Raw genomic sequence first — 57,671 nt, forward strand, 5'->3', positions numbered from 1 at the left:
GTCGAGGACGAACTTGTTGTCGTGAATGTCGACGTGCTGGGTCTTCCACCGGCAGTCGCTCAGCAGGGGCCCGCTCGCGATCGCCGGCGCCGCGCACTGCTTCACGTCCGGCACCAGCCGGGTGCAGTCGCCGGAGCTGGTGTTGGCCGGGCTGTTGCAGTAGCGGTCGGCGTTCTCCCACAGCGTGATCCCGGACCAGTTGTTCTCCAGGTAGTTGCGGGAGATCTCGAGCTTCGCCGTCCGAGCCTTGATCCGGGGCTCGCCGCCGGACTCGGAGATGTAGATCGCCGGCGTCGGGAAGTTGTCGCTCTTGTCGGCGTACTTGCGGCCGTCGATCCAGTTGTTCTTGCGGATCGTGTTGTCGCGGATGACGGCGTTGTAGCTGATCTCGTAGATCAGCGCGGCGCTGTCGTTGTTCTCGATGAGGTTGCCCTCGATGAGGAAGTCGTTGTTGTTCGTGTCGGCCCACAGTCCGGTGCCGTGGTTGTCGTGCACCCAGTTGCCGCGGACGTCGGCGCCGTTGACGTCCCAGAACTTGACGCCGCCGGTGCAGCCGCAGCCGTCGATCTTGGCTTCCCAGTCGGCGGTGTTGTTGCCGGCGATCTCGTTGCCCTCGACGACCAGCGCGGTGATCGGCGTGGCGCCGGAGAAGGCGTTGATCCCGTACTGGCCGTTGCGGCGCAGGCAGTTGCCGCGTACCTGCTGGCGCGCGCCCGCCATCAGGCCGGCGCCGTCGTTGTCCTGGATGGTCGAGTGCTCGATCACCCAGCCGTCGCCGGAGTCGTGGTTGACGACGCCTTCGTCGCGGGGTGCGGCGAAACCCTGCACCGTCAAATAGGTGAGCTTGACGTTCGTCGCGTGGCCGGTGAAGGCGTACTGGTTGATCTTGCGGCCGTCGACGACCGCGCCCGGGGCGCCGATGTAGACGTCGCCGTCCTTGGGTGAAACCTGGTCGTACTTGTCGTCACCGAGGATGTGCTTGCCGGGCTTGAGCCAGAACGTCGTGCCCGGACCGGCCGAGCGCGTCTTGACCGCGAGGTCGCCCGGCACGGCCGGATCGATGACGACGGCGCCGGCGGGTGCCGTCGCGGGACCGGCCGGTTCCTTGTCGCACACCGCCGCGACCGACCCGCCGGGCACCGCGGTCGCCGGAGCCGCACCCCCGGTTTGCGGGGTGCTGGAGCACGCCGCGACCGTGAGGAGGACACCGAGCAGCGGAGCGGCACGGCGGAAGCGGAAGCGACGGGGTGTCACGGGCGGGTCCTAACTGAAGCGAAGCAGGGTGGTGAGGTGGCCGGCGGCGCCGGTGCCGACGAGCGTGGTGGAGGGCTCCTTCCGGCCGAAGCCCGCGGAGTACCAGCCGAGGGGCGGATCGGTCTCCCCACGGTGGGCGGTCCACGACAATTCGGGTGGCAGCTCGAGGACCGCGGTGCGCACGGCACGGCCGGAATCGGCGAGGGAGCCGGAGACGTGGCCGACGAGCGGATCGGCTTCGGAAGCCGAGGAGGAATCTGCCGCGCGACCGCCGAGCGGATCGGCTCCGGGAGCGGATGAGAAATCCGTCCCACGACCGGCGAGCGATTCCGTCCTTGTGCCGGCCAGTGACTTGCCCTGGCCAGCGGCGGGCGGGGCGGGCCAGCGCAGGTGGGCGACATTTCCGTCGAGCAGCACCGTGACCGCCGGGCCCAGGTGGAACGCCAGACGCGCGGCCTGGCCCGTTTCGCCGAGGACCTCGTCGATGATCTTCAGCACCTCGCCGTCCAGCTCGACTGTGCGGCGGTGGACCGCCGGTGCGTAGCCGTCGTGGGCTGCCCTCCACTGGGATGGGCCCTTCTCCGGGGTGCGCACGTCGAGCACCTTCGTGACCGCGTGGCGCGTCCACAGGAACGGGCCGCCGGAGACCGACTGGTCTCTTCCCGCCAGTTCCAGCGTGTTGTGGCCGAGCGTCGAGCGGAAGTACGACCGCCACTGCGGCTCGCCGTGATAGCAAAACGTGCCCGGGTCCGCCAGGACGTCGACGCCGTCGTGGCGGACCTCCACCGACAACGCGTCCGCGTGGGCGTGTGCGGCGATCGACAGGAAGCCGTGCGGGCCGCCGTCGCAGCGGGCCCAGACTCGGCCCGATCGCAGGATCGTCATGCCCGCGTCGCGCAGGTGTGCCGGACGGCGAGCCGGGCGGACGCCCGACGCGCGCGGGGTGCGTGATGCCAAAGATGCCAGCAGCGGCGTGCGGACGTCGTCGCCGGGTACCGCCGGCCACCAGTCCAGGCGGCCGAACAGCACTTCGCCCGTCGCCAGCAGTGATGCCCAGCGGTCGGTCGCGGCGCCGTCGACGATCAGGCCGAAGCCGTCGTCCGCGTCGCCCTGGCGCGGGGGACGTAGCCGGTTGTCCACAATGGACGCTAGAGCGTCGGTCATCCGGAGCAGGACGTCCCACGTCGAGGGCTGCACCGGCGTGCCCGCCGCGTCGGCCTCGACTGCCGCCGCCAGGCCGAGTTCCAGCACCAGGCCGTGGTACTCCGACGCCAGCTCGGCGTTCAACCCCGACGCGAACGTGTTGCGCGCGAGCTGGACGTCCAGGGAGCGCGTCGCCTCGGCCCGCCAGCGCGCCGACTCCCGGAACCAGCCGAACGCGCACGCCGCGGCCAGCAGGCCCGCGTCCTCGGCGATGACGTGGTTGTTCGCCGACGAGCCGTGGCTGCGCAGCGTCGACAGCCAGTTCTGGTGGTGCCACAGCTGCAGCTGGAACTCCGGGTTGTCCTCGAACAGCTCGGAAACGCCCGGCCAGCCGTCGAGCAGCCGGCGCGTCCAGACCCACGACAGCAGCCGGATGCCCAGCTCGATGCCGCTGACCCAGTGCGGCCCCCGCAACGGCGGGTTCGCGGCCCACCACGACCGCAGGTGCGCGGCCACTCGCGCGGCGTAGTCCGGCGAGCCGGTCAGGGCGAACGCCGCGGCCAGGACGGTCAGGTGCTGGTGCCGCGACGGCTCCCAGATCTGCTTGATGTCACCGACCGTGTCCTCGGACCGGTAAGGCACGTCGAAGGCGTACACGTCCGATGGCGCGCGACGGCCGGTCTTCGGGTCGAGGAACCAGTCCGGCGCCTCGAAATCCGTGCGGACGACGCCGAAGTACTCGGCGCGGCCCGCCATCAGCTCGTCCGCGGTGGCCAGGAGCCGGGAAACCGCCTCGCCGGACGCCTTGCCCAGCACGCCGGCGGGCAGTGCCGCGGTGAACCGGGGGTGCGAGGGCCAGTCGGGCGGCGTGGGCAGAGCGGTCCGCCACTGCCGCTGGACAACGGCATGCCGCGCACGGCCGACGACCTCCGCCGGTCCCATCCGGGACAGCCGCCGCAGGTACCAGCCCGGACCCATCATGCCGGGACTCCCCGCCGCAACCCGGCCTCCGCCGCGCTCACCGCTCGGCACGCGCCTGCCTGGCGAGACACCCCCGGCCGGACCACGAGACTGGTCGCGCCCCAAGCACCCGCCTTCCGCGACCACTCCAGCCGCACCACCGCCGCGCTCACCGCGCCCCAAGCACCCGCCTTCCGCGACCACTCCAGCCGGACCACTGCTGCGCTCATCGCGGCGCCCCAAGCACCGGCCACCCGCGACCACTCCGGCCGCACCGCCGCCGCGCTTGTCACGCCTGGACTCCGGCCTTGCGCGGCAGCTCGATCCGGACCGGTGCCGCGTTCGCGACGCTCGTCTGTGCCGCCAACGTCGCCAGCGTCGTCGCCGCCAGGGACTCCACCGTGATGGGCATCGGGCCGCCCGTTCGCACTGCCGTCAGGAACGCGTCGACCTCCGCCGCCTGGCCCTTGTCACGGCCCTTCGGGATCCTCGAACTCGCCCACTTCTTGCGCGAGTACACCGATGCGCGGACGAAGTCGTCGAACTTCAAGACCTTGCCGTCCGCCACCAGGTCCAGTGTCTCCTTCGGGAAGCCCGATGAGCCCGTCTCGGCGTACGTGATCACCGCCGTCGAGCCGTCCGGGTATCCCAGCGTCACCTGGAGGTCGCCCGTTGCGTACACCGAGACCGGGTCCGCGTCCAGGAGCCAGCTCACCGTGTCGATGAAGTGACCGCCTTCGCCCACGAAACGGGAACCCTCCGAATCCGCCTGGTTGTACCAGCTGCCGTGGTCGAGGCGGCCCGCGTTGACCAGGTAGCGGACCGTCGCCGGGCCGACGCGTGGGCCGAACTGGGCGCGGGCCTCGTGCAGCAGTGGCGCGAAGCGGCGGTTGAACCCGACCTGCAGGCGGTCGTTGCCGGACTCCTCGATCGCGTCGAGGACCTTCTGCAGTTCCGACGAAGACAACGCCAGCGGCTTCTCGACGAACACCGTCTTGCCCGCCAGCAGCGCGCGCCGGGTCAGCTCGGCGTGCGAGCTGTGCCGGGTCACGACGAACACCGCGTCGATGGAGTCGTCGCCGAGGACGTCGTCGATGTCCGTCGACGCCGCCGCGAAGCCGAACTTGCGCCGCGCGTTCGCGCCGGACAACGCCGACGTCGTCGCGACGTGCTTCAGCTGCACGTCGTCGCGCTCCACCAGGTGCGGCAGCAGCATCGAGGACGCGTAGTTGCCCGCGCCGATGAAGCCCAGGCGCACCGGCTGCCCGGCCGGCAGCGGCGCGGCCCGGTGCTCGACCAGCCCGACGCGCGCGGACGTGACCACGGGCTCCGTGCGGGCGACCGCCTCCGGGTAGCGGAACAGCACCGCGACGGCCTTCAGCTCACCCTCGTTCAGCGAGCGATAAGTCGACACGGCGTCCGAGAAGTCCGAGACGTGCGTGATCAACGGCTCGACGTCGAGACGGTCACGCGCGATCAGGTCGAGGACGCACTCCAGGTTCCGGCGCTCGGTCCAGCGGACCTGGCCGATCGGGTAGTCGCGGCCTTCCAGCTCGTACGACGGGTCGTAGCGGCCCGGGCCGTACGACCGTGAGAACCGGACGTCCAGTTCCTTCTCGTAGTAGGCGTTCCACGGCAGGTCGAGCTTGCACTTGCCGATGTCGATCACGCGGCCGCGGTCGCGGGACAGCTTGGCGGCCAGCTCCACCGGGTCGTTCGTGTTGCCGCCGGCGGCGAGGTACGTCTGGTCGACGCCCGCGCCGTGCGTCAGCTCGTCCACCGCCGTGTCGACGATGCCGGACGCCGGATGTGCGCAGGTCAGTGCGCCGAGGCTCTCGGCGAGCTTGCAGCGTTCCGGGTCGGGGTCGACGCCCACGACGCGCACGCCGGACGAAGTCAGCAGCTGCACGACCAGCTGGCCGATCAGCCCGAGCCCGATGACCAGGGCGACGTCGCCGATCTGGGGCTCGCCGCGGCGGACGCCCTGCATGGCGATCGACCCGACCGTGCCGAACGCCGCGTGCCGCGGGTCGACGCCGGCGGGCACGCGCGAGTAGAGGTTCTTCGGCACCCAGTTCAGCTCGGCGTGCAAGGCGTGCTCGTTGCCCGCGCAGGCCACGAGGTCGCCCACCGCCACGTCGGTGATGCCCTCGCCGACCTGCTCGACGATGCCGCACAGCGAGTAGCCGAGCGGGGTGTAGGAGTCCAGTTTGGACGTCACCTTGCGGTAGGTCGCCGAAAGGCCGTTCGTGGCGACGCTCTGCATCACCTTCGCCACCTGGTCCGGGCGGGCCTTCGCCTTGCCCACCAACGACATGCTGGCCTCGGACACCTTCATCATCTCGGTGCCGGTGGAGATCAGCGAGTACACCGTCCGCACCAGCACGCCGCCGGGCTTGCAGGCGGGCTCGGGGACATCGAGGAGCGCCAGCTCACCGCTCTTGTAGTTCTGGACTACCTGCTTCACTTCGCTCCCGCTCCAGACATCGCGTTCCGGTACCAGTACTCAAGGGTCAAGACGTGCCAGAGGTGCTTGCCGCGGTCTTCCTGACCGGCGGCGTCCTCGGCGACCATGCGCTGCAGCGCCTCGCGCTGCAGGAAACCCGACGAAACGAGCACGCCTTCGTTGACGACTTCCCGCACCAGCGGCGCGAGATCGCGGCTCATCCAGGCCCGCAGCGGCGCGCTGAACAGGCCCTTCGGCCGGTGCACGATCTCGCTCGGCAGGATGTTCAGCGCCGCGTTCTTCAGCGCCACCTTGCCCGCGCGGCCGACGATCTTCTTGTTCCCCGGGATCTTGAACGCCGCCCGCACGACCTCGACGTCGACGAACGGCGTCCGCACCTCGGTGGACGCCGCCATCGTGGACCGGTCGGTGTAGGTCAGGTTCAGGCCCGGCAGGAACAGCCGCGAGTCGGCCAGGCACATGCGGTTGACGAAGTCGTCGAGCGCCTGGTCGTGGTAGGTGTCCGCGTGCTCGGTCAGGACGTCGTCGACGGACGGCGCGAGGTCCGGGTTGACCAGGCCGAGCAGCTCCGACCGGTCGTACATCGTGTAGCTGCGCCGGAACGCCGTCTCCTCGGGCAGGCCCGCGAAGGACAGGAACCGCTTGGCGAACCGCACCGACCGGTACCCGCGCTTGGCCGACGCCACCGGCAACCGGTCCACCAGGGACTCGACGGGCTTGCGCACCGCGCCGGGAACCTTGTGGTAGCGCAACGCGATCAGGTTCGCGAGGTGCTTGCGATATCCGGCGAACAGCTCGTCCGCGCCCATCCCGGACAGCATCACCTTGACGCCGGCGTCGCGCGCGGCCGTGCAGATGAGGAACGAGTTGATCGCCGCCGGGTCGCCGATCGGCTCGTCGAGGTGGTAGGTCATCTTCGGCAGCAGGTCGAGCACCTGCGGCGCGATCTCGATCTCGTGCAGGTCGACGCCGAACTGCCGTGCCACGATCCGGGCGTACTCGAGGTCGTCCGGCATGGCCTCGAACTTGGCGTCCTCGGCGCGGAACCCGATGGTGTAGGCCGAGATCCCCGGCTGTGAACGCGCGGCCAGCGCCGTCAGGTAGCTGGAGTCGAGGCCGCCGGAGAGGAACGTCGCCACCGGGACGTCGGAGATCAGGTGCTTGGCCGTCGACTCGGCGATCACGGCGTGCAGGTCGACCTCGCCGTCGAAGGCCGCGCCCTCTTCGGCGACCTCCCGCAGCGACCAGAACCGGCCGCGGTCGACCTGCCCGTCCGGGCGGCAACGCAGCCACGTACCCGGCTGCAGCTTCTCCGCGCCCTGGTAGGCGCACCGGCTGTCCGGCACCCAGTAGTAGAGCAGCGACGCGATCAACGCCGCGTTGTCGACCTGAAGCGACCCGCCCAGCTCGCCGGCGAGCGCCTTCAGCTCGGAGGCGAACGCGACGCCGCCGTTGCGCTGGACGAAGAACAGCGGCTTGATGCCCAGCTGGTCACGGACCAGGAACAGCTCGCCGGTGCCCTCCTCGAACATCGCGAAGGCGAACATCCCCCGCAGTTTCGGCAGGCAGTCCGTGCCCCAGCGCCGCCACGCCTGCAGCAGCACCTCGGTGTCGGACGTGCCGCGGAAGCGCACGCCCGCCGCGGAAAGCTCGGCCCGCAGCTCCGGCGCGTTGTACAGCTCGCCGTTGTAGCTCAGCGCGAGGCCGTCCAGGACCATCGGCTGGGCGCCGGTCTCGGTCAGGTCGACGATCGAGAGCCGCCGGTGTCCCAAGTGGACGTCACCGGCGCCGGCGCGGTGCTCGTAGCGGCCGGAGCCGTCGGGGCCGCGGTGGGCGAGGGTCTTGGTCAGCCGGTCGGTGAGCGGCCCGCCGTCCGGCCAGAGGTAGGTGCCTGCGATGCCGCACATCTCGAGCGGGTTCCCCTTCGTCTCGACGCGGTGGTCAGGAGACCTCCGCGCTCTTTTCGGACTCGAGCTCGGCGTTCAGTTCGCCTTTGTGCGTGGGCTCGCCCTGGTCCCGCTTGAACGGCGTCGGCCGCTTCGGCGGCTTGACCGGGGCGAACTTCTTCGTCGGCGCGTCCAGGTGGTCCGGGACGCTCACGGTGCCGGGTGGCGGCAGCGGCGAGGACGGCAGCTTGGGTCCGGCCAGCGGCGGCGGGACCACCGGCCGGACCGGCGCGATCCGCCGTGTCGGCGGTTCGGCCACCGCGACGCGCTCGGCGATGCGGGCGGCGAGTTCGTCGAGGCGGTCTTCCTGCTCGACCGGGTCGCGCCGGGCCGTGAGCTTGGCGCGGCCGCGCAACGCCGTGTGCAGGCCGTCCCACAGCGTGCCGTCGGACTTGTCGCGCGGGTCCGGGTCGACCAGCACGACGCCGACGACCGGGATCTGCTGCTCGGCGAGCTGCCGCGCGACCGTGTGCAGCCACAGCGTGTTCGCGTGCCCGGCCTTGACGACCAGCACGGCCTCCTGGCCGAGGTGTTCCAGATCGGTCCACGCCGCGCCGGGCGACACCGTGCCGACGCCGATCCGGCGCTCGTCCGGCGTGGGACCGGGGTCGCCGGCGCCGACGACGGTGACCTCGCTGTGCGTCTCGGCGGCCAGCCGGCGGACGTCTTCGGCGGGCAGGTCGTCGACGAGGCTCGCCTCGCCGGTGGCGGCGAGTTCCTCGGCGATGTCGAGCGCGAGCGCGGCGGCGACCTTCGGCGCCCCCAGCTCCAGCAGCGACACGGCGGGCTTGTCCTGCCGGATCACGCGGACCAGCGTCGTGGCGACCCGCTTGCGTTCGGCCACCGCGTGCGAGCGCCGCCACAGCCGGGCCGGGCCACGGGGCTTCGACGGCAGCTGGGCGATCACGGACGCGCCGAGGTGCGTCGAGATCTCGCGGCGCAGCACCGGCCGGTCGCGCGACACCGCGCCGACGGCGGCCAGCGCGAGCCCGACGGCCAGGCCGAGCGCGAAGCCGATGCCCGAGTTGGTCGCGGTGGACTTGAGGAACGTCTTGGGCAGCGGACGGGCCGCGTCGACGACCTGGGTGCCCGCGGCGACCTGCGGGCTGCCGATGCCGGCCTGCTGGGCGCGGGAGGTGAAGTCAGAGATCTGCGCGGTGAGCGCGGCGCGGCGGCTGTACAGGTTCTCGAGGTCGGGCTGGCTGGCCTGGCGGCCCTTGCCCTCCTCCTCGACGATCTGCTGCTCGACCTTGCCCAGTTCGTCCTGCGCGTTCTTGCGCTGGTCCAGGATGGCCTGCGACTGGGCAGCCGCGGCGGCCTGGCTGCGCTTGACGTGGTCGGCGATGAACGTCTCGGCCAGCGCCTTCGCCTGCGCCACGGCCTCGCCGTCGCTCTTGGCCTTGACGGTGATCTGCATGACGTTGTTGGTCAGGCCCAGCCCGGCGTAGTTCTTCATGAACTCTTCGGGCGGCTCGGTGCTGCCGAGCTTCTTCAGCGCGCCTTCGGCGATCTGGGTGGTCTGGAGGACCGCGACGTCGGTGCGCATCAGGGTGCCGCTGTCGGTCGGCGAGTCGTCCTGGTGCACCACGATCACCTTGGTGACGGCGGTCGGCGGGGCCGGCAGCACGATGCCCACCAGCGCACCGGCGATCAGCCCGAACAGCGCGGTGGCCAGCCAGAAGCGTTTGCGCCGCCGGATGGCGACGAAGAGGCGCTGCAGGTCGACGAGCGGAGCGGTTTCCGTGGGTGTCGTCACGCCGAACCTGCCAGTGCCTTCTCGGGGGCTTCCGCCGCGGGTCCGGGCGCCGGCCCGGCGGGCCGGACGGCGTGGGTCAGGACCGCGCCGACGATCTCCTGCCCGGCGTCGGCGCAGGCCTCGGCGAGGTGCACGAGCTGCCACGCGGTGCGGGAGCCGGCGCTGAGCACGACCAGGACGCCGGAGCCGGCGGTGGCGTCGGGCACCGTGGGCCGCTCGGGCGAGAACTCGAACACGCGCAGCGGCACGGACAGCCGGTCGGCCAGCCCGGCGAGCTGCCCGGCGGCCAGCTTGCCCGGCTCGTCGTCGCCGGCCACCAGCACGAGGACGTCGGCGGGACCGGTGGCGAGCCGGGCCAGCACCCGGCGGTAGCGGATGCCGCGGTTGACCTCGTCGGCCGAGGTCTCGATCGGCGGGAGCAGCCAGGGCCGGTCGCCGCCGAGCAGCCGCCGCACCTTGCCGGCGAACCCGGTCGCCGGCAGACGGTCACCCTGCGGGGTCGTGACGTCGACGCCGGCGAGGATCGGCGAGCCGAGCGCGGCGGCGATCTGCGACTCGCCGCGCAGCCGCCGGTCGGCGCGGGCGGCGAAGAGGTGGCCGAACACGCCGAAGAGGAAGAACAGCACCGCCCCGCCGGCGACGAACTGGGTCATCGTCGGTGCGGCGGGCGAAACGGGACGCTCGGCCGGCCCGAGCACGACGGTGTTGCCGACCCCGGTGGCCAGGTCGGCCTGGTTCAGGTCGTTGATCGCCTGCTCCAGCGACGTCCGCAGGCCTTCGAGCTGGGTGCGGACCTGAACGCTCTCCACCGTCAGGTTCCCGCCGACGCTCTTGGCGAGGTCGCTGATCTTCTCGGTGGTCAGCTTGACCTGGTTGCGCAGCGACTCACGCTGTTCCTGGGCCAGCTGGACCGACGCGTCGGCGGAGTTGCTGGCCAGCTGCGTGGAGTACTTGACGTACTGCTGGGCGACCTGGTCGGCGAGCTGCTGGGCGTGCTCGGCGCTGTCCGCGGAGACGGTGAGCGTCACGACGTTGCCGTTCGTGACCGACGCGGTGACCTTCTTCTTCAGGTCGGCGCCGCTCGGGTGCCACGGCAGCACGGCGGCGGCGCGGTCGAGGACGACCGAGCTGGTCGCGACCTCGACCTGGGTGAGCAGCTCGTCGGCCTGCCGCGGCCCCTGGAGCAGCACGCTGGAGGTGGTCTTGTAGCCGGGCGAGAACAGCACCGACACGCCGGCGCCGACCGCCGCGCCCAGCACGGCGATGGCGACGAGCAGCCGCCAGCGCCGTCGGAGAACCTGCCCGATCAGGGCCAGGCGCACCGTGTCGTCGGTCAACGGTGGGTCTCCATTCCTGAGCGGGGTAGGCCGAACGGGGTGAGCTGATCGGCCGGTTACCTCAACCGTCGTCGCGCCACGAGCTTTGGTTACAAGTCCGGTGACTTCTTGACCTAACGGCGATCAGGACTTCACAGCGTGCTCATAAGCGGCGAGCAACGCCTTCGCCGAGTTCTCCCACGACAGCGGGCCCGCCACCCGCGCCTGGCCGAGCTTGCCCATCCGGACCCGCTCCTCGGGGTCGTCGAGCAGCTGCGAGACGAGCTTCGCGAACGCCGACTCGTCGTTGGCCGGCGCGTAGACCGCCGCGTCCCCGGCCGAGACGCGGGCTTCGCGCAGCTCGAACGAGACGATCGGCTTGCTCATCGCCATGTACTCCATGACCTTGTTCATCGTGGAGACGTCGTTGAGCGGGTTCAGCGGGTCCGGCGACAGGCAGACGTCGGCCGTGGACAGGTACCGGACCAGGTCCTCGTCGGAGATCCGGCCGGTGAACTCGACCTGGTTGGCCAGCCCGAGCTTGGCCGAGAGCGCCACCATGTCTTCGAAGGCGTCGCCGGAGCCGACGAACACCGCGTGCCAGTCGGTCCGCCCGACCTCGTCACGCAGCTTCGCGAGCGCGCGCAGGGCGTAGTCGACGCCGTCCTGCGGGCCCATCACGCCGAGGTAGGCGAGCAGGTACGGCTTGCCCTTCTTCAGCTCCGGCTCGGCGGGCACCTCGTGGAACCGCTCGACGACCGGGGCGCTGCGCACCACGAAGACGTCTTCGGGCCGCTTGCCGCCGCGGATCCGGGCGACCTCCTTGTAGCTCTCGTTCGTCGAGATGACGACGTCGGCGGCGCGGTAGGTGGCGCGTTCCAGCGCACAGACCCCGCGGTAGAGCAGGTCCTGGCCGCGGTCGAACCGCGACAGGTACAGCTCGGGGCAGAGGTCGTGCTGATCGAAGATGAACCGCGCGCCTCGGCGCTTGAGGAACTTCGCGACCAGGTACAGCAGGTCCGGCGGGTTGCAGGCGTGCACGACGTCGACCGGCCCGACCTTGCGCGCGAGCCGCAGCGTGTGCCACAGCGCGCTGCCGTACTCCTGCAAGTAGCCGGCAGGCCCGCCGGTCGCCGCCTTCAGCGGGTACCGGTGGATGTGGACGCCGGCGACGACGGCTTCGGCCTCCGTGTCGCGTTTCGTGCCCTGCGGGCAGATCACATGGACTTCCCACCCCGCGTCACGCAGGGTCGTGGACTCCTGCCAGACCCGGCGGTCGAAGGGCACCGAGAGGTTTTCGACGAGGATGAGCGCTTTTCCGGGGTGCGGTTTACCAGGCAAGGCCGGCGTATCCCTCTTCAAGGCGACGCGTGGCGGCGTCGGGCAGGCGGACGAGGTCGACGATTTCCCGGCCGCCGTGCGGCAGGGCCGCCAGCACGTCCGGGTCCTTGGTGCCGACGAGCAGGACGTCGGCGTGGTCCACCACTTCTTCGACGGACCCGGCGAGCAGCTGGCCGAGGTGCGGCAGCCTGCTCTCGATGAATTCGCGGTTGGCGCCCATCAGCCGCGAGAGGCTGACGTTCGCGTCGTAGATCTTGAGGTCGTAGCCCTTGCCGAGCAGCTTCTCGGCCAGCTCGACCAGCGGTGACTCGCGCAGGTCGTCGGTGCCGGGCTTGAACGACAGCCCGAACAGCCCGACCTTGCGCTTGCCGGTGCGCGCCACCAGGTCGAACGCGCGCTGCAGGTGCTCGTCGTTGGACGCGAGCACGTGCGAGAGGATCGGCACGCTGACGTCGGCGCGGTGCGCGGCGTAGACCAGCCCGCGCAGGTCCTTCGGCAGGCACGAGCCGCCGAACGCGAACCCGGGCTTCAGGTAGGCCGGGCTGATGTTGAGCTTGGTGTCGGCGAGGAAGACGTCGATCACCTGGTGCGAGTCGAGGCCGAGCGCCCGGCAGATCGCGCCCAGCTCGTTCGCGAACCCGATCTTGAGGCCGTGGAAGGAGTTGTCGGCGTACTTCGTCATCTCCGCGACCGGGATCGGCACGCGGAAGACCGGGCCGGGCAGCCCCTCGTACAGCCCGGCGACGGCGTCTCCGCTGGCGGTGTCGATCTCGCCGATCACCGTCTTCGGCGGGTCGAAGAAGTCGCGGACGCTGGTGCCCTCGCGCAGGAACTCGGGGTTCACCGCGACGCCGAAGTCGACGCCCGCCGTGCGGCCCGAGGACTTCTCCAGGATCGGGACCAGCAGGTCCAGGCAGGTGCCCGGCAGCATCGTGCTGCGGAAGACGACCGTGTGGCGCTCGCTCTTGTGCGCGAGCGCTTCGCCGATTTCCTCGGCCACGCGCTCGAGGTAGACCGTGGAAAGGCTCCCGTTCGGCGCCGACGGCGTGCCGACGCACACGAGCGAGATTTCGCTGTCCGCGACGGCTTCCGCGACGTCGGTCGTGGCTCTCAGCGCGCCGCTCGCGACGACTTCGGCGGTCAGCTCACCGATCCGCTCCTCGACCACCGGGGCCTTGCCCCGGGTGATGAGGTCGATCTTGACCGGGTTGACGTCCACGCCGACCACCCGGTGTCCCTGCCCCGCCAGGCACGCGGCGGAGACACAGCCCACGTAACCGAGCCCGAAGACACTGATCTTCACGCCAACCTCCGCTATTCCGCGCGACCCTCTCGTTGGTCGCCGCGCTCGCCTGGATCGTTACCGGGGCGCGGCGAACGGGGCAGCGCGTGAGACGCCCGTGAGGCGCAACTGTTTCCGGAGCGGAAATCGCCACCCGAATCAGCGCAAATGCATCTTGCGGAGTGGCCGGGCAACGCGTTCGGCGCGGTTCTGGTCAACGGCTGCCGAGAAGGCATTTCCGTTCGGCGGTGTAGGTCCACCACGGCCGCGGCGGCGCGCCGCCGGCCTGGTCGACCGCCGACATGAACGTGTCGAGGACGCAGGGGTCGGGCCGCTGCCCGTCGAGTTCACCGAGCCGGTCGTACAGCTCGACGGGGTCGCGCCCGGCGAGCTGGGCCGGTTCGGTGATGCCGAGCCGGACGAGGTCGCGGACCATCGCCGGGCCGATGTTGGCCAGCTTCAGCAGTTCCTTGCTCATGGCGTCAGCACAGCAGCCCGGGGCCGACCCGTCTTGCACGGATCGGCCCCGGGACGCGTCAGTTGTTGTTCACGAAGGCGGTGGCGAGGCTTTGCCCCTTGCTCACCGCGTTGCTGTGGTTTTCGATCGGCGAAACCGTCGAGTTCTTGAAGCAGATGTAGGTGACCCCGGAGTCGGTGCCACCGTTGGACGGGTCGGGGTTGATGCCGAGGTCCTTCGCCGTCGCGTAGGACGCTTCGCCGATGATCTGCGACGGCCCGGTGTCGCCGATGACCGCGTACTCGACCTTGCCGTTGTAGATCACCGCGCAGGAGCCGCCGCCCTTGAGGCCGGACGACGTGTACTTCCAGATGCTGCTCGAACTCGGCACGACGATGTAGGGCAGCTTCGCGGCGTTGAGCGGTTTGCCGTCGGACTGGGGGAACGCCGTGTCGTCCTGGAAGCAGCAGTCGGTCTTCTCGTTGCACTCCGACGTGCGCTGGCCGTCGCAGTCGATGTCCATGTCGGCCTTCCAGAAGACCGCGCCGTTCGCGTCGCAGATGGCGACCGTCCTGCTGGAGGCGTCTTCGTCGGTCTTGTACTTGCCGTTGGAGATCTGCTTGCAGCTGTTCGTCTTCGACAGCAGCTGGGCCGCGGTCGGGGCGGCCGCGGTGGTGGCCGGAGCGGCGGCCGGTGACGCGGACGCGATGGCCGACGGCATGACGGCCGCGGCCAGCGCCAGTGTCGCGAGCAGGATCAGTTTCCGCATTCCTGGTTGCTCCCTTTGGTTAGGAAACTTTCCTTACGGCGGCGAGGCGACCAGGATGCACCGCGGGCGAACCGGGTTCAAGACCCTGACGGTCCGGGATTTTCCCATCAGGCGGCCCGACTTGACGAAAACGCTGATCAGCGGTCACCGCGGCGGAACAGCCGGCTCGCCCAGCGTCCCGCTCGCCGGTACACCCCCGGCGACGCCGTGAGCACACCGGCCAGCCACTCGTCGTCGACGTCGTGCCGCAGCTCGGTGCGCGCCTGCAGCCAGCCGTCGCGTTTCGCCGAGCCGCCGTCACTGGTGTACACGCGCGTCGCGCCCGCTTGCCGCAGCCGCGCGAGCACGCGCCGGTCGTAGGCGCCGAACGGCAGCGAATACCGCCGCACCGGACGGCCGCAGAGGTCACCGAGCAGCTTCGGGGCGTCGGTCAGCTCGCGCTGGGCGTGGCGGTCGTCGAGACGGCGCCAGTCACGTGGCTCCCAGCCGTGCGAGCCGATCTCCATGCCCGCGCGGGTCAGCTCGCGAAGGCCGTCGCGGTCGAGGTAGCCGCGTTGCCCGAGGCGGCCGGCGAGCGGGAAGAACTCGGCGGTCAGGCCACGCTCGACCAGCCGCGGCAGGGCGATCTCGACGTCCGACTCGTTGCCGTCGTCGAAGGTGAGGTGGACGTCCTCGCGCCCGGCGACGGCGTCGAGCACGCGCTCGAACTGCTCGACCGTCACCCAGCGCTCGTCCTCGCCCGGGTCGAGCGGACGCGCCGGCCGGCCGATCCCGTGCAACGCGAGGTTGACCGCCACCGCTTCCCACCGCCTGCCACCGCGAGTAGTCGATTTGTTACTTCGATTAATCGCGGTGACAAACGGGCGAGTTACAGGATTTTGCCGTTATTTAGCCTTTGCGGATCTCCAGCGTGCAGCACTTCGGGCCGCCGCCGGCTTTCCGCAGCTCAGAGATGTCGACGTAGACCGGCTCGTAACCCCGCGCCGTGAGCAGTCCACCCAATCGGGTGGCCTCCACCGGGAGGACGACGTTGCGGCCGTCGGAAACGCCGTTCAGGCCGAAGCACTCGGCGTCTTCCTTCGTGGCGAGCACGGCGTCCGGGAACAGGCGCTCGAGCACGCGGCGCGAGCCGGCCGAGAACGCGTCGGGGTAGTACGCGATCTGCGCGCGGGTCGTGTCCGTCGCCTCGGCGAGCACGAACAGCGCCGTGTCGAGGTGGTAGTAGCGCGGGTCGACCAGCTGCAGCGAGACGACCGGGACACCGAGGACCTCCTGGGCTTCGGCGTGCGCGGCCGGGTCGGTGCGGAAGCCGGTGCCGGCGAGCAGCAGGGTGCCGGTCCAGGCGAAGTCGCCCTCGGCTTCGTTGATCTTCTCCGGCATGGTGATGTCGCGGTAGCCGTGCTCGACGAACCAGCGGCGGAAGTGCTCGGCCTCGGCGGCCCGCTGCGGGGCGCGGAACCGCGAGCCGAGCACGCGGCCGTCGACGACGGTGCCGGAGTTGGCGGCGAAGACCATGTCGGGCAGGCCGGGCTGGGCTTCGATCTCCTCGACGGTGTGGCCGAGGCGGCGGTAGGTGTCGCGCAGCTCGGTCCACTGCGCCATGGCGACGTCGGCGCTGACCGGCTGGGTCGGGTCCATCCAGGGGTTGATCACGTAGTCCACCGCGAAGTAGCGCGGGGGGCACATCAGGTATCGACGGGTGGTCGGTACGCGCATTGCCTGCATGAGTGCAGGGTAAGGTGCGCCTAATATCGCAATCAATCGCTGTTCGCTGCGTATATCTGTGCTAAGTGTTGCGTGTGAACACCATCGACCAGCGAATCGTTTCGTGTCTCGTGGCGAACGCGCGCAGCAGTTACGCGGAGATCGGCAAGGTCGTGGGCCTGTCCGCCCCGGCGGTGAAGAGACGCGTCGACCGCCTGCTGGAGACGGGAATCCTCCGGGGTTTCACGGCGGTGGTCGACCCGGAGGCATTGGGCTGGGGCACGGAGGCGTTCGTGGAGGTGACGTGCCAGGGCAACATCACGCCGGCCCGCATCCGGGCGAGGCTGGAGCCGTTGCCGGAGGTGGTGGCGGCGTACACGGTGTCGGGCGCGGCGGACGCGATCGTCCACCTGCGGGCGGCGGACATCCACCACCTGGAGACGGCGTTGGAGCGGCTGCGGGGGCTGGAGATCGTGGACCGCACGGTGTCGACCGTGGTGCTGTCCCGGCTGCTGGAACGACCACCGACACCGGAGGAGTGAGACGGGCGGGCCTCCGGCCCCCGGTTTCCGGCGTATCGGCGGGCACCGACAGTTCCGGTGTCCTCAGTCCGCCAGCGCTCGCAGCACCAGCGGCGCCTCGTCCGGGTGCAGCCGCAGCTCCGTCCGGCCACCGCGCGCGTGGAACGTGATCGCCCGCTGGTCGACCGCCTGCATCGTCAGCTCGCCCGGGGCGAACGCCGCCGGCGGCTCACCGCGCCTGAGCCACCGGGCCGGGCCGTTGCCGATGGCGATTCTGCCCAGGCGTTCCTCGCCGGCCGTCAGTTCCTCGTCGCGCAGTACGCACGGGATCTCCACCCGTTCGCCCCGCTGCAGCGCCGCCTTGCGTGCGCGGCGACGGCGGCCGCCCGCCAGCTCCGTCAGGTCGAGCATGGTCAGCAGGTTGCCCAGCAGCACAGCGATCAGCTCCCCCATGCCTCCACTAATACCCTGAGCCGATGACCGACAGCATCGTCAGCGAGCACGCCGGCGGCGTCGCCCTGCTGACCGTCGACGCGCCCGCCAGCCGCAACGCGCTCACGCTCGACCTGTCCGCGCAGCTCGCCGCCGCCGTCGAGGCGGCCGAGCGGGACGAGACCGTGCACGCCGTCGTGGTCACCGGGACTCCGCCGGCCTTCTGCGCCGGCGCCGACCTCACCGCACTCGGCCAGGCCGACGAAGCCGGGCTGCGCGCCATCTACGAAGGCTTCCTCGCCGTCGCGCGGTGCACGCTGCCCACCATCGCCGCCGTCGGGGGCGCCGCGGTCGGGGCCGGTCTGAACCTCGCCCTCGCCGCCGACGTCCGGCTGGCCGGGCCGCGCGCGAAGTTCGTCGCCCGGTTCCTCGAACTCGGGCTGCACCCCGGCGGCGGCATGACGTGGATGACGCAGCGGCTCGCGGGCCCGCAGCGGGCCGCCGCGATGACGTTGTTCGGGCAGCCGCTCGACGCCGAAGCCGCCGTCCGGGCCGGGCTCGCGCTCGCGGTCGTCGACGACGTCGTCGCCGCCGCCGTCGAACTCGCCGCGCCGGCCGTCGCGGCGCCGCGCGAGGCGCTGCTGGCCACGAAGCGCAGCCTCCGAAAGACCGCGTCGCTGGCCTCGCACGCCGAGGCCGTCGACGTCGAAATCGAGCCGCAGCTGGCCTCGCTGGCGTCGCCGGAATTCGCCGAACGGCTCGAGGCGATGCGGGCGCGGATCCGTTCCCACCCTGATCCCAGCAAGTGGACCCCTGCGTCCGAGACCCGCATCACAGCGAAGACAGGGGTCTACCCGTTACCATCGGTCACAGGTATTTGCCGGACCAGCACAGAAGAACCGTCAGCGCAGTAATGAGGTCGCTGCCGGACCCGGGACTCTAGGAACATCGTTGTCCAGCGCGAGCTAACCTCGTGGTAGGGCCTGGTGATCCGCGTGTCCCGACACCGGGCAGGTGACCGATGGCCGCAACGTCGGGAGAGAGGGAATCCCTGACCCATGAGCACGAGTGCGAACGGCAACGGCGCTGGTCACGGCTCGCTCGCCGCAACCAGGCCGACCGAGGTCAGCAAGCTGGACCGGGTGGTCATCCGGTTCGCGGGCGACTCGGGTGACGGCATGCAGCTGACCGGTGACCGGTTCACCTCGGAGGCCGCCGCGTTCGGTAACGACCTGTCGACGATGCCGAATTTCCCGGCGGAGATCCGCGCGCCGCAGGGCACCATTCCCGGCGTCTCGAGCTTCCAGGTGCACTTCGCCGATTACGACATCCTCACCCCGGGCGACCGCCCCGATGTGCTGGTGGCGATGAACCCGGCCGCGTTGAAGGCGAACCTGGGCGATGTCCCGCAGGGTGGGACGATCATTCTCAACACCGATGAGTTCGTCAAGCGGAACCTGACCAAGGTCGGCTACGCGACCGACCCGTTGGAGGACGACACGCTCTCGGCGTATCAGGTGCATCGGGTGGCGATGTCGACGTTGACGCAGGGTGCGTTGGCCGAGACCGGTTTGGGCAAGAAGGACGCCGAGCGGTGCAAGAACATGTTCGCGCTCGGGTTGTTGTCGTGGATGTATCACCGGCCGACCGAGGGCACGGAGCGGTTTTTGCGGGAGAAGTTCGCGAAGAAGCCGGAGATCGCCGAGGCGAACATCCTGGCTTTCCGGGCGGGCTGGAATTACGGGGAGACGACGGAGTCGTTCGCGACGACGTTCGAGGTCGCGCCGGCGAAGCTGGCCCCGGGCACGTATCGGCAGATCACCGGCAACACCGCGCTCGCGTACGGGATCGTCGCGGCGGGGCAGCGCTCGGGCCTGCAGATCCTGCTCGGCACGTATCCGATCACTCCGGCCTCGGACATCCTGCACGAGCTGTCCAGGCACAAGAACTTCGGGATCATCACCTTCCAGGCCGAGGACGAGATCGCCGGTATCGGTGCCGCGCTGGGCGCCTCCTACGGTGGCGCGCTGGGGGTGACCTCGACCTCCGGTCCGGGGGTCGCGTTGAAGTCCGAGACCATCGGGCTGGGGGTGATGGTCGAGCTGCCGCTGGTGGTGATCGACGTGCAGCGGGGTGGCCCGTCGACGGGGTTGCCGACCAAGACCGAGCAGGCCGACCTGCTGCAGGCGATGTTCGGCCGCAACGGCGAGTCCCCGGTCCCGATCGTCGCCCCGCTCTCGCCGGCGGATTGTTTCGACGCGGCGATCGAGGCGACCCGGATCGCGTTGACCTACCGCACCCCGGTGCTGCTGCTCTCGGACGGGGCGATCGCCAACGGGTCGGAGCCGTGGCTGATCCCGGACGTGGACACGCTGCCGGACCTGCGGGTGCAGTTCGCGTCCGAACCCAACGCCGACAACGACTCCGGCGAGTTCTGGCCCTACGTGCGTGACCCCGAGACCCTCGCCCGGGCCTGGGCGGTGCCGGGGACGCCGGGGTTGCAGCATCGCATCGGCGGGCTGGAGAAGGCCGACAAGACCGGCCACATCTCCTACGACCCGGCCAACCACGACACGATGGTCCGGTTGCGGCAGGCCAAGATCGACGGCATCGACGTGCCCGACCTGCTCGTCGACGACCCCTCCGGCGGCAAAGCCCGCGTCCTGGCGCTGGGCTGGGGCAGCTCGTTCGGGCCGATCGGGGCGGCGTGCCGGCGGGTGCGCAAGCTCGGCATGCCGATCGCGCAGGCGCACCTGCGGCACCTCAACCCGCTGCCGGGCAACCTCGGGGACATCCTGCGCTCCTACGACAAGGTCGTGGTGCCGGAGATGAACCTCGGCCAGCTCGCGCTGCTGCTGCGGGCGAAATACCTGGTGGACGTCCACTCCCACACCAAGGTCGCCGGGATGGCGTTCAAGGCCGAAGAACTGCAGAACGTCTTTTCCGAGATCATCACCAGCGTTACGGAGGCGGCGAAGTGACCGCGATCGACCTGGGGACACCCACGCTCGGTGGCCTGGACCTCGTGCCCACCACCGACCAGCCGCAGAAGGCCAAGGACTACAAATCCGACCAGGAAGTCCGCTGGTGCCCCGGCTGCGGCGACTACGTCGTGCTCAACGCGGTCCAGTCGTTCCTGCCCACCCTCGGGCTCAAACGCGAGAACATCGTGTTCATCTCCGGGATCGGCTGCTCCTCACGCTTCCCGTACTACCTCAACACCTACGGCATGCACTCCATCCACGGCCGCGCCCCCTCCATCGCCACCGGCCTGGCGACCACGCGCCCCGACCTGTCGGTGTGGGTGGTCACCGGCGACGGCGACGCACTGTCCATCGGCGGCAACCACCTCATCCACGCGCTGCGCCGCAACGTCAACATCAAGATCCTGCTGTTCAACAACCGCATCTACGGCCTGACCAAGGGCCAGTACTCCCCGACCTCCGGGCAGGGCATGGTCACCAAGTCCACCCCGATGGGCTCAGTGGACACCCCGTTCAACCCCCTGTCGCTGGCCATCGGCGCCGAAGCCTCCTTCGTCGGCCGCGCCCTGGACTCCGACCGCAAAGGCCTCACCGAAGTCCTGCAAGCCGCCGCCCAGCACCGCGGCTCGGCACTGGTCGAGATCTACCAGAACTGCCCCATCTTCAACGACGGCGCCTTCGACGTCCTCAAAGACGCCGACGAAGCCGCCACCCGCCTCATCCCCCTACACCCCGGCCAACCGATCCGCTTCGGCCCCAACCAGGAATTCGGCATCACACGCAGCGACTGGGGCGGCCTGGACATCGCCAAAATCGCCGACATCGGCGAAGACAACGTGATCGTGCACGACCCCTCCATCACCGACACCACCTACGCCTTCGCCCTCTCACGCCTCGGCGACCAAAACCTCAACCACGTCCCCACCGGCATCCTCCGCCAAGTCGAGCGCCCCACCTACGACGACGGAGCACGCGCCCAGGTCGAACAAGCCCGCACCACCCACACCCCCGACCTACAAGCCCTCCTCCACGGCAAAGACACCTGGACAGTCGCGTAAGCCGCAGTCTCGCCGAAGGCCGCCATGCGTCGAGCATGGCGGCCTTCGGCGTATCGGGTGTGGGTTGGAGCTGGGCGGAACCCTGTCTCAGCTGAGCGGCCGGAACCCCACGCGCTCGGCGTCCTCGGCGGTCCGGAACCAGACCTCGGCCACCATCTTCGGGAACTGCGGCGACTCCTCGGTGCAGTACCGCAACGCCGTCACGCTGGCCTTCACGGCGAACCCGTCGCTGGGCGCGCCACCGCCGGGGCGGGGCATGGCCGAGCCGGGGCCGAACGGGCCCGGCGGCACCGAGTCGCCGGCCACCTGGCGGGCCGGTGGCGGTTCCGGCGCGGACACCGCCGCCTGGTTCGGCTGCACCGACGGCTCGAACAGCGAGCCGCTGTGGGCGCCCGACAGGTCGGTCTCGCGCCGCTCGACCGTCCGCATCGAGGGCTGGATCGGCTGGGGCGTGACGAACCCGCCGCGCAGCGCCTCCCGCGGCTGCCGCTTCGGCAGCACCTGCGTCGCCTCGATCGGGGTCTCCTCCGGCACGCCCAGCTCGCTGTCGGCGGTCGTGTCGTCGCCGCCGAACGCGTACTGCGGCGGCTCCTTGGCCTCGGTCTCCTCGGCGCCGACCGAACCCAGGTAGCGCGTGCGCTCCACGGGCTCCTCGAACGGCGACCGCTCGGCCGGCGTGTCCTGCCCGAACCAGTCCGGCACCGGCACGTCCTCCGCCGGCGGCTGGAACAGCGAACCCGCGGCGGCCTCCGGGTCGAGCTTCTGCTCGAGCCGCGACACCGCCGGCGCGGGCTCTTCCTCCGGCGCCAGGTACTCCGACGCCGCGGCGCGGTACGGGTCCTCGGGCTGCGGCTCGGCGACCGGGGTCAGGATCTGGGTCTCCGTGGCCCGGTGCGCGGCGTCGGGCTCCGGCTCCGGCTCCGGCCGGAAAGCAGCGTCCGGCTCCGGCCGGAAGGCGTCGTCCGGGTCCGGGTGCGTTCCCGGCGGCACCTGCGAGTCCAGCTCGGCGAAGTCCTCGTCGATGTCGTCGTGGACGTCGTCGCGGCGCATCGGCGGCGCGGCGACCAGCGTCCCCGGGTACGAGGTCTCCTGCCGCGTCGGCTCCGGCTCGGGCCGCGGCTCCGGCCGGGCGAACACCTCGGTGCCCGGTGCCGCGGCGGCGTTCGCGGGGGTGCGCGCGGCGTCGGCGTGGGCCTGGGCCAGCGCGCTCTCCAGCTTGCGGACGCTCTTGCGGAGCGGCAGCACGAGGACCAGCCAGGTGAGGACTGCCCCGACGAAGAACGCCGCCAGGCTCCACAGCCAAACCTGTCCGAATATGGACATCTTTTCCTGCCCCTGTTTAGTGCGTGCGCGCGACCAGGTAGTCGGCAACCGACTCGCACGCGTCCCGGGCGGGTGACGCGGGCAACGCCGTGAGCTCGGCTCGCGCGCGCTGAGCGTAGTCGGAAAGGGTGACGCGCGCGCGTTCGAGTCCGCTACTGGCCCGCAGCAGCTCGAGCGCCTCCCGCACGAGCGCGTCGTCGGCGATCGGGCCGGACAGCAGCTCGACCAGCCGGGGGTCGGTCTCCGGGTCGGCCAGTGCGTACAGCATCGGCAGCGTCCGGACGCCTTCCCGCAGGTCGGTGCCCTGCGCCTTGCCGAGCTCGTCGGAGGGCGAGGCGATGTCGATGATGTCGTCGGAGATCTGGAACGCGGTCCCGATGATGTCGCCGAACCGGCGCAGCGCCTCGATGTGCTCCTCGGCGGCGCCGGACATCATCCCGCCGAACCGGCCGGACGTGGCGATCAGCGAGCCGGTCTTCTGCGCGATCACGGTGAGGTAGTGCGCGACGGCGTCGTCACCCGGCCCGGGGCCGACGGTTTCCCGCATCTGGCCGGTGACGAGCTCACCGAACGTCTCGGCGATGATCCGCGCGGCGTCCGTGCCGAGGTCGGCGACCAGGCGGGAGGCGTGGGCGAAGAGGAAGTCGCCGGTGAGGATGGCGATGGTGTTGTCCCAGCGCGCGTTGACGCTCTCGGCGCCGCGCCGCATGTCGGCCTCGTCCATGACGTCGTCGTGGTAGAGCGTCGCGAGGTGCACGAGCTCGACCGCGGCGGCGGCGACGATCACGTGGTCGTCCTGCTTCGGCCCGAACTGGGCGGCGAGCAGGGTGAACAGCGGACGGAAACGTTTGCCCCCCGCCTCGACCAGGTGCAACGCGGCGTCGTTGACGGCCTGGACGTCGCTGCGGACGACGTCCCGCAGCAGCTTCTCGACCTCGGCCAGCCCGCCGGCGATCGCGCGCAGCAGGTTTTCGTCGGCGATCTGCAGGCCGACCGACGCCCGCAGGTCGTCGAGGGCGCCACCCGGCGCAGCGGGGAGGGATCCCGCCCCGGGGGCTGGGGAAGGCACAGACACGTCGGCTCCGCTTCTACTCGTGCACCGGTCGGGTTATGCCTTGAGCGTAGTGGCTACCCGGCGGCGTCGTTTACCCGCTGTCCAGCGGAAACGGTGACGAACATGACACCCCGGCAGCCGTCCCCCACCGGGTGGTTCGCGAGCCACGAACGAGTGGTCGCCGGTTCGCCGCGCAACGGACGTCTCCGGCGGGCGGATATTTCCGTTCGGGGAACTCTCCCCAGGCGGCAAGGAGGACGCGGAAATGCGCAAGACGATCGCGAGGCGGGCCGGTCTCGCCGGAACACTGCTGGTGGCGGCGCTCGCCGTGGCAGCGGCACCGGCACAGGCGGACCCGCAACCGGGCGCGGCGAACATCGGCTCGGCCGAGTTCACGAAGTCCGGCACGACGATCACGGTGCCCACGCAGGGACAGTGTTCGCTGGAGGGCCCGACGAGCGCAACGGCCCAGACGGTCTCGAAGCAGGGCATCACGTTCGGCGGCGGCACGTCGTCCTGCACGACAACGGTGACGGACCCGAACACGCAGGCCACGACGACGACATCGACGGCAACGGGCAAGAACTTCGAGCTGTCGGCACTGGTGAGCGCGGGCGGCCCGCGGGTGAAGCTGTCGACGTTCACGGTGACGTGCACGGCGACCCAGACGCAGACGAACGCGAACTGGAGCTACGGAGGCATGTCGGGCATCCCGAACCCGCCGAGCCCGGTACCGGTGGGCTACGTGGCACCGATCAAGAGGTCGAACGGGACGGTGCTGGCGAACGCGGTGTTCAACACGCAGAACCTCCCGGGCGACGGCAGCATCGCCCTGACGATGCTGCGGATCACGTTCCTCCCGGCATCGGGCATCACCGGAGAGGTGACGTTGGGCAACACGTCCTGCGCCCCGACACCGTAGGGATAAGGAGGGCCGCGGCCCGGGAGGACGGCCGCGGCCCCTTTTCGCAGGGTGGAACCCTGGTAGTGTCTTCGCCGTCGGATACGCAGGGTGCTCGGGGTGGAGCACACTGCAAGCTAGGGGAGAGCTGATGACGACGGGGGCACGTAATGCCTGACGGGCCGGTGTACGACCCGGGCACCAGGCGAGCACCCTTGCAGCCGGTGGTGCCGGCGGCGGGGACGTATGGGAGCGAAGCTGGGGCTTCCGGTGGGGCCGGGTTCCAGTACGACGAGGCCACACTTCGTGAGCTGATGCACGAATGGAACGACCTGGCGAACGAGTTCAAACTCGACCAGCAGCATGCCATTGTGCTGGCGCGGACCAAGGGTCCAGGTATCGAGTACGCGAGCAGTGGCAACGCGGAGAAGATCAACCAGTCCGGCAACGCCCTACTGGAGACGCTCATTGAGCGTGAAGAGTACTGCCGGAAGATGGCAGCCAAGTTCAAAGCCGCCCTGGGCCGGTACGCCCAGGCCGAGGACGACCACACCACCGAAATAAGGCATACCGGAGGCAGTCTCTGATGCGCCGCACTCTCTTCATGCTGAGCGCACTGCTGCTCACCGCAACCGCGTGCACCACTACGAATCCCGGTACGCCGTCGCCGGAAGGCAATGGAACGAGCACTCAGCCCTCTTCGGGCGTCCACAGTGGTGTTCCAGGTCCAGGGGTCCCGAAGGTGTCCAGTCCGATCGACGTGACACAGTTCAAGAAAGCACCCTGCGACGCGCTTGACGCCTCGCAAGTGGAGAAGCTCTTAGGCGCGGGAGTATCAGGGAAAACGGACCTGCAGGCGCCCGCTGGGCCAAGCTGCGCCTGGGACTCCCCCGATGTATCGCAAGCCGGCGTCACAGTCATCTTCACGGACGCGGACCAGCTCGGCTTGACCAGTGTCTACAACGCGCGCGGAAAACAGTACCAATTCTTCCAGCCCATGCCTGCGATCGACAATTTCCCGGTTGTTGCGTACGGAGTCAGTGATGAGCGAACGACTCGTGGCCGCTGCGCTGTCGCGCTGGGAGTGAGCGACACCCAAACGGTGGACATCCACGTTGCACAATCTGAAAGCAACATCGGCAAAAACGATCCCTGCGAGGCAGCACATGGTGTTGCCACACAGGTACTCGATAACCTTCGCGGGGTGAAGTGATGGCAACCGAAGGGCCTTTGACAGCGGCTCAGATCTACGAGCAGATCACTGGAGGCGAGGGCACCGGTTCCCTGGCCGATGCGCAGGACAGCGCCAGGAACTTGACCACTCGCATGATCGAACGCGCTCAGCGGATCAGTGCTCTTCGGGCCAAGACCATGTCCGGCTGGCAGGGCGGTGCTGGGGACTCGGCCTCTGATGCCACCCTTCCCCTGGTCAAAGCCGCTGCTGACGACGCCGTTCACCTCCAGAATGCGCAGACCGCCGTTGGCGATCAAATGGATGCTTTCGGTACCGCCAAGAACTCTGTCAAGCCGGTTGCTCCGCAGCCTCCCGAATTGACCAACGACGATATCATCAACGCCCTCAACGGTGACCACTTCCGCTCCTACAACACCAAAGTCACCAACTGGCAGGCCGATAGCCAAGCCAATATCGACGCCTTCCGGGCTTATCACTCCGCGAGCAGCACCAATGGTGGGCAGATGCCCGCTCAATACGCCCAGCTCGCCGACTCCGGGGCTCCCATCACCATGAACACTCCCGGAAACGGCACGCACACTCAGCCCACCGATACCGGCGAATGGGCGCGGAAACCGCGGCAGCCTCAGGTCCCCGCTCAGCAGAACCGGCAGACCACCCAGACGCAGCAGCCCAACCAGACGCAGACACAAACGCAGAACCAGTTCCAAAACCAAAACCAGAACCAAGTCCAGAACCCGAATCAGTATCAAAACCAGTTCCAGAACCAGGTCAACCGGCCCGTCAACCAGGACGGTACCCACGCCGACAGCTACGTCCCCCGGCCCGTCTTGCCGCCCGCTGCTCAGAACGGCTATGAGTTCGGACCCACCGGGCAGCCCGTCAGCAACCTCGGGGGTTCCACCAGCTACTCACCCTACCCCGGCTTCGGGCCCGGCACCGGCGGATACGCGCCCGGAAGCACCGGAACAGGCACAGGAGCAGGCACAGGGCCCGGCTACCGGCCAGGAACGGGAACAGGGACAGGCACCGGAACCACACCAGGACAACCCGGCATGCGAAACCCCGGCCCAGGCAGCGGATCCCGGCTCCCCGAGGAACGCTTCCCCGGCGGCGCAACCCGAGCCGGCGCGGCCGGACCCCGCGGGGCCAACGGCATGCCCATGGGCGGCCCGATGGCGGGACGCGGCGGCAAGGAAGAAGACCGTGAAAAGAAAACGGCTTCCTACCTCCAGAACCCCGACCCCGACGAAACTTTCGGCGGCCTGATCGAAAAGCCCATGCCGCCGGTCATCGGGGAGAACCGGGCCAAGCCGTGAATGCCGAATTCTCGCTCAGCACCCTGCTCACCGCCATGCGCAACACCGGCTGCGGTGATCCGCACCCCGTTCTCGCCCCCGGCCTGCGCTACATCCCGCCCAGCGCGAAACAGCAGGTCGACCGGGAAGCCTTCGAGGAACTCAGCCCCTACGGTTTCATCCAGGGCGACGGCTTCACGCCCGAATTCGAAGACGTCCTCCACCTGCTCGACCGGCCCGCGCGGCAGTTCTTCGGCTACGCCCGCGACACCTCCGGGCAAATCGGCGTGCTCGTCGCGGCGCAGGGTCGTAGCGCCGTCGCCGTCGTGTGCCGGGGAGAGCGGGTCGAACTCGCTTCCGTCTCCCCCGACACCCATCCCGCCGATGCCCTGATCGCCCGGCTTCCGCACTGCCCGCCCGCGCCGATCAGGCCGTTTTCGCTGCCGCAGGAGGACTTCCAGCAGGACCAGGACGTGAGCGACGTCTTCGACGACGCCCCCGCCCGTAGCCGCGAGGCCCAGGAACTGGACGCCCTCTTCGAGCAGCCCTACTACGGCGTCGGGCAGCTTTACGCCGAGGACAAGACCGTCAGCTACCTCGACCTCGACGCCGGGCGCGTCGGGATCGCTCTCGCCGACGGCTACATCAGCGTCCTGCCCGGCGAACCGCAGCAGATCAGCCGGAAGCTGAAATGACACGGCCGCCACCCCCCGGCCGAGCCGGGTGGTGGCGGCCGGAAAATCAGAAAGCGAACCCGCCCGAACCGGCCCAGCCCAGCGCGAACGCCGGGACCAGGCCCAGCACCAGCGTCACCGCCGTGCCGAGGAAGATCGCCGTTCCCGTGCCGAAGCCCGGGACCGACACCGACGGGCCGTCCGCCGCCGGCTCCGAGAAGTACATCAGGACGATCACGCGCAGGTAGAAGAACGCCGCCACCGCGCTGAACACCAGCGCGATCACCACCAGCGGGGCCATCCCGTCCGACAGCGCCGCCGAGAACACCACGAACTTGCCGACGAAGCCCGACGTCAACGGAATGCCGGCCAGCGCCAGCAGCAGGAACGTGAACACCCCGGCCACCAGCGGCGACCGCTTCGCCAGCCCGGCCCACGCCGACAGGTGCGTCGCCTCGCCGGAGGAGTCCCGGACCAGGCTGATCACGCCGAACGCCGCCATCGTCGTGAAGCCGTACGCCAGCAGGTAGAACAGCGTGCTGGACAACCCGTCGCGAGTCATCGCGATCGCGCCGACCAGCAGGAACCCGGCGTGCGCGATCGACGAGTACGCCACCATGCGCTTGACGTCCGTCTGCGTCAGGCCCAGCACCGCGCCGATCACCATCGAGATGATCGCCACGCCCCAGAGGACTCCGCGCCACTCCCACGAAGTCGACGAGAACGCCACCGACAGCACGCGCAGGATCCCGCCGAACGCCGCGACCTTCGTGCACGCCGCCATGAACGCCGTCACCGGTGTCGGTGCGCCCTGGTAGACGTCCGGGGTCCACGTGTGGAACGGGCCGACCGAACCCTTGAACAGCAGGCCGACCACCAGCAGACCCAGCCCGGCGAACAGCAGCGTGTCCGACCGGTCCGAGCCCGCCGCCGCGGCCGCGATGTCCGCCAGCTTCACCGAGTTCGCGTAGCCGTACAGCAGCGCCAGCCCGTACAGGAAGAACGCCGACGAGAACGCGCCCAGCAGGAAGTACTTGACCGCCGCCTCCTGCGACAGCAACCGCCGCCGCCGGGCCAGGCCACACATCAGGTACAGCGGCAGCGACAGCACTTCCAGCGCGATGAACATCGTCAGCAGGTCGTTCGCCGCGCAGAACGCCATCATGCCGCCGAGCGCGAACAGCGTCAGCGGGAACACCTCGGTCTGCATGACCGTCGCCGTCTGCGCCCGGTCCTGCAGCGTGCCCGGGCGGATGCCGGCCTGCGCGACCAGCGCGCCGCCCGGCTCGACCACGCGGTCGGAGATCAGCAGCACCGCGCCGAGCGCCAGCGCCAGCAGCGTGCCCCAGAGGAACAGCGCCGGCCGGTCCACCGAGATCGCCCGGCTGAACGTCGTGATGCCGCCCGCCGGTGCGTTGCCGGTCGCGTACACGATCAGGGCGACGCCCGCGCCGACGATCGCCAGCAGGCTCAGCCCGACCTGCGAGCGGAACCGCGAGCCCTTCGGGAAGAAGGCCTCGACCAGCACGCTCACGCACGCCGCGCCGAAGATGATCAGCACCGGCAGCACCGCGGCGTAGGCGACCGACGGCACCTGCACCGGCGGCTCCGGCGCCTGCGTCAGGAGGATGTCGAGCACGGTTACTTGCCTCCCTGGACCGCGGACAGCGTCTGCTGCACCGTCGGGGTGACTGTGTCGAGCACCGGCTTCGGGTAGAAGCCGAGGAAGATGATCAGGACGACCAGTGGCGCCAGCAGCGCGATCTCACGACCGCCGAGGTCGCGGATGGCCTTCTTCGCGCCCAGTTCCGGCGCGATCGCCGTGCCCGGGCCTCCGCCGACGCCCACGAGCGCGTCCCCGCGGACCGGGCCCTGCATGACCCGCTGGTAGAGCCACAGGACGTACGCCGCGGCCAGCACCATGCCCACCGTGGCGAGGATCGTGTACACCGGCTGGTCCACGAAGGACCCCAGCAGCACCAGGAACTCCGAGACGAACGAGTTGGTGCCCGGCAGGGACAACGTGGACAGGCCGGCGAGCAGGAACATGCCCGCCAGCAACGGCGTCACCTTCGCCATGCCGCCGTAGTCCGAAATGCGCGTCGACCCGCCGCGCGCGATCACCAGGCCGATCACCACGATCAGCATGCCGGTTGCCAGGCTGTGGTTGAGCATGTACGTCGCCGAGCCGACCATCGCCTGCTCGTTGAACGCGAAGATGCCCAGCGAGATGAAGCCGAAGTGCGCGATGGACACGTAGGCGATGAACCGCTTCATGTCCCGCTGCCCGGCTGCCAGGATCGAGCCGTAGAGGACGCCGATCACCGAGAGCACCAGCACCAGCGGCGCCAGGGTCTTGCTCGCCTGCGGGAACATCGGCAGGCAGTAGCGCAGGAACCCGAACGTGCCGACCTTGTCCAGCACGCCGACCAGCAGGACGGCGACGCCGATCGGCGCCTCCCCCGCCGCGTCCGGCAGCCAGGTGTGGAACGGCACCAGCGGCGCCTTGATCGCGAACGCCAGGAAGAACCCGAGGAACAACCAGACCTGAGTGGACAGTGGCGCGTCGCGCACCACCGTCACCAGCGTGGCCCAGTCGAACGTGCCCTTACCCAGCTTGTCGGACGCCAGCGAGTACGCCCCGATCGCCGACGCCAGCATGATCAGGCCGCCGAGGAACGAGTACAGGAAGAACTTCACCGCCGCGTACTGCCGGTTCGCGCCGCCGTAGCCGCCGATGAGGAAGTACATCGGGATCAGCATGATCTCGAACAGCACGTAGAACAGGAAGACGTCGGTCGCGGCGAACACGCCGATCGTGAGCGCCTCCTGCAGCAGGATCAGCGAGAGGAACCCGCCCGCGCTGCGGCCCGCCGGCAGCTTGTCGAGCGTGCCGAGCCCGCCGACGACGATCGGCACCAGCAGCGCGATCACCGCGATCATGATCAGCGAGATGCCGTCGGTGCCGAACGCGATGTGCACCCCGAAGCTCGGGATCCAGTCGAAGCTCGACGTCATCTGCAGCCGCGCGCCCGACGGCGAGTAGCTGAGCCAGAACGGGATGATCAGGAGGAACTCGAGGATCGAGAACCCGAGCGCGGCGAGCACCGCGGCGCGGTCGTTCCCCTTGAGGAACGCCAGCACCAGGGAGCCGGCCAGCGGCACCAGGATGAGGATGAGCAACCAGGTCATCAGGAGAACCTCACCAGCAGGAGAGCCGCCAGAAGCAGGAACGTGCCGCCCAGCATCGACAGCGCGTAGGACCGGACGAACCCGGTCTGCAGCCGCCGCAGCCTGCCGGACCCGCCGCCGAGCCCGGCGGCCAGTCCGTTGACCGCGCCGTCGACGCCGCGGTTGTCGACGAACACCAGCGCCCGCGAGAGCCAGGTGCCCGGGCGGCCCACCAGCGTCTCGTTGAGGGCGTTGCCGTACAGGTCACGCCGGGCCGCGCGGGTGACGAACGAGACCCGCTGCGGCTGCTCGACCGGGATGTCACGGCGGAAGTACAGGTACGCGATCACCACGCCCAGCAGCGAGACCACCACGGTGATCACCGAGACCACCCAGGCGTCGATCGCCAGGTGGTGCGACTCCTCGATCGCCCCGACCGACGGGGCCAGCCAGGTGCTGAACCGGTCGCCGAGGGCGAAGAAGGCGCCGGCCCCGACCGAGCCGACCGCGAGGATCGCCATCGGGATCCACATGACGGGCTTGGCCTCGTGCGGGTGGAAGTCGTGGCCGTCCGCGCTCTTGAGGTCCTTCCAGCGTTCCTTGCCGAAGAAGGTCATCATCATCAGGCGGGTCATGTAGAACGCGGTGAGCCCGGCGCCCAGCATGGCCGCGCCGCCCATCACCCAGCCGCGCCAGCCACCCTGGCCCAGCGCCGCTTCGATGATCGCGTCCTTCGTGAAGAAGCCCGACAGCGGCGGGATGCCGATCAGGGCCAGGTAGCCGAGGCCGAAGGTGATGAAGGTGATCGGCAGGTGCTTGCGCAGGCCGCCGAACTTCCGCATGTCGACTTCGTCGTTCATGGCGTGCATGACCGACCCGGCCCCGAGGAACAGCCCGGCCTTGAAGAAGCCGTGCGCGACCAGGTGCATGATGCCCAGCGCGTACGCGACCGGCCCGAGGCCGACGGCCAGCATCATGTAGCCGATCTGGCTGACCGTGGAGTACGCGAGGACCTTCTTGATGTCGTCGTACGCGCAGCCGATGATGCACCCGAGCAGCAGGGTCACCGTCCCGACCAGCGTGACGATCAGGCGGCCGTCTTCGGTGGCGTTGAAGATGTCCTTGGAGCGGGCCACCAGGTAGACACCGGCGGTGACCATCGTTGCCGCGTGGATCAGGGCCGAGACCGGGGTCGGGCCCTCCATCGCGTCCGGCAGCCACGCCTGCAGCGGGAACTGGCCCGACTTACCGCAGGCGCCCAGCAGGAGCAGGATCGCCATCGCGGTGATCGCCGCCGGCGGGAACTTGCCGGCGCCGATGCCCGCGAAGACCTGCGCGTAGCCGGTCGAGCCGACGTACTTGAACATGATGAAGATCGCCAGCGCCAGCCCGACGTCCCCGACGCGGTTCATCAGGAACGCCTTCTTCGCCGCGGTCGCGGCGGACGGGCGGCCCTGGTACCAGCCGATGAGCAGGTAGGACGCGAGACCCACGCCCTCCCAGCCGAGGTAGAGCGTCACGAAGCTGTTGCCCAGCACCAGGACCAGCATCGACGCGACGAAGAGGTTGAGGTACGCGAAGAAGCGGTACCGGCCCTCGTCGTCGGCCATGTAGCCGATCGAGTAGTAGTGGATCAGCATGCCGACGCCGGTGATGAGCAGCACGAACGTCAGCGACAGCGCGTCGATCCGCAGCCCGAAGTCGATCTGCAGCGCGCCGACCGGAATCCACGAGTAGACCTTCGTGTCCACAGTGGCCTTGCCGTCGGCCGTGAAGAACAGGATCAGCCCGTAGACGAAGGCGAGGGTGACGGTGGCACAGCCGAGCAGATGCCCCCAGGCCTTGGCCCGCTTACCCGCCAGCAGCAGGATGAGCGCGCCGAGGCCAGGGAGGGCCACCAGCAGCCACGATGATGCGGTCACTCGGTGTCTCCTAGTACTTCAGCAGGTTGGTGTCGTCGACCGAGGCCGAGCGCCGGGTGCGGAAGATGGCCATGATGATCGCCAGGCCGACCACGACCTCGGCGGCCGCGACGACCATGACGAAGAACGCCATGATCTGGCCGTCGAGCCCGCCGTTGATCCGGGCGAAGGTGACCAGCGACAGGTTCACGGCGTTGAGCATCAGCTCGATGCACATGAACACGACGATCGCGTTGCGCCGCACCAGCACGCCGACCGCGCCGAGCGCGAACAGCAGCGCCGACAGCAGCAGGTAGTACGTCGGGGTCATGCCTTCTCCCCTTCCGAGCCTTCCGAAGCGGCTTCGGAGCCGACCAGTGCGTGCGCGTCCGGGTGCGGGACCTGGTCGGCGACGAGCTTGCGTTCCTTCGCCAGCTCGATCGCCGAGGTGGACTCGATGATCGCCGACAGCGACTCGGGCGCGATCGAGCCGTCCGGCAGCAGCGCCGGGGTGGCCACCGAGTTGGCCGTGGCGAAGACACCCGGGCCGGGCAGCGGCGACGGCCGGTCGTGCTCGCCGCGGAAGCGCTCCACGACCAGTTCCCGCTGCGTCTTCTTGCCGCCCTTGCCGTGCCGGTCGGTGAAGGCCAGCACCATCGCGCCGACCGCGGCGGTGATGAGCAGCGCCGACGTCAGCTCGAACGGGAACAGGTAGTCGGTGAAGATCAGCCGCCCCAGGCCCTTCGGCCCGCCACCCGCCGGGGTGGCCGAGTCGAGCGGGATGGCCGGGGTGACGTTCGCCAGCGCCCGGTAGATGCCGGTGGCCAGCAGCGCGGCCAGCCCGATGCCGAGGACGGTGGCGGCGAGCCGCTGGCCGCGGAGGACTTCGACGACCGAGTCGGAGCTTTCCCGGCCGACCAGCATCAGCACGAACAGGAACAGCATCATGATCGCGCCGGTGTAGACGATGATCTGCGTGAAGCCGAGGAACGGCGCCGACTGGATCATGTACAGCGCGCCCAGGCTCAGCATGGTCAGCACCAGCCACAGCGCCGAGTGGACGGCGTTGCGGGAGAAGATCATGCCGAGCGCGCCGAGCAGCGCGAGCGGGCCGAGGATCCAGAACGCGATGGCCTCGCCGGTCGAGACCCCCGCGGCCGCGCCGGTGGGCGCCGAGGCGAGGAGTGCGCTGATCACTTGACGCCCTCCCCGCGTGCCAGTTCGGGGCCGTTGACGTAGTAGTCCTGCTCGTTTTCGCCGAGCCGCATCGGGTGCGGCGGCTGCTCCATGCCGGGCAGCAGCGGGGCGAGCAGGTCCTCCTTCGTGTAGATCAGCCGCTGGCGGTCGTCGTCGGCCAGCTCGTAGAAGTTGATCATCGTCAGCGACCGGGTCGGGCACGCCTCGATGCACAGGCCGCAGCCGATGCAGCGCAGGTAGTTGATCTGGTAGTCCTTGCCGTACCGCTCGCCGGGCGAGTACCGCGCCTCCTCGGTGTTGTCACCGCCCTCGACGAAGATCGCGTCCGCCGGGCACGCCCACGCGCACAGCTCGCAGCCGACGCACTTCTCGAGGCCGTCCGGGTGGCGGTTCAGCTGGTGCCGCCCGTGGTACCGCGGCGCGGCCGGCGCGCCGGCCTCCGGGTACTCCTCGGTGGCGACCTTCTTGAACATCATCCCGAACGTGACGCCGAAGCCCTTGACGGGATCAAGAAACCCCATCTTGCGCTCCTTCCTTTGCGGTACCGACGGCTGCCGGCTTGCGGCGGGCCGCCTTCGCCTCGGCCTTGGCCAAAGCCTTCTGACGCGGGGTGGTCTGCGGAACCTTGAGGTCCAGCGGCGGGACCGGGAAACCGCCGCCGGTCACGGGCACGGTTTCGCTGGGCTCTTCACGGCCCGACGCGCGGACCCAGAAGAACAGCATGATCAGGAACACGATCGCGATCATGGCGATGGCGATCGTCAACCGTGTCCAGTGGATCGTCTTCGCGAAGGTCACCATGACGATCCACACCAGGTTCAGCGGGACCAGGACCTTCCAGCCCAGGCGCATGAACTGGTCGTAGCGCAGGCGGGGCAGCGTGCCGCGCAGCCAGATGAACCCGAACAGCAGGATGAACATCTTCGCGAAGAACCACAGCACCGGCCACCAGCCGGTGTTGAGGACGTTGTTGTCGATCAGCGACAGCGGCCACGGCGCCATCCAGCCGCCGAGGAACAGGGTGGTCGCGAACGCCGAGACGATCACCATGTTGACGTACTCGGCGAGGAAGAACATCGCGAACTTCATCGAGCTGTACTCGGTGTGGAAGCCGCCGACCAGCTCCGACTCGGCCTCGGGGAGGTCGAAGGGAGCGCGGTTGGTCTCGCCGACCATCGAGATCAGGTAGATCACGAAGCTCGGGACCAGGACGAGGAACCACACCTTGTGCTGCGCGCCGACGATGTCGGCCAGGTTCAGCGACCCGGCCTGCAGGATCACCGCGACGATCGACAGGCCCATCGCGATCTCGTAGGAGATCACCTGCGCCGCGCTGCGCAGGCCGCCGAGCAGCGGGTACGGCGAGCCGGACGACCAGCCGGCGAGCACGATGCCGTAGACGCCGATCGAGGAGCAGGCCAGGATCACCAGCGCGCTGACCGGCAGGTCCAGCAGCTGGAGCACGGTCCGCTCGCCGAAGATCGACACGACCGGGCCGAACGGGATGGCCGACAGCGCGATCAGGGCCGGGATCGCCGAGAGCACCGGCGCGAGGAAGTACACCTTGCGGTCGGCGGTGTCGGGGATGATCTGTTCCTTGAACGGCAGCTTGATCGCGTCCGCCAGCGACTGCAGGTAGCCGCCGGGGCCGACGCGGTTGGGGCCCGGCCGGTTCTGCATCCGGCCGACCGCCTTGCGCTCCCAGACGATCAGGAAGATCGTCATGATCGGCCCGATCAGCAGGATGACCACGCACTTGAGCAGGATCAGCCAGAACGGGTCGTCCGCCAGCAGCGCCGCCCGCGTCGCCGCGTCCGGGACGCTACCGACGGCCGCATCGGTCAGCAGCGGGGTCATCGCCCACCTCCAGCGAGGTTCACCACGGCGCCGTGTCCGGCGCCGAGCGTCTTGAACACGGCCGAGCCGTCGGAGTTGCCCGGCAGCCACACGACGCCGTCGGGCAGGTCGGCGATCTCGACCGGCAGCGTGATCGCGCCGCGTTCGGTGCTCACCCGCACGGTGGTGCCCAGCCCTTCGGCGGTCTTCGCCGACAGCCGCGCGACCGGTGTGCGCTGGGTGCCCTTGAGGTGCGGCTCGTCGTCCTGCAGCGACCCGTTGTCGATCAGCTGGCGCCAGGTCGACAGCACGGCCTGGCCGGCACCGGGCGCCGCGGGCGCCGCGACTTCGCCGGCGACGTGCGTCCAGCGCAGCGCCGAGGCCGGGCCGAGCTTCTCGAAGTCCCCGCGTGACGCGGCGGGCGTCTGCGTGAACAGGTCGGCGTCCATCTCGACGGCGAGCGTGTCGAGCACCCGGCAGTCCGGCAAGGCGCCGGTGCCTTCGATGGTCGTGTCGAACGGGCGGGTGCGGCCCTCCCAGTTGAGGTAGCTGCCCGCCTTCTCGTCCGACGCCGCCACCGGCAGCACGACGTCCGCCCGCTCGGTCACCGCGCTGTGCCGCAGCTCCAGGCTGACGACGAAACCGGCGTTGTCGAGCGCGCGCAGGGCGAGGTCCGGGTCCGGCAGGTCGAACGGGTCGACCCCGCCGACGACCAGGCCGCCCAGCTCGCGGGCCGACGCGGCCAGCAGGATGTCCGTGGTGTCGCGGCCCGGTGTGGCCGGAACCGGGACGTCCCAGGCGTTTTCGACGGCGACTCGGGCCGCGTCGTCGCTCACCCGGCGCCCGCCCGGCAGGAGCGTCGGCACGCAGCCGGTCTCCAGCGCGCCACGGTCGCCGGCGCGGCGCGGGATCCACGCGAGCCGGACGCCGGTGCGCTCGACCAGGTCGTGCAGGGCGGCGAACAGGCCGGGGATCCCGGCGGCGCGCTCGCCGACCAGGACGACGGCGCCTTCGCCGCGCAGGGCTTCGTCGAGGTCCGGCGCGTGCTTGGCGATACCCTCGACGGCCGCGGCCTCCTGGCCGGGGACGCAGGCGAGCAGCTCGCCGTACGTCTTGCGCACCGACGACGTCGTCCACTGTCCCAAGTGGACGACCCGGGTGCGGTTCTTGCGGGCCGCCTTCCGCAGCCGCAGGAACACGATCGGGGCTTCGTCCTCGGGTTCGAACGCGACGCACAGGACCGTGCGGGCCCGCTCGATCTCGCGGAAGGTGACGCCGGAGTCCGGGGTCGTGCCGACCACGTGCGAGGTGAGGAACGCCAGCTCCTCGGCCGAGTGGACGCGGGCGCGGAAGTCGACGTCGTTGGTCTGCAGGGCGACCCGGGCGAACTTCGAGTACGCGTAGGCGTCCTCGACGGTCAGCCGGCCACCGGGCAGGACGCCGACACCGCCGTTGGACCGGGCTTCGGTGAGTCCGGCAGCGGCGACACGCAGTGCGTCGGTCCAGGAGGCCTCCTCCAGCTCACCGGTCTCGCGGTTGCGGACCAGCGGACGCCGGATGCGGTCCGCGGCCGTCGTGTAGCGGAAGGCGAAGCGGCCCTTGTCGCAGATCCACTCTTCGTTGACCTCGGGGTCGTCGCCGGCCAGCTTGCGCTGGACCTTGCCGCGCCGGAAGTCGGTCCGCTCGGCGCAGCCGGACGAGCAGTGCTCGCAGACGCTCGGCGAGGACACCAGGTCGAACGGCCGCGACCGGAACCGGTAGGCGGCGCTGGTCAGCGCGCCGACCGGGCAGATCTGGATGACGTTGCCGGAGAAATAGGACTGGAACGGCTGGCCGGACGTCGTCCGCGACGCCATGTCCAGGACGTCCGCCGTCTCCGCGGTGCCGATCTGCTGGTGGGCGCCGCGTTCGAGCAGCTCGATGAACGGGTCGCCGGCGATCTGCGCCGAGAACCGGGTGCAGCGCTGGCAGAGCACGCAGCGCTCGCGGTCGAGCAGCACCTGCGTGGAGATCGGCAGGGGCTTCGGGAACGTCCGCTTGGTGTCGACGAACCGGGAGTCGGTCCGGCCGTGGGCCAGCGCCTGGTTCTGCAGCGGGCACTCGCCGCCCTTGTCGCAGATCGGGCAGTCCAGCGGGTGGTTGATGAGCAGCAGCTCCATCACGCCCTGCTGGGCCTTGTCCGCGACCGGCGACGTCAGCTGCGTCTTGACGACCATGCCGTCGGCGACGGTCATCGTGCAGGACGCCTGCGGCTTCGGCATGGGCCTGCCGCCCATCTCGACCTCGACCAGGCACTGGCGGCAGGCGCCCGCCGGGTCGAGGAGGGGGTGGTCGCAGAACCGCGGGATGACCGTGCCGAGGCGCTCGGCGGTGCGGATGAGCAGCTCGCCCTTGGGGGCGATGACCTCTTCGCCGTCGATGACCAGCTTGACGTGGCCTTCGGGGACCGGCGTCTCGGTGGTCTCGGGCTTGTCGGGCGCGATCGTCATGATGCCTGCGCTCCCACCAGTTCGCGCTTGTTGCTCTCACACAGAGCGAGGAATTCGTCGCGGAAGTACTTGATGCCGCTCTGGATCGGCGACACCGCGCCGTCGCCGAGGGCGCAGAACGACCGGCCGAGGATGTTGTCGCAGACGTCGAGGAGAGTCTCGATGTCCTCCTCGGTGCCGTGGCCCTCGACCATCCGCTCGAGGATCTGCGCCAGCCAGTACGTGCCTTCGCGGCACGGCGTGCACTTGCCGCAGGACTCGTGCTCGTAGAACTGCGTCCACTTCATCACGGCCCACGGCACCGACACGGTCTCGTTGAAGACCTGGACGGCGGTGGTGCCCAGCATCGACCCGGCTTCCGCCGCGCCCTCGAAGTCCAGCGGAACGTCGAGGTGCTCGGCGGTGAACATCGGGGTGGACGAGCCGCCCGGGGTCCAGAACTTGAGCGGGATGCCGTCCTTCATGCCCCCCGCCATGTCGAGCAGCTCCCGCAGCGTGGTGCCGAGCGGGCACTCGTACTGGCCGGGCTTCTCGACGTGGCCGGAGATCGAGTAGATCTTCGGGCCGGGCGACTTCTCGCGGCCCATCTCGCGGAACCAGCTGGAACCGGCGTTGACGATGTAGGGCGCGCTGGCGATGGTCTCGACGTTGTTCACCGTGGTCGGCGCCGCGTACAGACCGGCGGCCGCGGGGAACGGCGGCTTGAGCCGCGGCTGGCCGCGACGGCCTTCGAGCGAGTCGAGCAGCGCGGTTTCTTCGCCGCAGATGTACGCGCCCGCGCCCGCGTGGACGGTGATCTTGAGGTCGAAGCCGGAGCCGAGGATGTTTTCGCCCAGGTAGCCCGCCGCTTCGGCTTCGCGCACGGCCGCGTTGAGGCGGCGGATGCAGTGGAGCGCTTCCCCGCGGACGTAGATGAAGCAGTGGTTGGACCGCATCGCGTACGAGGCGATGATGCAGCCCTCGATGAGCGAGTGCGGGTCCGCCATCATCAGCGGGATGTCCTTGCACGTCCCCGGTTCGCCCTCGTCGGCGTTGATCACCAGGTAGTGCGGCTTGTCGAAGTTCGGCGGCATGAACGACCACTTGACGCCGGCCGGGAAGCCCGCGCCGCCGCGGCCGCGCAGGCCGGAGTCCTTGATCAGCTGGACGAGCTGCTCCGGCGTCCCGGCCAGTGCCTTGCGGACGGCGGTGTAGCCCTCGAGTGCCTCGTACGTCCCGATCTGCCAGGAGTTCGGCGACAGCCAGCGCTTCGTGAGGACGGGGGTAATGGGATCGGCCATTACTTCTTCTCCACTTCGGGAAGCGGGACGTCTTGTGCGGCCGGGGCGACCCAGCCGCGCTCCTGCGCGAGCTTCGCGCCCCGCAGTGTCTCGACGGCCTGCGACGGGCCGTCGACGTCCCTGCGGTAGGCCGCCTCGTCCTCCGGGAAGAACCCGGCGAGCTGCAGCTCGGCGCCCTTGAAGTTCGTCAGCGGAGCGCCGCGCGTCGGGGCGGGCTTCTTGCCCGCCCGCAGCGCGTCGACCAGCGCGACGGCCTTCTCCTCGGTCTGGTTGTCGAAGTACTCGTAGTTGACCTGGATGACCGGCGCGAGGTCGCAGGCCGCCAGGCACTCGGCGTGCTCGAGGGTGATCGAGCCCGGCTCGTTCGGCGTGCCAGCGGTTTCGTTGTGCCCCAGCGGGTTTTCCTCGGAGCCGAGGTGCGTCTGGAGCTTCTTGTAGATCGCGTCGCCGCCCATGGCCGCGCACAGCGTGTTGGTGCAGACGCTCACGAGGTGTTCGCCGCACGGCTTGCGCTTGTACATGGTGTAGAACGTCGCGACCGCGCTGACCTCGGCGTCGGACAGGTCGAGCTGCTTCGCGCAGAACGCGATGCCCTCCTGGCTGACGTACCCCTGCACGGACTGCACGAGGTGCAGCATCGGCAGCAGCGCCGACCGGGACATCGGGTAGCGCGCGATCAGCTCCTGCGCCTTGGCGTGGATGTCCGCGTCGAAGATGTCTTCCAGCGGCGTCTCGGTGACGATCCCGGCGGCCACTTCGGGGTCCGGCGCGATGGCGACGACGTCGGTGTCGGCCGAAGCCGCCGCGTACGTCGTGTCCGCGTAGTTCGGCCCTGGCTCGGGAACTGCTGTGGTCATCGGTCCACTCCCCCCATCACGGGGTCGATCGAGGCGATCGCGGCGATCACGTCCGCGACCAGGCCGCCTTCGGCCATGGCGGGCATCGACTGCAGGTTCACGAAGCTCGGTTCGCGCACGTGGACCCGCAGCGGCCGGGTGCCGCCGTCGGACACCAGGTGCGCGCCCAGCTCGCCGCGCGGCGACTCCACCGGCACGTAGACCTGGCCCGGCGGCACCTTGAAGCCCTCGGTCACCAGCTTGAAGTGGTGGATCAGGGACTCCATCGACTGGCCCATGATCTTCTTGACGTGCTCGAGCGAGTTGCCCATGCCGTCGCTGCCGATGGACAGCTGCGCCGGCCACGCGATCTTCTTGTCCTCGACCATCACCGGGCCCGGCTCGAGCTTCTCCAGGCACTGCTCGATGATCTTGAGGCTCTCGTGCATCTCGTGCACCCGGATCAGGTAGCGCGACCAGCAGTCGGCGCCGTTGTCCACGGGCACGTCGAAGTCGAACTCGTCGTAGCAGGAGTACGGCTCGGTCTTGCGCAGGTCCCACGGCAAGCCGGCGGACCGGAGCACGGGACCGGTGACGCCGAGCGCGAGGCACGCGTCGACCGGCAGGTAGCCCACGCCCTTGAGCCGGTTGCGCCAGATCGGCTGGCCGGTGAACAGCTTGTCGTACAGCGGAAGGCGCTTCTTCATCGTCTTGATGAACTCGCTGACCTTCTCGTGGTAGTCGGCCGGCATGTCCTGCGCCAGGCCGCCGGGGCGGATGAACGCGTGGTTCATCCGCAGGCCGGTCAGGTGCTCCAGCAGGTGCAGCACCTCTTCGCGCTCGCGGAAGCCGAGCGTCATCGCGGTGGTGGCGCCGAGCTCCATGCCGCCGGTGGCGATGTAGACCAGGTGCGAGCCGATCCGGTTGATCTCCAGCAGCATCACGCGCAGCAGCTGGGCGCGGCGCGGGGCCTCGACGCGCAGCAGCTTCTCGACCGCGAGGCAGTACGCCATCTCCGTGGACAGCGGCGCCAGGTAGTCCATGCGCGTCACGAACGTGACGCCCTGGGTCCAGGTGCGGTACTCGCAGTTCTTCTCGATGCCGGTGTGCAGGTAGCCGATGACCGAGCGCAGCTGCGTGACGGTCTCGCCCTCCATCTCCAGCACGAGCCGGAGCACGCCGTGCGTCGACGGGTGCTGCGGGCCCATGTTGATGACCATGCGCTCGTCGTGCGCCGCGTCGGCGATGACGTCGTCCCAGTCGCCGCCGGAGACGGTGTAGACGCGGCCTTCGGTGGTGTCACGCGACTCGGCGTAGTTCGCGTTGTCGGTGCTGTCGCTGCCGGCCTCGGTCGTCGAAGTGCCGGTCGTGACGTCGGAAAGGTTCTCGGTGCTCACGAGTACGACCTCCGCTGGTCCGGCGGCGGGATCTCCGCGCCCTTGTATTCGACCGGGATCCCGCCGAGCGGGTAGTCCTTGCGCTGGGGGTGGCCGTCCCAGTCGTCCGGCATGAGGATCCGGGTCAGGGCCGGGTGGCCGTCGAAGACGATGCCGAACATGTCCCAGGTCTCCCGCTCCTGCCAGTCGGCGGTCGGGTAGATCCCGACCAGCGACGGCACGTGCGGGTCCTCGATGTCGAGGGTGACCTCGAGGCGGATCCGGCGCCGGTAGGTCAGCGACGTGAAGTGGTAGACCGCGTGCAGCCGCTGCGGGACGTCGACGCCGTAGTCCACGCCGGACACCGAGGACAGCAGCTCGAACCGCAGGCCCCCGTCGTCGCGCAGCACCTTCGCGATCGCGGGCAGGTGCTCGCGGGCGACGTAGAAGGTGATCTCGCCGCGGTCGACCGTCGTCTGCAGGATCGCTTCGGACGGGATCTTGTGGTCCGACAGGGCCGCGTAGAACTCGTCGGCGAACTGGTCGAACCAGCCGCCGTACGGGCGCTCGGCCGGCGCGGGGCTGTAGGCCGGGAGCCGGACGCCGCCGTAGCCGGAGGTGTCACCGGTGCCCTGGACGCCGAACATGCCGCGGCGTTCGCGGCCGGTGACGACCGCTTCGGCCGAGCCCTGGCCCTGGGCGGTGAGGCCCGTTTCCGGACGGTCGGCGCTGGACTGCTCGCCGCCGGTCTCTGGTTTCTCGCTCATCGCTCTACTTCTTCGCGTACTTGATCGACGACGGGACGAGCTCGGTGCGCGCCCCGCTGGCCGCGCGGATGGCGGCGCGGCGGGCGTTGATCGGCTCGTCCTGGATCTTGGCGTGCAGCTTGAGGATCGCGTCCAGCAGCATCTCCGGCCGCGGCGGGCAGCCGGGCAGGTACATGTCGACCGGCACGATGTGGTCGACGCCCTGGACCACGGCGTAGTTGTTGAACATGCCGCCGGAGGAGGCGCAGACACCCATGGCGAGCACCCACTTCGGGTCGGCCATCTGGTCGTAGATCTGCCGCAGGACCGGGGCCATCTTCTGCGTGACGCGCCCGGCGACGATCATCAGGTCGGCCTGCCGCGGCGTCGCGCTGAAGCGCTCCATGCCGAAGCGGGCGATGTCGTAGCGGGAGCCGCCGACCGTCATCATCTCGATCGCGCAGCAGGCGAGGCCGAAGGTCGCGGGCCAGAGCGAGTTCTTGCGCGCCCAGTTGACGAGGCCTTCGAGGCTGGCCAGCAGGATGCCGTTGGGGAGTTTCTCTTCGAGGCCCATGGGTCTAGTTCCAATCCAGGCCGCCGCGCCGCCACACGTAGGCGTACGCGAAGCCGACCGTCGCGATGAACAGCAGGATCTCCACCAGGCCGAACGTGCCCAGCGCGTCCGCCTGCACGGCGAACGGGTAGAGGAAGACCATCTCGATGTCGAACAGGATGAACAGCATCGCGGTGATGTAGTACGCGACCGGCATCCGCCCGGCGCCGACGAGCGGCTGCGGCGACGGCTCGATGCCGCACTCGTAGGCGGAGAGCTTGGCCTTGTTGTACCGGCTGGGGCCGACGAGCGGGCCCAGCAGGACCGACAGCACGGCGAACGCCAGCGCCAGCACGAACAACAGGACCAGGGGCAGGTAGGGCTTCAGGCTCGGGGCCTCTTGCGCCAGCTGCACCGTCTCGGTTCGGGTCAGCAACGTCAGCACGGGGTCTTCGCCATCCTTTCCGCGCCGATGCGGTTGTGCTTGTGGTGGGGAACCGCTTGGCCTCGTCGGCACCCTAAGGGACCTGGGTCACACCGCCGAGGGTCAGGGTCTCCTTACGGCCCGTGGCTGGACCGGACTCTGCTTGTGAAATAGTTCACAAGCCACTCGTCGTGGATGTGAAGGGATTCACAAAGCATGGGGGGAGTCTAGGACGCGACTCACACTCTTGTCCCTAGGCCCCCGTGTTATAAGGCTGACCTAACTTCTCCCGCCATCGTTGTCACGGCTCGGCAACACCGCGCGCGCGACCTGCGCGAAGACGGTTCAAGATCGCTCTGCGGCCGGACATACCGGACTTCGCCGTGTGAGCTATCCCACTGACCGCACGGCCAACTTGCTAGGCCACCCGTGTGTCCGCGCGCGCAAGAGCGCCCCAATGTGGCCTTCGGTGCGTCTGACGCACCCAAGGCGGCCTTCGGTGCGCCAGACGCAACCAAGGCCGCCTTGGGACGCTTGGGGCCGGGTCAGCGCGGGGAGGGGGTGACGCGGGCCAGCGCCGCGATGAGGCGGTCGACGCCGTCGCCGCCCTTGGCGTCGTAGCAGCCGGACAGGCCCTTGTAGACCAGCGGCAGGAGCTTGTTGACGCGCAGCCCGTACTTGGTGCAGGCGTGCATGATCTTCGGCTTGCCGATGATCTTCGCGAACACGTTGCCCAGCGCGTAGTAGCCGCCCATCAGCTCGCCGACCGCACGCGGGTACGCCTCCAGCGCCCGCTCCCGCGAAGGCCCTTCGCGCCGCGCCAGGGCCTGCACGACGACCTCCGCGGCGATCTGCGCTGACTCCATCGCGGCCGAGATGCCTTCGCCGTTGAACGGGCTCACCATGCCGCCCGCGTCGCCGAGCAGCAGCAGGCCGTCGCGGTAGTGCGGGGTGCGGTTGAAGCCCATCGGCAACCCCGCGCCGCCGACCTTGCCGATCGCGTTCTCCTCGCGGTAGCCCCACTCCTCGGGCGTGCCGTCGAGCCACTGGCGCAGCAGCGCGCGGTAGTCGGTGTTCCGGAACGACGCCGACGTCGAGAGCATGCCGAGGCCGACGTTGACCGTGCCATCGCCGAGCGGGAACGCCCAGCCGTAGCCCGGAAGCAGCTTCGGGTTCCGCGGGTCCGAGCGGTCCCACAGCTCGAGGTGGCCCTCGATGAACGGGTCGTCGTGCCGCGGGCTCTTGTAGTACTGGCGCACCGCGACACCCATCGGGCGCTTCTCGTTCTTCTGGATGCCGACGCTCAGCGCGAGCCGTGCGGACACGCCGTCGCAGGCCAGGACCAGCGGCGCGCGGTAGTGCACGACCGTCTTCTCCGGCCCGACCTTCGCCTCGACGCCGACCACGCGCCCGGCCGGGCTGGTGATCGCGCCGGTGACCGTGGTGCGCTCGTAGAGCCGCGCACCGGCCTTCACGGCGAGCTTGGCGAGCATGTCGTCGAAGTCGTGGCGGGTGCGGGAGACGCCGTAGGGCGGGTAGCTGGTCAGGTCCGGCCAGTCCAGCTCCAGCGTCAGGTCGCCGGTGAGGATCCGCAGGCCGCGGCTGTGCACCCAGCCCGCTTCCTCGCTGGTGTCGATGCCCAGGTCGATGAGCTGCTTGACGCCGCGCGGGGTCAGGCCGTCGCCGCAGACCTTCTCGCGCGGGAACTCGGTCTTCTCCAGCAGCAGGACGTCGACGCCCGCGCGGGCCAGGTAGGTGGCCACGGTGGACCCGGCGGGTCCGGCGCCGACGACGATGACTTCGGCGTCCTGGTCTGGGCTGCGACGGCTCATGGCCGCGAGTTTATGCGGGCTTTCGCGCGCGGTGGATCGCCACGACCCCGAATGTGAGGTTCAACCACTCGACGTCCGTCCAGCCCGCGCCGGCGATGATCTCGCCGAGCGTGCGCTGGTCGGGCCAGGTGAGCATGGACTCGGCCAGGTACTTGTACGCCTCCGGGTTCGACGACGTCCGGCTGCCGACCCAGGTGAGCAGGCGCAGGACGAACTTCCGGTGGATGAACCGGATCGGTGCGAACGGCGGCGTCGAGACCTCGCAGATGACCAGGCGGCCGCCGGGCTTGACCACCCGGGCGATCTCGGTGAGCGCGGCCTTCGGGTCGACGAAGTTGCGCAGCGCGAGGGAGATCGTCACGGCGTCGAAGCTCTCGTCGGCGAACGGCAGGTGCAGCGCGTCCGCCGCGACCATCGGCACGTTCCGGTGCTTGCCCGCGCGGAGCATGCCGAACGAGAAGTCCGCGGCCAGGCACCAGGCGCCGCCCCGGGCGTACTCGACGGTGGACACCCCGGTGCCGGCGGCGAGGTCCAGGACCTTCTCGCCGCGGCGCGCGTCGAGCACACGGGCGGTGGTGGTGCGCCAGCGCCGGTCGAAGCCGAAGGTCATGAACGAGTTCGCCCGGTCGTACCCGGACGCGACGCCGTCGAACATCGCGGCGACTTCGTGCGGGTCCTTGTCCAGGCTTGCGCGTGACATGCGTCCGAGATTAGCCGGAAGACCTCAGCGGAACGTGGCCAGCATGCCCGCCACCGCGGCGGGCCAGGTGAACTCCTCCGCCCTCGCCCGCGCGGCCGCCCTTCGCAGGTCCTCCGGGCTGTCGAGCAGGTCCGTCACGGCCGTGGCGAAGGCGGGCGCGTGGTCGTCGACCGCCGCGCCACAGCCCGGCCGCACGATCTCCCGCAGCGCCGACGACGCCGACACCACCACCGGCGTCCCGGACGCCAGCGCCTCCAGCGCGGCGAGCCCGAACGTCTCGTGCGGCCCCGGCGCCAGCGAGACGTCCGCACTGGCCAGCAGCCGGGCGACGTCGTCGCGACCGGACAGGAACCCCAGGAACGTCACCGGCAGGCCGCGCGCCCGGCGCTCCAGCGCCCGTCGGCGCGGGCCGTCGCCCGCCACCACCAGCCGGACCCGAACGCCCGACTCCGTCAGTTCCGCGACGGTGTCCACGCTGCGCTCCACGTGCTTCTCCGGCGACAGCCGTCCGCAGTGGACGAGCAGGGCGTCCGAGCCGCCGGCGAGGTCGGTGCGCCAGCCGGAGTCGCGCCTGGCGGGCCGGAACGTCGCGAGGTCGACGCCGAGCGGCACGCGGCGGACGTTCGGCGCGGCGATCCGGTCGAACTCCGCGCGCGCGAACGCCGTCGTGCACACCACCGTGTCGTAGCTCGCGGCCATCCGGTGGTTCGCGACGTCGGCGACGCGGCGCGCGAGCGGCGCGGGCAGCAGGAACTGCTCCAGCAGCCGGTCGAGGCGCTCGTGGGAGATGACCGTGCTGGGCACGCCGTGCCGCCGCGCCCAGCCGCCCATCCCCCGCAGCGTCAACCGGTCCGAGACCTCCAGGCGGTCCGGTCCGAGCCTGCGCAGCACGGCGCGGACGCGGTGCGGGTCGATCGCGCGGTAGCCGCCGGTGCCCGGGATCTTGGGCGCGGGCAGGGAAAACCGGCGCACACCGGTCGGCAGGACCTCGTCGGCGTAGCGCGTGCCCGGCACGACGAGCGTGACCTCGTGGCCGCTCGCGACGTAGCCGGCGCCGAGGTGGTGCAGTGCGGTGCGCAGCCCGCCCGAGCGTGGCCCGTAGAAGTTCGCGAGCTGGACGATGTGCATGGTCAGGCCGCGCGGGCGGCCCGGCCCCGCACGGCTTCGTAGTGCCCCATCAGCTCGCCGCAGACGGCGGGCCAGGTCCGGCCCAGCACGACCTTGCGCGCCTTCTCGCCGAGGCGCGCCCGCAGCGCGGGGTCGCGCAGGGCGTCGACCTTCGCGACGAGCGCCGGGCCGAACTGCTCGCGTTCGGCAGGCAGCAGGTAGCCGGTCCGGCCGGGCAGGACGAGATCCTTCGGGCCACCCGCGTCCGGTGCGAGCACCGGCAGGCCCGACGCCATCGCCTCCTGTACCGCCTGGCAGAACGTCTCGTGCGGGCCGGTGTGGACGAAGACGTCCAAGCTCGCGTACGCCTTGGAGAGCTCGTCGCCGTACTTCGCGCCGAGGAAGGCCGCGCCGGGCAGCTGTTCGCGCAGGGCCGCCAGCTCGGGGCCGTCGCCGACGACGACCACGCGGATCCCCGGGCGTCCGGCGAGCGCGGCCAGCCGGTCGACCTGCTTTTCGGGCGCCAGCCTGCCGACGAACCCGACCAGCAGCTCCCCGTCCGGCGCCAGCTGGGCCCGCAGGGCCGGATCGGCGTGTGCCGGGGAGAACCGCTCGATGTCGACGCCGCGCGCCCAGCGGTGCACGCGCGGGACGCCGTGCAGCTCCAGCTGCTCGACCGCGTCGCTGGAGGGCGCGAGCGTCCGGTCGGCGCGGGAGTGCAGCCGCCGCACCCAGCGCCACGCGGCCCGCGCGGCGATGCCGAAGCCGTACGCGGCGGCGAACCCGGCGATGTCGGTCTGGTAGACGGCGATGGCCGGGACGCGCAGCCGCCGCGCCGCGGCCAGCCCGCGCGCGCCGACGACGAACGGCGACGCCAGGTGCACGACGTCCGGGCCGAACGCGGTGAGCGCGTTCAGCACCGTGCGCGTCGGCAGGCCGATCGGCAGGGAGTTGACGCCGGGGACGTCGAGCGCCGGGATCCGGACGACCGGCGCGCCGCGGTAGGAGTCCGGGCCGGGGCCGGGGGCGATGATCAGCACGTCGTGCGCGCGTTCGCGCAGATGCTCGACGACCCGCAGGACGGAGTTGGTCACGCCGTTCACCTGGGGCAGGAAACTTTCGGTGACTATGGCGACTCGCACGTCCTGGACGATCGCACCCGATCCTGGCGACCGCGTGACACGGCGGCCAACGCTGCCGGAACAGATCGGCTACGACATGTCATCTCAAGGTCGTGTCCCGGAAACCACGGGGGCCCAGACTAAGCAGGCATGACCCTCTTGTCCTCCCGGCCGCCGCGGCCCGTCGAGCCCGGCCTGCTGTCGAGGGCGCTCGAAGTGGCCGGACGGCTGGCCAACGACGCCACCGACGTGATCACCGCGACCGCCGGCCGCGGCGCCCACCCGTCGACGCTGGATTCGCCCTTCGACTGGGTCACCGACACCGACCGCATCCTGGAGCGGCACACCCGGCGCGTGCTGACCGCGGAGTTCCCGGGCATCCCGGTGGTGGGCCACGAGTTCGGCGCCGACCACGGCGCGGACGTCGCCGAGTACCGCTGGGTGGTGGACTCGGTGGACGGCACGGCGAACTACGTGGCGGGCGTGCCGTGGTGCGCGTACAGCCTGGCGCTGGTGGACGCGGCGGGCCCGGTGGTGGGGGTGGTGGCGGACCCGTACCGCGCCCAGATCTACGCGGCGGCACGCGGCCGCGGAGCACGGGCGAACGGCAAGCCGGTCCACCTGACCGACCGCTGCGCGACGGCGGGAGCGCTGGTGTGCACGGAGTTCGCCCGCCGCGGCCCATGGCCGGGAATGGGCGGCTTCATCGAACGCGCGGCAGCGGCCCACGCAGGGGTCCGGGTACTGGGCTCGGCGGCACTGTCGATCGCCCAGGTGGCACTGGGCCACGCGGCGGCGGCGGTACTGCACAGCTACCACGAGTGGGACGTGGCGGGCTCGGTGGCGATGGCGATCGAGGCGGGCGCGGTGGTGCTGGACAAGCACGGAGAGGACGCGGCACTGCCCACGGACGGCCTCCTGGTGGCGGCCCCGGGAGTGGCGGACGAGGTACTGGGCTGGTGGCAGGAAACGGCCCACGCGGGCTGACGGCAGATCGGCCCCAGCGAGCGGAGCGCGAGGGCCCACCTGCGCCCCACCCAGCCCTCCCCGCAACCCCGATACGAAGCCGCAGCACAATCGGGCTTCGGGGTGTCAGGCAGCCGCCTCGGTGCGGGTTCGCTTGCCCAACCGCCTCAACCACCACAGCGCAGGCGCCGCCACCAACCAGGTGAAGAACACAAAGCTCCCGAGCGGCAGCAACGTCAAAGCGGCGGAGCGGCCCGCCACCCGAGCCAGCTCGGGATCCGACGCGTCGTACTCGATCCGCACCAGCTGGCCGGCCGCCAGACCGTCCGGGTACAGCACCCCGTTGGCCGGGCTGTGGACGATGCCGTCCGGGGTTTCGAAGTGGATGATCGTGCGGTCGAACGCCACCGAGTCCACCGTGGCGTTCGCCGTGCCCAGCTGCGCGGAGATCGCGCCGTCATTGCGGATCGCGGCGAACAGCAGGCACACGCACATCACGGTGAGCAGCGAGGCGACGCCGAGGGTGGCCCACCACCCGGCGCGCCTCGCCCGCTCGCCTCTCGTGCTCACGCCGCGAGCGTAGCGGTCCCGGTCAGCCCACGGGCTCGGCGGCGAGCAACCGGTGGTTCTGCTGGATCTGGTCGTACGAGCGCGGCTTCACCGACGCCGTGCGCGCCGCGAAGGTGGCCGCGCCGTTCGGGCCGGCCGGCGGCTTGCCCGCCGTGTACAGCCACGTCTGGAACAGGTCGTGCAGCGGCTTGCCCGAGATCTTCTCCGCCAGCGCGATGAAGTCGAGGATCCGCCCGTTCGAGCCGCCCCGCTGGGCCTGCCACGTCTTCAAGATGGTGAAGAACGCGTCGTCGCCGACGGCCGTCCGCAGCGCCTGCAGGGTCAGCGCCCCGCGGTCGTACACGGCGTTGTCGAACTGGTTCTCCGCGCCCGGGTCGGCCGGGACGACCTTCCACAGGTCACCGTCGGCCGGGTTGGAGTCGTACGTGTACTGCGCCAGCTCGGCGACCGTGCCCTCGCCTTCGTGCTCCGACCACAGCCACTCGGCGTAGGACGCGAAGCCCTCGTTCAGCCAGATGTCGCTCCAGCGGCCGAGCGAGACGTTGTCGCCGAACCACTGGTGGGCGTTCTCGTGCGCGATCAGCGTCGTGTTGGAGCCCGCGCGGAAGTTCCGGACGCCGTAGGTCGGCCGGGTCTGGTTCTCCAGCGAGAACGTGATGCCGCTGGTCACAACGCCGCCCTCGGCTTCGAACGGGTACGGGCCGAACTGCGTCGCGAGGAACTCGTCGATCTCCGGCGTCCGCTCGACGCTGGCCTTCGCCGCGTACAGCGAGTCGCCGAGGTCGGCGCCGTAGGCGGTGATGAACGGCTTGCCGTCCGGCGTCGTCGACTGGACCAGCTCGTACTTGCCGACGATGAACGACGTCAGGTACGTGGCCTGCGGCTTCGTGCTCCGCCAGTTCCAGCGGGTCCAGCCGGCGCGGCTCTTCGTCGTGCGCACGAGCGTGCCGTTGGAGATGGCAACGTTGTCGTCCGGGGCCTCGATCGAGACGTCGTAGGTCGCCTTGTCGGTCGGGTGGTCGTTGGCCGGGAACCACCACGCGGAGCTCTGCGGCTCGTCGATGCCGAGCGCGCCGAACGCGCCCTTCTTCCACGCGTTGATGCCGTCCACCGTCTCGGTCGACGGCGTGTCCGAGTAGGCGACGACGACGGTCGCGGTCTGGCCCTTGAGCAGCGGCTGCGCCGGCGTGACGACGAGCTCGCCGTTGCCGGTCTGGTTCGTGAACCGGGCGGGGCGGTTGTTCACCCGCACGCTCGACGCCTTGAGCGCGAAGTCCAGGTCGAACCGCGAGAGGTCCTGCGTGGCCGTGAGCAGCAGCGTCGTCGTGCCCGCCAGGACGTCGGTCGCGGGCTGGTAGGTCAGCCGGATGTCGTAGTGCAGGACGTCGGTGCCGCCGTTGCCGGCGTTCGGGTAGTAGGGGTCACCGACACCGGGGGCACCGGGCGCCGGGGCCGCACTGGCGGTACCGGCGAGCAGCACCGAGGCGACCCCGGCCGCGAGCACACCGAGGCCGGTGCGAGTTCTTGCACGCATTCGAATCCCTCCAACGGGTGAGGATCAGCGCGCTCGAACGTAGCCAGCCAGGAGTGCCCCAGGTACCGGCGAAGGAAGGTTCTTGCCTACTGGGACCGGACTCGGAAACCGCTTGACTCAGCCGGCCGAAACGGCCGTCGAGACCGCTGCCCGCAGCCGGGCGTGCAGGTCACGGTGCCGCGACCGGTCCACGCGGACCTCGACGACCCGCAGGCCCGGCGCCGGCCGCAGCGCGGCCCGGAACTCCGTCAGCGTCTCCGCGACGACGTGCGGCACCCGGTAGCCCGCGCACAGCGCGCCCAGGTCGGCGCCGTGCGGGGTGCCGAAGACGCGTTCGAAGCTCGCCGCGTGCTCCGGCGCGCCCTGCTCCAGCAGCGAGAAGATGCCGCCGCCGTCGTCGTTCAGCACCACGATCGTCAGGTCCGGCCGCTGCTCGGCGGGCCCGGTGAGCAGGCCCGACGCGTCGTGCAGGAACGTCAGGTCGCCCAGCAGCGCGTACGACGGCCCGCGGTGGACGTACGCCGCCCCGATCGCCGTCGAGACCGTGCCGTCGATGCCCGCGACCCCGCGGTTGCGGTGCACCAGCACGTCCGGGCGCAGCCGTCCGGCCAGCGCGACGTCCCGGGTCGGGTTGGACGAGCCCACCACCAGCAGCGAGTCCGCGGGCAGCGCGTCCACCAGCTCCGCCGCCAGCCGCAGCCCCGACGGCCACGGTTCCGACGCCAGCAGCGACGACACCGCGGACGAAGCCGCCGCGTCCGCGCGGCGCCAGCTCGCCAGCCACTCCGGGTCGGCGGGCTTGGTCGGTTCGTCGAACCACTGCCCGACCTGCCGGACGTTGTGCGCGGGCGCCGGCCAGTCCGAGTCCGGGCGGACCAGCAGGACCTCGACGTCGGCGTCGGAGATCACCTTCTGGATCTGCCGGAACACCGTCGGGCGGCCGAGGCAGAGCACCTGCTCGGGCTTGTGCTTGCCGATGAACTCCTCGACGCCCAGCAGCCAAGCGCCGGACGAGATCGCCGTGCCGCCGGACAGGCCAAGCCCGCCGGTCTCCGACACGACCGGCCAGCCGTGCCGCTCGGCCCACTCGCTGGCCGCCTGGACGCCGGTGTCGCACGCGATGACCAGGCCGTGCCGCGCCGATGGCACCACGAACGACGGCAGCGCGCCGAAGTCCGGCAGCTCGGTCCAGCGGGAGCCGTCGGCCCGGCCGTCCAGGGACTCGTACCACTCGCCGTCGTCGTCCAGGTCGGGCACGAGCGGCTCGCGGAACGGGATGTTCAGGTGCACCGGCCCGCAGCGCCACTCGCCGTAGGCGGCGTTCCAGGCGCGGCAGATCTGGCTGCGCCAGTACGAGTTCTGCCCGGCCCGCCGCTCGGCGACGGCCAGCTCGTCGAAGTAGCGGACGGCGTCACCGTAGAGCTGGTGCTGGTCGATGACCTGCGACGCGCCGGCGGCCCGCAGCTCCGGCGGCCGGTCGGCGGTCAGCACGATCAGCGGGACGCCGGCCCGGTCGGCCTCCAGGACGGCGGGGTGGAAGTTCGCGGCCGCGGTGCCGGACGTGCAGAGCACGGCCACCGGGCGGCCGGTCCGCGCGGCGATGCCGAGCGCGAGGAAGGCGGCGCCGCGCTCGTCGATGCGGACGTGGAGCTGCAGCTTCCCCGCGGCCGCGGCGTCGTAGAGCGCGATCGACAGCGGCGCGTTGCGGGAGCCCGGGCAGAGGACGACGTGCGAAACCGTGTTGCGGACGAGTTCGTCGACGATCACCCTGGCCTGCGCGGTGGAAGGGTTCACCGGCACGCCCCTGGGTCGCGATCGTTCATGTCCACACGTCCTATCCTCGCAAACGTGGATGACGCCCGAGTTTCCGAGCTGTTCGATCCGGCCGCGTGGACCGAGGTCGAAGGTTTCGCCTTCACCGACATCACCTACCACCGCTCCACCGAGAGCCGCGGCGGCAAACGCGTCGTGCGCATCGCGTTCGACCGCCCGGAGGTCCGCAACGCCTTCCGGCCGCACACCGTCGACGAGCTCTACCGGGCGCTGGACCACGCCCGGATGAGCGCCGACGTCGGCTGTGTCCTGCTCACCGGCAACGGGCCCTCCCCCAAGGACGGCGGGTGGGCGTTCTGCTCCGGTGGTGACCAGCGTATTCGCGGACGCTCCGGGTATCAGTACGCGAGCGGCGAGACCTCCGACACGGTGGACCCCGCGCGGGCGGGCCGGCTGCACATCCTCGAGGTCCAGCGGCTGATCCGGTTCCTGCCGAAACCGGTCATCGCGGTCGTGCCGGGCTGGGCCGCCGGCGGCGGGCACTCCCTGCACGTCGTGTGCGATCTCACCCTCGCCTCGGCCGAGCACGCGAAGTTCAAGCAGACCGACGCCGACGTCGGCTCCTTCGACGGCGGCTACGGCTCGGCCTACCTGGCGAAGATGGTCGGCCAGAAGTTCGCCCGCGAGATCTTCTTCCTCGGCCGGGAGTACTCGGCGGAAGACATGCACCGGATGGGCGCGGTGAACGCCGTCGTCCCGCACGCCGACCTGGAAAAAGAGGCCCTGGACTGGGCGTGGACGATCGTCGGCAAGTCGCCGACGGCGCAGCGGATGCTGAAGTACGCCTTCAACCTCACCGACGACGGGCTGGTCGGCCAGCAGCTGTTCGCCGGCGAGACGACCCGGCTGGCCTACATGCAGGACGAGGCCGTCGAAGGCCGGGACGCGTTCCTCCAGAAGCGCGACCCCGACTTCAAGGACGTCCCCTATTACTACTGAGCTGCGCCCCCTCCATCTCGACGGCTCGCCAGGGGCCCTCGACGCGCTGAAGCACGCGATCGCGGCCGCCTTGGACGGCGGCCCGGCCGTGCTGCCGTTCACCGATCCAGCGCTGCGCGACGCGATGGCCCCGGCCGAGCCCGCCGAGCCGGACACGGCCGTGGTCATCGCCACTTCGGGCTCGACCGGCGCGCCGAAGGGCGTGCTGCTCTCGGCCCGGGCGCTGACCGCGTCCGCCACGGCCACGCACGCCCGCCTGGGCGGCCCCGGTCACTGGCTGCTGGCCACCCCGGCGCACTACATCGGCGGGCTGCAGGTGCTGGTCCGGTCGCTGCTGGCCGGTACCGAGCCCGCGTACCTGACCGGCCACGGCTTCCGGCCGGACGACTTCGCGTCCGCGGCGGCGCGGCTCACCGGCAGCCCGCGGTACACGGCGCTGGTGCCGACCCAGCTGGTCCGGCTGCTCGACGACGGCGGCGCGGGCCTGGCCGCGGCGAAGACGTTCGACGCGATCGTGGTCGGCGCGGCGGCAACCTCGGCGGCCCTGCGCGAGCGCGCGGCCGACGCCGGCGTGGCGATCGTGCCCGCGTACGGGATGAGCGAGACGGCCAGCGGCTGCGTCTACGACGGCTTCCCGCTCGACGGCGTCCGCGTCGACGTCTCCGGTGAGCGGATCCGCATCGCCGGCGACGTCCTCGCGCACGGCTACCGGCGGCGGCCGGACCTGACCGCGGAGTCCTTCTCCGGTGGCTGGTTCACGACGTCCGATCGTGGCGTCCGGCACGCGGACGGCCGTCTGGAGGTCCTCGGCCGGGCCGACGACATGATCAACACCGGCGGGGTGAAGGTGTCCGCGGACGCGGTCGAACGCTGCCTGTGCGCCCAGCCGGGCGTGCGCGACGCCTGCGTCGTCGGCCTGCCGGACCCGGAGTGGGGCGAGGCCGTGGTGGCGCTGGTCGTCCCGTCGGGTGAGCCGGGCGACCTGCGCGCGGCGGTCCGGGCGGAGCTGGGCGCGGCGGCGACCCCGAAGCGCATCGAATACGGCGCCGAGCTGCCGCTTCGCGGGCCGGGCAAGATCGACCGGGCGGCCGTGAAGACGCGACTTGCGTCGGGTTTGGGCGACTGAATGGCCGCACTTCGTTGACATGCACGGGGTGCACCCGTTTGGCTACCCACCATGACGCGCTCGATCAGGACCGCACTCATCGGTGCCGCCGTCGCGCTGGGGCTCCTGCTCACCGGGGGTGCCGCGCTGGCCGACCCGCCCGCCGTCGAGCCGAACAGCGGCACGCTGACCTGGCAGCTGCCGACGACCGACTGACTTCCCGGGTTCCCGGCGGCGATTGATCGACATGGCGTTGAATGGCGCCATGGCGAGCTTGAGCGAGTGGATCGAAGGGGCCCGGCCGCGGACACTGCCCAACGCGGTGGCGCCGGTGGTGGCGGGTGTCGGCGCGGCGATCGCGCTGGACGCGTTCTCGTGGTGGCGTTCGGTGCTGGCGCTGCTGGTTTCGCTCTCGCTGATCGTCGGCGTCAACTACGCCAACGACTACTCCGACGGCATCCGCGGCACCGACGAGAACCGCGTCGGCCCGCTGCGGCTGGTCGGCTCGGGTGTGGCCGCGCCGAAGGCCGTGCTGACCGCCGCGTTGGCCGCACTGGGACTGGCCGGGGTGCTGGGCCTGGTCCTCGTGGCCGTCAGCGGGCACTGGTGGCTGCTGGCGATGGGGGCGCTGTGCATCCTCGGCGCCTGGTTCTACACCGGCGGCAAGAAGCCGTACGGCTACTACGGCTTCGGCGAGATCGCCGTGTTCGTGTTCTTCGGCCTGGCGGGCGTCCTCGGCACGGTGTACGTCCAGGCGGGCCGGGTGAGCTGGGCGGCGCTGGCGTGCGCGGTCGCGGTCGGCTGTTTTTCGACGGCGGTCCTGACGGCCAACAACCTGCGTGACATCCCGACGGACATCGAGTCCGGCAAGCGCACCCTCGCGACCCGCCTCGGCGACGGCGGTACCCGGCGGCTCTACCTGGTGCTGGTCGCCGTGCCGTACGTGCTGAGCATCGTGCTGGGGGTCTTCCACCCGTTCCTGCTCATCACCCTGATCACGGCGCCGATGCTGCTGAAGTCGGTCCGCGCGGTCGGCGGCGGCGCGCACGGGCGCGAGCTGATCCCCGCGTTGCGCGACACCGGCCTGGCGATGCTCGCCTGGGCGGTCTTGGCGGCGGTCGCGCTGAGCTTCTAGAGCTCCGGGAACTTCCCCGTCGTCAGGAACTCCTCGAACAACGCGGTGTGCGGCGCAAGGTCGAGGCCCTGCTGCGCGACCCACTCGTCGTTGTAGTAGGTGTGCGCGTACCGCTCGCCGCCGTCGCAGAGCAGGGTCACGACGCTGCCCGCCTGGCCGTCCTCGACCATGCGCGAGATGAGCCGGAACGCGCCGTAGAGGTTCGTGCCGGTCGAGCCGCCCGCCCAGTGGCCGGTGCGCTCGCGCAGCAGCCGGATAGCGGCCAGGGAGCCCGCGTCGGGGATCTGGAACATCTCGTCGATGACGCCGGGCACGAACGACGGTTCGCAGCGGGGCCGCCCGATCCCTTCGATGCGTGACGGCATGCCGGTGGCGTAGTCGAGCGCGCCGGTCTCCCAGGCGCCGTAGAACGACGAGTTCTCCGGGTCGACGACGCAGATCTTCGTCGTGTGCCGCTTGTAGCGGACGTACCGGCCGAAGGTCGCGCTGGTGCCGCCCGTGCCCGCGCCGACGACGATCCACGTCGGCACCGGGTGGCGCTCGGAGCGCATCTGCGCGAACACCGACTCGGCGATGTTGTTGTTGCCGCGCCAGTCCGTCGCGCGCTCGGCATAGGTGAACTGGTCGAGGTAGTGCCCGCCGCACTCGGCCGCGAGCCGCTCGGCCTCGGGGTACATCGCCGGCGCTTCGTCGACGAAGTGGCACTCGCCGCCGTAGAACTCGATGAGCGCGATCTTCTCCTTCGACGTGCGCCGCGGCACGACGGTGATGAAGCGCAGGCCGAGCATGCGGGCGAAGTAGGCCTCGGACACCGCCGTCGACCCGCTGGAGGCCTCGACGAGCACGGTGTCCGGCCCGATCTGGCCGTTGACCAGCCCGTAGAGGAACAGCGACCGGGCCAGCCGGTGCTTGAGCGAGCCGGTCGGGTGGACGGACTCGTCCTTGAGGTAGAGGTCGATGCCCCACTCCGGGGGCAGCGGGAAGACGTGCAGGTGCGTGTCGGCGCTGCGGTTGGCGTCGGCCTCGATGATCCGGACGGCCTCGCGCACCCAGCTGCGCGCGTGCGGGCGGCTCATTCGGTCGCGCCCGGCGCGTCACCGCGCAGCTGCGCGCGCAGCTCGGCGCGGGCCCGGGCGCGCTTCTCGTTGCGCTTCGCGAGGCCGGCCGTGACGCGGGCGTTGAGCG

The 57,671-nt window shown here is 70.4% G+C and carries 51 protein-coding genes and 1 pseudogene (2 of these 52 only partly in view); 14 read left to right on the forward strand and 38 right to left on the reverse strand.

The window, feature by feature from the left end; translation table 11 throughout:
* The 12 genes from BT341_RS03255 to ddaH all read right to left on the reverse strand — a co-directional run.
* Positions 1 to 1,254: the 5' portion of a right-handed parallel beta-helix repeat-containing protein gene (locus BT341_RS03255; RefSeq protein WP_072474844.1), read on the reverse strand. It extends 270 nt beyond the left edge of the window; only the first 1,254 of its 1,524 coding nucleotides appear in the window; it begins with the start codon at positions 1,252 to 1,254; its stop codon lies off the left edge, out of view.
* A gap of 9 nt (positions 1,255 to 1,263) precedes the next feature.
* A complete protein-coding gene (locus tag BT341_RS03260) occupies positions 1,264 to 3,378 on the reverse strand; it encodes a heparinase II/III family protein (RefSeq protein WP_072474845.1) in 2,115 nt (704 codons plus the stop codon).
* A 268-nt stretch (positions 3,379 to 3,646) separates the two neighbouring features.
* Positions 3,647 to 5,824 carry a bi-domain-containing oxidoreductase gene (locus BT341_RS03265; protein WP_072474846.1) on the reverse strand — a complete coding sequence of 726 codons (2,178 nt, stop codon included), beginning with the start codon at positions 5,822 to 5,824 and terminating at the stop codon, positions 3,647 to 3,649.
* Positions 5,821 to 7,731, reverse strand: coding sequence for an asparagine synthase (glutamine-hydrolyzing) (gene asnB, locus BT341_RS03270; protein WP_072474847.1), 1,911 nt, complete (start codon positions 7,729 to 7,731; stop codon positions 5,821 to 5,823). Before asnB ends, BT341_RS03265 begins: the two co-directional genes overlap by 4 nt.
* 34 nt (positions 7,732 to 7,765) lie before the next feature.
* Positions 7,766 to 9,526, reverse strand: a complete 1,761-nt coding sequence (locus BT341_RS03275) for a Wzz/FepE/Etk N-terminal domain-containing protein (protein WP_072474848.1) — start codon at positions 9,524 to 9,526, stop codon at positions 7,766 to 7,768.
* Positions 9,523 to 10,863 carry a GumC domain-containing protein gene (locus BT341_RS03280; RefSeq protein ID WP_072474849.1) on the reverse strand — a complete coding sequence of 447 codons (1,341 nt, stop codon included), beginning with the start codon at positions 10,861 to 10,863 and terminating at the stop codon, positions 9,523 to 9,525. The genes BT341_RS03275 and BT341_RS03280 overlap by 4 nt, the downstream gene beginning before the upstream one ends.
* Before the next feature lie 123 nt (positions 10,864 to 10,986).
* A complete protein-coding gene (locus BT341_RS03285) occupies positions 10,987 to 12,183 on the reverse strand; it encodes a glycosyltransferase family 4 protein (RefSeq protein WP_177328724.1) in 1,197 nt (398 codons plus the stop codon).
* Positions 12,173 to 13,486, reverse strand: a complete 1,314-nt coding sequence (locus BT341_RS03290; RefSeq protein ID WP_072474850.1) for a nucleotide sugar dehydrogenase — start codon at positions 13,484 to 13,486, stop codon at positions 12,173 to 12,175. The genes BT341_RS03285 and BT341_RS03290 overlap by 11 nt, the downstream gene beginning before the upstream one ends.
* Before the next feature lie 193 nt (positions 13,487 to 13,679).
* On the reverse strand, positions 13,680 to 13,943 hold the full coding sequence (locus BT341_RS03295) for a helix-hairpin-helix domain-containing protein (protein WP_072474851.1): 264 nt from the start codon (positions 13,941 to 13,943) through the stop codon (positions 13,680 to 13,682).
* Between the two features lie 58 nt (positions 13,944 to 14,001).
* Positions 14,002 to 14,691 carry a glycoside hydrolase family 75 protein gene (locus BT341_RS03300; RefSeq protein ID WP_072474852.1) on the reverse strand — a complete coding sequence of 230 codons (690 nt, stop codon included), beginning with the start codon at positions 14,689 to 14,691 and terminating at the stop codon, positions 14,002 to 14,004.
* 137 nt (positions 14,692 to 14,828) lie between these two features.
* Positions 14,829 to 15,488 carry a polysaccharide deacetylase family protein gene (locus tag BT341_RS03305; protein ID WP_072474853.1) on the reverse strand — a complete coding sequence of 220 codons (660 nt, stop codon included), beginning with the start codon at positions 15,486 to 15,488 and terminating at the stop codon, positions 14,829 to 14,831.
* Positions 15,489 to 15,579: 91 nt separating this feature from the next.
* Positions 15,580 to 16,407: a dimethylargininase gene (gene ddaH / locus BT341_RS03310; RefSeq protein ID WP_218177828.1), complete on the reverse strand. Its 828-nt coding sequence runs from the start codon at positions 16,405 to 16,407 to the stop codon at positions 15,580 to 15,582.
* Between the two features lie 83 nt (positions 16,408 to 16,490).
* On the opposite strand from ddaH, the gene BT341_RS03315 reads away from it, so the two are divergent.
* Complete coding sequence (locus BT341_RS03315; protein WP_026468878.1) at positions 16,491 to 16,937, forward strand: Lrp/AsnC family transcriptional regulator; 447 nt, start codon at positions 16,491 to 16,493, stop codon at positions 16,935 to 16,937.
* Positions 16,938 to 17,000: 63 nt separating this feature from the next.
* On the opposite strand, the gene BT341_RS03320 is transcribed toward BT341_RS03315, so the two are convergent.
* Positions 17,001 to 17,369, reverse strand: coding sequence for a hypothetical protein (locus tag BT341_RS03320; RefSeq protein ID WP_072474855.1), 369 nt, complete (start codon positions 17,367 to 17,369; stop codon positions 17,001 to 17,003).
* A gap of 23 nt (positions 17,370 to 17,392) precedes the next feature.
* Between BT341_RS03320 and BT341_RS03325 the strand changes: the two are divergent.
* The 3 genes and pseudogenes from BT341_RS03325 to BT341_RS03335 all read left to right on the forward strand — a co-directional run.
* Positions 17,393 to 18,136: pseudogene (locus tag BT341_RS03325) on the forward strand (enoyl-CoA hydratase); the annotation flags it as partial.
* A gap of 270 nt (positions 18,137 to 18,406) precedes the next feature.
* Entirely contained in the window at positions 18,407 to 20,329 is a 1,923-nt protein-coding gene (locus tag BT341_RS03330) for a 2-oxoacid:acceptor oxidoreductase subunit alpha (RefSeq protein ID WP_072474856.1), read from the forward strand.
* Entirely contained in the window at positions 20,326 to 21,390 is a 1,065-nt protein-coding gene (locus BT341_RS03335; RefSeq protein ID WP_072474857.1) for a 2-oxoacid:ferredoxin oxidoreductase subunit beta, read from the forward strand. The genes BT341_RS03330 and BT341_RS03335 overlap by 4 nt, the downstream gene beginning before the upstream one ends.
* A gap of 87 nt (positions 21,391 to 21,477) precedes the next feature.
* On the opposite strand, the gene BT341_RS03340 is transcribed toward BT341_RS03335, so the two are convergent.
* Together BT341_RS03340 and BT341_RS03345 are read right to left on the reverse strand one after the other, a co-directional pair.
* Complete coding sequence (locus tag BT341_RS03340) at positions 21,478 to 22,713, reverse strand: sunset domain-containing protein (protein WP_072474858.1); 1,236 nt, start codon at positions 22,711 to 22,713, stop codon at positions 21,478 to 21,480.
* A gap of 16 nt (positions 22,714 to 22,729) precedes the next feature.
* Entirely contained in the window at positions 22,730 to 23,782 is a 1,053-nt protein-coding gene (locus BT341_RS03345; protein WP_072474859.1) for a polyprenyl synthetase family protein, read from the reverse strand.
* Between the two features lie 250 nt (positions 23,783 to 24,032).
* Here BT341_RS03345 and BT341_RS03350 point away from each other — a divergent pair, with 250 nt between their 5' ends.
* The 5 genes from BT341_RS03350 to BT341_RS03370 all read left to right on the forward strand — a co-directional run bounded on the left by BT341_RS03350 (position 24,033) and on the right by BT341_RS03370 (position 27,856).
* Positions 24,033 to 24,689, forward strand: coding sequence for a hypothetical protein (locus BT341_RS03350; protein WP_072474860.1), 657 nt, complete (start codon positions 24,033 to 24,035; stop codon positions 24,687 to 24,689).
* A 203-nt stretch (positions 24,690 to 24,892) separates the two neighbouring features.
* Positions 24,893 to 25,255, forward strand: coding sequence for a hypothetical protein (locus tag BT341_RS03355; protein ID WP_245805295.1), 363 nt, complete (start codon positions 24,893 to 24,895; stop codon positions 25,253 to 25,255).
* A 17-nt stretch (positions 25,256 to 25,272) separates the two neighbouring features.
* The gene (locus tag BT341_RS03360; RefSeq protein ID WP_084743174.1) at positions 25,273 to 25,881 is read left to right on the forward strand and encodes a DUF3558 domain-containing protein; all 609 of its coding nucleotides are present in this window, start codon (positions 25,273 to 25,275) and stop codon (positions 25,879 to 25,881) included.
* A complete protein-coding gene (locus BT341_RS03365) occupies positions 25,881 to 27,182 on the forward strand; it encodes a PPE domain-containing protein (RefSeq protein ID WP_072481756.1) in 1,302 nt (433 codons plus the stop codon). Before BT341_RS03360 ends, BT341_RS03365 begins: the two co-directional genes overlap by 1 nt.
* Positions 27,179 to 27,856 carry an ESX secretion-associated protein EspG gene (locus BT341_RS03370; protein WP_072474863.1) on the forward strand — a complete coding sequence of 226 codons (678 nt, stop codon included), beginning with the start codon at positions 27,179 to 27,181 and terminating at the stop codon, positions 27,854 to 27,856. Before BT341_RS03365 ends, BT341_RS03370 begins: the two co-directional genes overlap by 4 nt.
* A 46-nt stretch (positions 27,857 to 27,902) precedes the next feature.
* On the opposite strand, the gene nuoN is transcribed toward BT341_RS03370, so the two are convergent.
* The 18 genes from nuoN to BT341_RS03460 form a co-directional block, all read right to left on the reverse strand.
* Positions 27,903 to 29,474 carry an NADH-quinone oxidoreductase subunit NuoN gene (nuoN, locus tag BT341_RS03375; protein WP_072474864.1) on the reverse strand — a complete coding sequence of 524 codons (1,572 nt, stop codon included), beginning with the start codon at positions 29,472 to 29,474 and terminating at the stop codon, positions 27,903 to 27,905.
* 2 nt (positions 29,475 to 29,476) lie between these two features.
* Positions 29,477 to 31,027, reverse strand: a complete 1,551-nt coding sequence (locus BT341_RS03380; RefSeq protein WP_072474865.1) for an NADH-quinone oxidoreductase subunit M — start codon at positions 31,025 to 31,027, stop codon at positions 29,477 to 29,479.
* Positions 31,027 to 32,928, reverse strand: coding sequence for an NADH-quinone oxidoreductase subunit L (nuoL, locus tag BT341_RS03385; RefSeq protein ID WP_072474866.1), 1,902 nt, complete (start codon positions 32,926 to 32,928; stop codon positions 31,027 to 31,029). Before nuoL ends, BT341_RS03380 begins: the two co-directional genes overlap by 1 nt.
* 10 nt (positions 32,929 to 32,938) lie before the next feature.
* Entirely contained in the window at positions 32,939 to 33,238 is a 300-nt protein-coding gene (gene nuoK / locus BT341_RS03390; protein ID WP_003081840.1) for an NADH-quinone oxidoreductase subunit NuoK, read from the reverse strand.
* Positions 33,235 to 34,104, reverse strand: coding sequence for an NADH-quinone oxidoreductase subunit J (locus tag BT341_RS03395; RefSeq protein ID WP_072474867.1), 870 nt, complete (start codon positions 34,102 to 34,104; stop codon positions 33,235 to 33,237). Before BT341_RS03395 ends, nuoK begins: the two co-directional genes overlap by 4 nt.
* Positions 34,101 to 34,625: an NADH-quinone oxidoreductase subunit NuoI gene (nuoI, locus tag BT341_RS03400; protein WP_072474868.1), complete on the reverse strand. Its 525-nt coding sequence runs from the start codon at positions 34,623 to 34,625 to the stop codon at positions 34,101 to 34,103. The genes BT341_RS03395 and nuoI overlap by 4 nt, the downstream gene beginning before the upstream one ends.
* The gene (gene nuoH / locus BT341_RS03405; RefSeq protein WP_072474869.1) at positions 34,612 to 35,961 is read right to left on the reverse strand and encodes an NADH-quinone oxidoreductase subunit NuoH; all 1,350 of its coding nucleotides are present in this window, start codon (positions 35,959 to 35,961) and stop codon (positions 34,612 to 34,614) included. Before nuoH ends, nuoI begins: the two co-directional genes overlap by 14 nt.
* Complete coding sequence (locus BT341_RS03410; RefSeq protein ID WP_072474870.1) at positions 35,958 to 38,429, reverse strand: NADH-quinone oxidoreductase subunit G; 2,472 nt, start codon at positions 38,427 to 38,429, stop codon at positions 35,958 to 35,960. The genes nuoH and BT341_RS03410 overlap by 4 nt, the downstream gene beginning before the upstream one ends.
* A complete protein-coding gene (nuoF, locus tag BT341_RS03415; protein ID WP_072474871.1) occupies positions 38,426 to 39,709 on the reverse strand; it encodes an NADH-quinone oxidoreductase subunit NuoF in 1,284 nt (427 codons plus the stop codon). The genes BT341_RS03410 and nuoF overlap by 4 nt, the downstream gene beginning before the upstream one ends.
* Positions 39,709 to 40,566, reverse strand: a complete 858-nt coding sequence (gene nuoE / locus BT341_RS03420) for an NADH-quinone oxidoreductase subunit NuoE (RefSeq protein ID WP_072474872.1) — start codon at positions 40,564 to 40,566, stop codon at positions 39,709 to 39,711. Before nuoE ends, nuoF begins: the two co-directional genes overlap by 1 nt.
* Positions 40,563 to 41,942: an NADH-quinone oxidoreductase subunit D gene (locus BT341_RS03425; RefSeq protein WP_072474873.1), complete on the reverse strand. Its 1,380-nt coding sequence runs from the start codon at positions 41,940 to 41,942 to the stop codon at positions 40,563 to 40,565. The genes nuoE and BT341_RS03425 overlap by 4 nt, the downstream gene beginning before the upstream one ends.
* Positions 41,939 to 42,688 carry an NADH-quinone oxidoreductase subunit C gene (locus BT341_RS03430; RefSeq protein WP_072474874.1) on the reverse strand — a complete coding sequence of 250 codons (750 nt, stop codon included), beginning with the start codon at positions 42,686 to 42,688 and terminating at the stop codon, positions 41,939 to 41,941. The genes BT341_RS03425 and BT341_RS03430 overlap by 4 nt, the downstream gene beginning before the upstream one ends.
* A gap of 4 nt (positions 42,689 to 42,692) precedes the next feature.
* Positions 42,693 to 43,241 (reverse strand): NuoB/complex I 20 kDa subunit family protein, encoded by a 549-nt coding sequence (locus tag BT341_RS03435; RefSeq protein ID WP_072474875.1) that lies wholly within the window; start codon positions 43,239 to 43,241, stop codon positions 42,693 to 42,695.
* 4 nt (positions 43,242 to 43,245) lie between these two features.
* A complete protein-coding gene (locus BT341_RS03440; protein WP_072474876.1) occupies positions 43,246 to 43,665 on the reverse strand; it encodes an NADH-quinone oxidoreductase subunit A in 420 nt (139 codons plus the stop codon).
* A gap of 524 nt (positions 43,666 to 44,189) precedes the next feature.
* Positions 44,190 to 45,476 (reverse strand): geranylgeranyl reductase family protein, encoded by a 1,287-nt coding sequence (locus BT341_RS03445; RefSeq protein ID WP_072474877.1) that lies wholly within the window; start codon positions 45,474 to 45,476, stop codon positions 44,190 to 44,192.
* Between the two features lie 10 nt (positions 45,477 to 45,486).
* Positions 45,487 to 46,176: a demethylmenaquinone methyltransferase gene (locus tag BT341_RS03450; RefSeq protein ID WP_072474878.1), complete on the reverse strand. Its 690-nt coding sequence runs from the start codon at positions 46,174 to 46,176 to the stop codon at positions 45,487 to 45,489.
* A gap of 24 nt (positions 46,177 to 46,200) precedes the next feature.
* Positions 46,201 to 47,304: a glycosyltransferase gene (locus BT341_RS03455; RefSeq protein ID WP_072474879.1), complete on the reverse strand. Its 1,104-nt coding sequence runs from the start codon at positions 47,302 to 47,304 to the stop codon at positions 46,201 to 46,203.
* A 2-nt stretch (positions 47,305 to 47,306) separates the two neighbouring features.
* Complete coding sequence (locus BT341_RS03460; protein WP_281255963.1) at positions 47,307 to 48,377, reverse strand: glycosyltransferase family 4 protein; 1,071 nt, start codon at positions 48,375 to 48,377, stop codon at positions 47,307 to 47,309.
* A gap of 177 nt (positions 48,378 to 48,554) precedes the next feature.
* Between BT341_RS03460 and BT341_RS03465 the strand changes: the two genes are divergently transcribed.
* Entirely contained in the window at positions 48,555 to 49,391 is an 837-nt protein-coding gene (locus tag BT341_RS03465) for an inositol monophosphatase family protein (RefSeq protein WP_072474881.1), read from the forward strand.
* Between the two features lie 105 nt (positions 49,392 to 49,496).
* Here BT341_RS03465 and BT341_RS03470 read toward each other — a convergent pair whose 3' ends face one another.
* The 3 genes from BT341_RS03470 to menD all read right to left on the reverse strand — a co-directional run bounded on the left by BT341_RS03470 (position 49,497) and on the right by menD (position 53,268).
* Complete coding sequence (locus BT341_RS03470) at positions 49,497 to 49,940, reverse strand: DUF3592 domain-containing protein (RefSeq protein WP_072474882.1); 444 nt, start codon at positions 49,938 to 49,940, stop codon at positions 49,497 to 49,499.
* 22 nt (positions 49,941 to 49,962) lie between these two features.
* Complete coding sequence (locus BT341_RS03475) at positions 49,963 to 51,474, reverse strand: M1 family metallopeptidase (protein ID WP_072474883.1); 1,512 nt, start codon at positions 51,472 to 51,474, stop codon at positions 49,963 to 49,965.
* A 117-nt stretch (positions 51,475 to 51,591) separates the two neighbouring features.
* Positions 51,592 to 53,268 carry a 2-succinyl-5-enolpyruvyl-6-hydroxy-3-cyclohexene-1-carboxylic-acid synthase gene (gene menD / locus BT341_RS03480; RefSeq protein WP_072481757.1) on the reverse strand — a complete coding sequence of 559 codons (1,677 nt, stop codon included), beginning with the start codon at positions 53,266 to 53,268 and terminating at the stop codon, positions 51,592 to 51,594.
* Positions 53,269 to 53,322: 54 nt separating this feature from the next.
* Between menD and BT341_RS03485 the strand changes: the two genes are divergently transcribed.
* From BT341_RS03485 to BT341_RS03495, 4 genes are read left to right on the forward strand one after another with little or no spacing between them, the layout of a single operon-like run.
* A complete protein-coding gene (locus BT341_RS03485; protein WP_072474884.1) occupies positions 53,323 to 54,246 on the forward strand; it encodes a 1,4-dihydroxy-2-naphthoyl-CoA synthase in 924 nt (307 codons plus the stop codon).
* Position 54,247: 1 nt separating this feature from the next.
* Positions 54,248 to 55,372, forward strand: a complete 1,125-nt coding sequence (gene menE / locus BT341_RS03490; protein ID WP_072474885.1) for an o-succinylbenzoate--CoA ligase — start codon at positions 54,248 to 54,250, stop codon at positions 55,370 to 55,372.
* 51 nt (positions 55,373 to 55,423) lie between these two features.
* Positions 55,424 to 55,567, forward strand: a complete 144-nt coding sequence (locus BT341_RS45155; protein ID WP_177328726.1) for a hypothetical protein — start codon at positions 55,424 to 55,426, stop codon at positions 55,565 to 55,567.
* Between the two features lie 49 nt (positions 55,568 to 55,616).
* Entirely contained in the window at positions 55,617 to 56,486 is an 870-nt protein-coding gene (locus BT341_RS03495) for a 1,4-dihydroxy-2-naphthoate polyprenyltransferase (RefSeq protein WP_072474886.1), read from the forward strand.
* Here the strand turns inward: BT341_RS03495 and cds1 are convergent.
* Positions 56,483 to 57,562 carry an L-cysteine desulfhydrase Cds1 gene (cds1, locus tag BT341_RS03500; RefSeq protein ID WP_072474887.1) on the reverse strand — a complete coding sequence of 360 codons (1,080 nt, stop codon included), beginning with the start codon at positions 57,560 to 57,562 and terminating at the stop codon, positions 56,483 to 56,485. The genes BT341_RS03495 and cds1 overlap by 4 nt on opposite strands.
* Positions 57,559 to 57,671 carry the 3' end of a DUF4229 domain-containing protein gene (locus BT341_RS03505; RefSeq protein WP_072474888.1) on the reverse strand. Its footprint extends 175 nt past the window's final position, so 113 of the gene's 288 nt are visible here — the last part of the coding sequence; its start codon lies beyond the right edge, outside the window; it ends in the stop codon at positions 57,559 to 57,561. The genes cds1 and BT341_RS03505 overlap by 4 nt, the downstream gene beginning before the upstream one ends.

This window comes from Amycolatopsis australiensis (genome assembly GCF_900119165.1).
In the GTDB taxonomy this organism is placed as follows: domain Bacteria; phylum Actinomycetota; class Actinomycetes; order Mycobacteriales; family Pseudonocardiaceae; genus Amycolatopsis; species Amycolatopsis australiensis.

Coding starts and splice junctions, on each gene's coding strand:
- BT341_RS03260 (WP_072474845.1), bottom strand. CDS start 3,378: ATGATGGGTCCGGGCTGGTACCTGCGGCGGCTGTCCCGGATGGGACCG.
- asnB (WP_072474847.1), bottom strand. CDS start 7,731: ATGTGCGGCATCGCAGGCACCTACCTCTGGCCGGACGGCGGGCCGCTC.
- BT341_RS03295 (WP_072474851.1), bottom strand. CDS start 13,943: ATGAGCAAGGAACTGCTGAAGCTGGCCAACATCGGCCCGGCGATGGTC.
- BT341_RS03300 (WP_072474852.1), bottom strand. CDS start 14,691: ATGCGGAAACTGATCCTGCTCGCGACACTGGCGCTGGCCGCGGCCGTC.
- ddaH (WP_218177828.1), bottom strand. CDS start 16,407: ATGCGCGTACCGACCACCCGTCGATACCTGATGTGCCCCCCGCGCTAC.
- BT341_RS03320 (WP_072474855.1), bottom strand. CDS start 17,369: ATGGGGGAGCTGATCGCTGTGCTGCTGGGCAACCTGCTGACCATGCTC.
- BT341_RS03330 (WP_072474856.1), top strand. CDS start 18,407: ATGAGCACGAGTGCGAACGGCAACGGCGCTGGTCACGGCTCGCTCGCC.
- BT341_RS03340 (WP_072474858.1), bottom strand. CDS start 22,713: ATGTCCATATTCGGACAGGTTTGGCTGTGGAGCCTGGCGGCGTTCTTC.
- BT341_RS03350 (WP_072474860.1), top strand. CDS start 24,033: ATGCGCAAGACGATCGCGAGGCGGGCCGGTCTCGCCGGAACACTGCTG.
- BT341_RS03360 (WP_084743174.1), top strand. CDS start 25,273: ATGCTGAGCGCACTGCTGCTCACCGCAACCGCGTGCACCACTACGAAT.
- BT341_RS03365 (WP_072481756.1), top strand. CDS start 25,881: ATGGCAACCGAAGGGCCTTTGACAGCGGCTCAGATCTACGAGCAGATC.
- BT341_RS03380 (WP_072474865.1), bottom strand. CDS start 31,027: ATGACCTGGTTGCTCATCCTCATCCTGGTGCCGCTGGCCGGCTCCCTG.
- nuoK (WP_003081840.1), bottom strand. CDS start 33,238: ATGACCCCGACGTACTACCTGCTGCTGTCGGCGCTGCTGTTCGCGCTC.
- nuoI (WP_072474868.1), bottom strand. CDS start 34,625: ATGGGGTTTCTTGATCCCGTCAAGGGCTTCGGCGTCACGTTCGGGATG.
- nuoH (WP_072474869.1), bottom strand. CDS start 35,961: ATGACCCCGCTGCTGACCGATGCGGCCGTCGGTAGCGTCCCGGACGCG.
- BT341_RS03410 (WP_072474870.1), bottom strand. CDS start 38,429: ATGACGATCGCGCCCGACAAGCCCGAGACCACCGAGACGCCGGTCCCC.
- nuoF (WP_072474871.1), bottom strand. CDS start 39,709: ATGGCCGATCCCATTACCCCCGTCCTCACGAAGCGCTGGCTGTCGCCG.
- nuoE (WP_072474872.1), bottom strand. CDS start 40,566: ATGACCACAGCAGTTCCCGAGCCAGGGCCGAACTACGCGGACACGACG.
- BT341_RS03430 (WP_072474874.1), bottom strand. CDS start 42,688: ATGAGCGAGAAACCAGAGACCGGCGGCGAGCAGTCCAGCGCCGACCGT.
- BT341_RS03435 (WP_072474875.1), bottom strand. CDS start 43,241: ATGGGCCTCGAAGAGAAACTCCCCAACGGCATCCTGCTGGCCAGCCTC.
- BT341_RS03445 (WP_072474877.1), bottom strand. CDS start 45,476: ATGAGCCGTCGCAGCCCAGACCAGGACGCCGAAGTCATCGTCGTCGGC.
- BT341_RS03450 (WP_072474878.1), bottom strand. CDS start 46,176: ATGTCACGCGCAAGCCTGGACAAGGACCCGCACGAAGTCGCCGCGATG.
- BT341_RS03455 (WP_072474879.1), bottom strand. CDS start 47,304: ATGCACATCGTCCAGCTCGCGAACTTCTACGGGCCACGCTCGGGCGGG.
- BT341_RS03465 (WP_072474881.1), top strand. CDS start 48,555: ATGACCCTCTTGTCCTCCCGGCCGCCGCGGCCCGTCGAGCCCGGCCTG.
- BT341_RS03475 (WP_072474883.1), bottom strand. CDS start 51,474: ATGCGTGCAAGAACTCGCACCGGCCTCGGTGTGCTCGCGGCCGGGGTC.
- BT341_RS45155 (WP_177328726.1), top strand. CDS start 55,424: ATGACGCGCTCGATCAGGACCGCACTCATCGGTGCCGCCGTCGCGCTG.
- BT341_RS03495 (WP_072474886.1), top strand. CDS start 55,617: ATGGCGAGCTTGAGCGAGTGGATCGAAGGGGCCCGGCCGCGGACACTG.
- cds1 (WP_072474887.1), bottom strand. CDS start 57,562: ATGAGCCGCCCGCACGCGCGCAGCTGGGTGCGCGAGGCCGTCCGGATC.